Source organism: Yoonia sp., assembly GCF_965660735.1.
GTDB lineage: Bacteria > Pseudomonadota > Alphaproteobacteria > Rhodobacterales > Rhodobacteraceae > Yoonia.
Genome location: NZ_CBFIBD010000017.1, coordinates 1 through 53,891, shown reverse-complemented (window position 1 = coordinate 53,891; position 53,891 = coordinate 1). Strand labels below are relative to the sequence as shown.

Sequence of the window (53,891 nt, the reverse complement as noted above, 5' to 3'; positions counted from 1 at the left end):
ATATGCAGCCCCGAAATCGCCAGAAGATGCGCAAGGTTCGCCGCGCGCAGGTCTGATAGCGTATCCTGACCCATGGCCGATCGGTCACCGGTCATGATCGCGGCGGCAAAGGCCCCCGTTTCCCCCGGCATCGCGCGTTGCACCGCCGCCGATATCGTCATGCGCAGGGAAAAGATACGCATCGCCCATCCTGTGCGCATCGGGTCTGCCAGCCGCAATGCCGGGGTGCGGGTATACCCCACAGCCCCCAACTGCATGAACCACGCGTGGCGCTGGAAATCAAAGCCACCGGGTTCGGCCGGGCCCGCCGGCGGCGACAGATGGCCGGTCATGATCAATGTCTCGCCCGGGCGGTAATCCTTGATCACCTGTTCGCCGTGAACAGATACCCGCACCCGTGCCGGTGTGCGGCCGGGCGACATGTCTGCCAGCACAACCCTGTCCAGCGTCAGCCGGGGTGCATCGCTGGCAGAGCGGTCGATATTCACGATGCGACCTTCGATCGGGCCGTAATAGCGGAAACCAAGCACCGGAGCAGTAACGTCTTGGGCGCGCCATTTTGCCAACCCGGTGCCCGTCATCACAAGGATCAGTGCCAAAAACAAAGGCGCGTATGCCACATGCACCATCCGGGACAGGGCCCAAAGCCCCGGCAAGGCCAGCCCCAAGGACGCAAACACCATCGCCCCCGGTTCTGCCGGCAGAGAGAAATAGCCGCCGATCCCAATCCCAAGGCACACCGGCACCCAACCGATCATCGCGCCCCGTTGCGCCAACAGCGCGTCTGTCATCACGGCACGCACTTGTTCTTCGCCCCTTGGCTTAGTATCCCCGGCCCAAGCCCCAGTCTTGGGGAAAACTGATTAGCGAAAGGTTAACATCGCATGTCCGTCGTCACACGTTTCGCCCCCTCACCCACCGGTGCCCTGCATATCGGCGGCGCGCGCACCGCCCTGTTCAACTGGCTTTATGCACGGGGGCATGGCGGCACCTTCTTGTTGCGCATCGAAGACACCGACCGCGCCCGATCGACCGAGGAAAACAAACAGGCCATCCTTGACGGGCTGCGCTGGCTTGGCCTTGACTGGGACGGTGAACCGACCAGCCAGGCCGCCCGCGCCGACCGCCACGCCGAAGTCGCGCATCAGATGCTGGCGAGTGGCCACGCCTATAAATGTTACAGCACGCAGGACGAAATCGAGGCGTTCCGCGAACAGGCGCGCGCCACCAAGGCATCAACCTTGTTTCAATCCCCCTGGCGCGACGTGCCGGACGCGGAACACCCAGACCTGCCCTATGTCGTGCGCCTGAAGGCGCCGCGCACAGGCACCACGACCCTGCATGACGCGGTGCAGGGCGATGTGACATGGTCCAACGACCAGCTGGACGACATGATTCTGCTGCGGTCGGATGGCAGCCCGGTTTATATGCTGGCCGTCGTCGTGGACGATCACGATATGGGCGTGACCCATGTAATCCGGGGCGATGACCATCTGGCCAACGCATTCCGGCAAAACCTGATCTACGAAGCAATGGACTGGGCCAAGCCCGTTCTGGCGCATATCCCGCTGATCTATGGCCCCGACGGCAAGAAACTCTCGAAACGGCACGGCGCGACGGGTGCTGCGGAATATCAGGCCCTGGGGTATCCGGCGGCAGGCATGCGCAATTATCTGGCCCGGCTCGGCTGGAGCCATGGCGACGATGAATTCTTTACCGATGAACAGGCCAAGGCATGGTTCGACCTAGACGGAATCGGCAAGTCGCCCGCACGGTTCGATTTCAAGAAACTGGAACATATCTGTGGCCAGCATATCGCCGCAGCGGATGATGCTGCACTGCTGCGTGAATTGCAGGATTACCTAGCGGTAACCGGGGCCGAACCCCTGACCGACACACAGGCTGACGGGATGCTAAGGGCCATGTATTGCCTGAAAGAGCGGGCCAAGACATTCCCTGAACTTCTTGAAAAGGCACATTTTGTGCTGACACCGCGCCCTGTAGTGCCAGACGAAAAGGCAGCTGCACAGCTTACAGATGTATCCCGTGGTATACTGCGTGAATTGACGCCGCAGCTGCAAAATGCTAGCTGGAACCGTGACACTCTCGAAGGGGTCGTTGCGTCTGTTGCCGAAGCTCATGACATGAAGTTGGGCAAGCTCGCCGGGCCGCTACGGGCGGCGCTTGCAGGACGCGCGGTATCACCAAGCGTGTTCGACATGATGTTGGTCCTGGGGCAGACTGAAACGATCGCTCGGCTACAGGATGCCAGCGCCTGAAACCAATTCGTTACGAATTGCAGGTAGCTGGACGCAGACGACTTAAGACGTGCCGCCTGTGCAAGAATTGTGCGCGGCCAACAGGGGAATACAGATGGCAGAAGATACTGGAACCGCGACGCTAACCATCCACGGCAAAAGCTATGAGTTGCCGATTCACACGCCCACAACCGGGCCCGAAGTGATCGACATCCGCAAACTTTACGCGCAGGCTGATGTTTTCACTTATGATCCCGGTTTCACCTCGACCGCCGCGTGCGACAGCACGATCACCTTTATCGACGGCGCCAAGGGCGAATTGCTGCACCGGGGCTATCCGATTGACCAGCTTGCCAGCCAGTCGCATTACCTCGAGGTGTGCTATCTGCTGCTTTATGGTGAATTGCCTTCAGCGGAAGAACTGGAAAAATTCGAATCCCTCGTGACCAACCACACGATGATTCATGAACAGATGCACAACTTCTTTCGTGGGTTCCGGCGTGATGCGCACCCGATGGCGACAATGGTTGGCGTGGTCGGCGCGATGTCTGCTTTCTATCACGACAGCACCGATATCAACGACGAACACCAACGCGAAGTTGCGTCGATCCGCCTGATTGCAAAGATGCCGACAATTGCAGCGATGGCCTATAAATATTCCATCGGACAGCCTTTCGTTTATCCGCGCAACGATCTGGATTACGCTGCAAATTTCCTGCACATGTGTTTCGCCGTCCCGGCGGAAGAATATCACGTCAACCCAATTCTGGCCCGCGCCATGGACCGGATCTTTACGCTGCATGCGGACCACGAGCAGAACGCGTCAACCTCGACGGTGCGATTGGCGTCGTCTTCGGGTGCCAACCCCTTCGCTTGTATCGCTGCCGGTATCGCCTGCCTTTGGGGGCCTGCGCACGGCGGTGCAAACCAGGCCTGTCTGGAGATGCTCAAGGAAATTGGCACGCCTGACCGGATTCCCGAATTCATTGCCCGCGCCAAGGACAAGGACGACCCCTATCGTCTGATGGGGTTCGGCCACCGCGTTTACAAGAACTTTGACCCCCGCGCGACTGTGATGAAACAGTCCGCGGACGAGGTTCTGGATCTTATGGGTGTGGAAAACAACCCGATCCTTCAGGTCGCAAAAGAGCTTGAAAAACAGGCGCTTGCCGATCCGTATTTCGCCGACAAGAAACTATTCCCGAACGTCGATTTTTATTCGGGGATCATTCTTGAGGCGATGGGTTTCCCAACGTCCATGTTCACGCCGATCTTTGCTTTGGCCCGGACAGTTGGCTGGATTTCACAATGGAAAGAGCAGCTTGCCGATCCACAGTTGAAAATCGGCCGACCACGGCAATTGTATCTGGGCGAAACCGCCCGCGACTACGTGGATATCGAAAAACGATGAAATGCAGGACCGCCTTTGGGCGGTCCATTTCGTTTAGGATCACAGGTAAGCTAATGGAATTAACAACAAGGCGGCTAGTTCTGCGCGGTCCGCAGGCCGGTGATATTGACGGGATGTTTGACAACTACAGCGACCCGTGTGCCATGCGGTTCTGGTCAACCGCGCCACATGCCGACAAGTCGGTCACGCAGCGTATTCTGGATCAACATATGGCCGCATGGGCCAAGGCGCAGGTCTATTTCCAGATCACGCTGGATGGCCGCTATATTGGCAGCGCCGGAAACCACCACAAGGATGAAGTCGGCTTTATGCTGCACCCGGATTATTGGCGGCAGGGTATCCTGACAGAGGCGATGCGCGCGATCATCCCGCATTTATGGGAGGTGACAGCACATGCCCGCCTTACGGCTGACGTTGATCCTGAAAACACGGCATCCCTTGGCCTGTTGAGAAACCTTGGATTTCTCGAAACCCACCGCGCGGCGCGCACCTTTTTCATCAACGGGGTCTGGTCGGACAGCGTCTATCTGGCATTTCAGCGCCCTTCATAGCGCGCGGGCCGCTTTTCCAGAAACGCCACGACACCTTCCTGAAAATCGCGAGTCTGCCCGCAGCGCCCCTGAAGTTTCGCCTCGAGCGCCAGCTGTGCGTCCAAATCATTATCGAAAGAGGCACGGATCGCCTTTTTCAACTGCCGATACGCAACTGTTGGCCCTTGGGCCAAATGCGCGCCGCGCTGCTGCACATGCTCGAGGAAATCCTCATCCGGCACTGTTTCATAGATCATGCCCCAGTCAGCGGCCTGACGCGCGGTAATCTTGTCTGCGAACAATGCCGCCCCCATCGCCCGTGCCGCCCCCATCTGGCGCGGTAGCCAGTATGTTCCACCGGCATCGGGGATCAGGCCGATCCGGGTGAAGGCTTGCACGAAATATGCAGCATCTGAAGCGATGACCACATCGCATGCCAGCGCCAGATTTGCCCCTGCCCCGGCTGCCGCACCGTTCACGGCGGCAATCGTCGGTATGCGACAGTCGAATATCGCCTTGAGCATCGGCACGTATTCATCACGCAAGGTCCGCTCCAGATCAAGCGATGCCGCAGAACCCGCATCGCCCAGGTCCTGCCCCGAGCAAAAGGATTTTCCTGCGCCGGTCATGATCAGGACGCGGGCTTCTTTTTCCGCAGATTTCACCGCGTGGGTGATCTCGGCACGCATCTGCGTATTCAGCGCATTCATCAGCGCGGGGCGGTTAAGTGTGATCACGGCAACTGAATTGCGGATCACAAGGGTAATGGCCTGATAGTCCATGCGCGTCGTCCTTTTTGGTGCGTTGCCAACACCCTAATGAACTGTTCGGTTCAGGAAAGGGGAACGATACGTCAGGACCGCAAAATTTCGTCTAATTCTGCTTTTTCGCCATCCGTCAGGGCGGGAACTGTGGTGTTCCGCCGTCTGATCGTTGCCCAGCCGACACCCAGCGCGATCAACAGCATCCCCGGGGCTGCCAGCCACAAGATCAGGTTTGCGCCGCGGGCATCGGGGCGCAGCAGCACATATTCGCCGTAACGCGCGACCATGAAATCGACGGCCTGCTGGTCGGTGTCGCCCGCCATGATCCGTTCGCGCAGCACGATCCGCAACTCTTTGGAAAGGCTGGCATTGCTTTCGTCAATGCTTTCGTTCCGGCAGACAGGGCAGCGCAGGCCCTGCGAAATCGCACGCGCGCGCTCTTCCAAGGCTGGATCATCCAGCATTTCGGCCGGTTCAACCGCCCAGAGAGGTGCAGCGAGAAACATGAGCAAAAGGACCAAGCGTTTCATTCTGCAGGGACCGCCTTGGGCATTTTGGCAGCTGCCGCACCAACCCGCAGTCGCCGGTCAGACAGCGAGAAGATGCCGCCAAGCGCCATCAGAATTGCGCCACCCCAGATCCAGTTGGCAAACGGTTTGACATAAACCCGCACCGCATAGCCGCCCTGCGCCTGTGGATCACCGATCACCACATAAATATCGCGTAGGATACCATTCCGAATAGCCGCCTCGGTCGTGGGCATGTTTGCGACGGGATAGAACCTTTTTTCAGGGCTCAGCGTCGCAAGACGTGTGTCGCCGCGCCAGATACCCATATCCGCCATGGTGGTGACATAGTTCGGCCCATTGACCTGTCTGACCTCATCAAGGGTGAATTCAAACTGGCCAACCGACCAGCGATCGTCGATCTGGGCGATACGGATGTCCTCTTTTTGCCACGCCAGCATGGCGGCAATGCCGAAGATGGTGACCCCCATACCAATGTGGGCCACGGCCTTGCCCCAGTCCGCACGGGGCAGCCGTGCGATCCGGCGCAACCGCGTGACCAAACCTTCGCGCCCCGCGCGCATCCACAGGTCCGCAATCGCGCCACCGACAACCCAGACACCAAGGGCCACGCCGATCGGTCCCAGTGCCGAACGACCGCTTTGGATCGCAAAGGCGAGCGCGCCAAGCGCCACAGCCAAGACCAGCCATGGCATCAGCGGTTTCGTGGCCCGGCCCAGCGTGCCGCGTTTCCATGCCAACATCGACCCCAGAGGAAGGATGATCGCCAGAGCCACCATGAATGGCGTAAACGCCGCATCAAAGAACGGCGGCCCGACAGATAGCGTGCGACCGAACACCATTTCTGCCACCAAGGGCCAGACCGTGCCGATGAACACGACAAAGGCGCTGACAGCCAACAGGACGTTATTCAGGATCAGGGCCGATTCACGGCTGACAGTCGAGAAAACCCCCTGTGCCTGCATCACCCCGGCCCGCGCGGCATAAAGCGTCAGCGACCCGCCCAGAAAGACGCCAAGGATCATGAGAATGAATACGCCACGTTCAGGATCATTGGCAAAGGCATGCACCGACGTCAGCACGCCCGAGCGGACAATGAATGTGCCCAACAGCGAAAACCCAAAGGCAAGGATTGCCAGCAGGATGGTCCAACTTTTCAACGCTTCGCGTTTTTCCACGACGATGGCGGAATGCAATAGTGCAGTCGCAATCAACCACGGCATGAAGGACGCGTTTTCAACCGGATCCCAGAACCAGAAACCGCCCCAGCCCAATTCGTAATAGGCCCACCATGATCCCAGCGCGATACCGATGGTCAGGAACATCCAGGCGGCAAGGGTCCACGGCCGCACCCAGCGCCCCCATGCGGCATCTACTCGGCCTTCGATCAGGGCCGCAACAGCAAAGGAAAACGCCATGCTGAGGCCCACATAGCCCAGATACAGGAACGGCGGGTGAAACGCCAAACCGGGGTCTTGCAAAAGCGGGTTCAGGTCACGCCCGTTCAAGGGCGGCTCTGCCAGCCGCAAGAACGGGTTCGAGGTGAACAGGATAAAGGCAAAAAACGCTACCCCGATAGACGCCTGCACCGCCAGCACCCGCGCACGCAGCCGCATCGGCAGATTACCCCCGAACCAGGCAGCCATGGCCCCGAACAGCGTCAGCGTCAGCATCCACAACAGCATGGATCCTTCGTGATTGCCCCAGACGCCGCTGATCTTGTAAATCATCGGCTTGTCGGTGTGTGAATTGGCATAGACCAGTTGCACCGAGAAATCCGAGGTCACGAAGGCCCACGTCAGCGCGGCAAAGGAAAAACCAACCAGAAGAAATTGCGTTATCGCGGCAGGTTCTGCCACGGCCATCCATGCTGCGTTGCCTTTATGGGCCCCAACCATGGGCACAATCATCTGCGCAATGGCGATGCCAAAAGCCAGAATCAGTGCGAAGTGTCCGAGTTCTATCAACATGACACATCATAACCCAATGCATGAGCAAGCAACATGGTCTGTTGATCAAATCAGCGATACATTTTGACGCTGCCTGCCGTTTTTTACGCTCACCGCATGAACCCGCCCTGCACCACATACGTCAACCCGGCCATCAGCAATCCGCCGATGATCAGCCGCACGAGCCATTTCAGCGTGTCCTCGATCGCGCCCAGCCGGTCCGATACGTTATCGCGATGCACCGCGTCCACCGCATTGCGGGTTTCCAGCGCGGCCAACCGGCGTTCAAATTGATCAGTCAGGTTATTTTCCATTCTGCCACTCCTGCAAGGCGGGGTTGTCGGCCAGCACGTTGGTATCGGGTGCAGTCAGGTGCTGCGCCATCAAAAGGCTATGCGCAACAGACCGTTGAAACTCTTGCCCCTTGGTCTGGTGCCGCGCGCCAAAATAGAAACTGACAATGGCCCCCATCAGCCACCAGAGCGGTTCGGGCACCAGCGCAAGCCCTTCCATGCCGTGCGCAAAGGTAGCGGGGTCCTGTATCGCAGTCACAAACAGCCAGATCGTCCCCAACGCCAGCATCGGGCGCGGCAACCGGTTCAGCCCATCCACGAAACGATCAAAAAGACCCCTTTGGGCGTGCGCGAACTCAGCCGCAAATTGTTGCAAACTGTCGCCGCGCGCATCGGCGGCGCGCACCGCCGCTTTTTCCGCATTCTGGCGAAAGACATTGGCGGTTTCGGCCACCACATTGCGTCCATCGCCAAAAAGGAACGTCATCAACCCCGTGATCAATCCCATCGTGCTGTCCTTTGCCGGTGTTGCGCCGCTGTCAGGTGATAGCGCGGGGCGATGAATTCCTCGGCCCTTGCAATCCAGCCGCCCTTGCCGCCATCACGCCTGCGGGCGTATTTGCGGCTGTTCGCCCGCCGGTCCGCCAGATCGTAATAATAGTTGCGGCGCGCAATTCCATAGGCGTCCACCAGGTGATCGGGGGCGGCCTGCATCGCCTTTTGTGTTGCGGCAATCGTTTCAGGTCCGATCACCCCATCGACTGTGACAGGGATGCGCATGTCCCCTAGCAGCCGTTGCAGGATTTTCACCGCATTGCCCCCCGCGTTGACATACATGTCAAACACCGATGCCTGAAGCGGCGCAGGCAGCCGATCAATTCCCGGTCGGCGAAAATAATGGTCGACAAAGATCGACACAGCGCGCGCGCGGGTCAGCACCTTTACATCAGCCGCATCAACCTGACTGTCGCCGGTCAGATCAAGACCAAGCCTGCGCATGGTGTGGACGGTGACCCCGTATTTCGTCGCCCCCCCGGGATCATCAGGGTCATTCACATAACCACCCTCGCGGGCGATGATGGCGGTCGCAATTTCGATGATGTCCTGCATGTGCAGCCCTCGTGTCGGTCAAACACAAAGGCTGCGCCAAAATCGTTAATTCGTCATCGCCGCAGCGTCCGGTGCCACATAGGTGCCCTGCGCCTTGAGCGCATCAATCACTTCCTTTGGCATGTAAGTTTCATCATGTTTCGCAAGGATTTCAACCGCTTCAAAGCGTCCGTTCACGTAATGCCCCTGTGCCACGACACCTTCGTTTTCGGAAAAGAGATCGGGCAGTATCCCAGAATAGACAACAGGAATCGTTGCGCCGCCATCTGTCACGGCAAAGCTGATCTGCTCGCCCTGCCCGCGCACGATCGACCCTTGGGCGACCAGCCCGCCAATGCGGAACCGTTCCGCCGGCGGCGGCGGCGCCTCGGCTACTTCAGAGGGCGAGCGGAAGAACTGGAAACTGTCCTTGGGCAACAGCGCCAGAAGCACCAGCACCAATGCCACGCAAACACCCGCGATCGACATCACCTGGATGCGGCGGCGTTTCTTGAGGTTCTTCAATCCGCTCATGGAAACACCGGCGCCAGCATCAGGCCCTCTGTTTCGGGACGGCCCAGCATCAGGTTGGCGTTCTGCAACGCCTGCCCCGATGATCCTTTGGTCAGATTATCGAGGGCGGCGATGACCATCGCCCGCCCAGGCACCCGGTCAACGACCACGCCGATATGGCAGAAGTTGGACCCGCGGATATGTTTGATAGATGGATGCTGTCCCATCGGTAACACCTCTATGAATGGTTCCGCCGCATAGGCTGCGACCAGCGTCTCATATATGACCTGTGCATCCCCTTGCACATAGGTGGTGGCCAAAATGCCGCGGTTGGCCGGTATCAGATGCGGCGTGAACTGTATTTGCACCGGACGGCCCGCGATGGCCGAAAACTCTTGGTCAAACTCACCCAGATGGCGATGCGTGCCACCCACGGCATAGGCATGCGCGCCTTCCGACAACTCCGCATGCAGCAGATTTTCCTTCAGACTGCGCCCTGCCCCCGATACTGCCGCAAGCAGATCAATGATGATCTGATCCAGATCAATGACGCCTGCCGCGATCAACGGGCGCAACGCATACTGGCCTGTCGCGGCATTGCACCCCGTGCCCGCCACCAGCCGCGCACCCTTGATCTGGTCGCGGTAGAATTCGGTCAGGCCATACACAGCCTCTTTCTGCAATTCGGGTGCGGCATGGGGTTTGCCATACCATTTTTCATATTCCGCCGGATCGCGCAGCCGGAAATCAGCAGACAGATCGACGATTTTCAAATGCGCCGGCAATCCGGCGATCACGGCCTGAGATGTGGCATGCGGCAAAGCGCAGAACACCAGATCGACATCATCAAACGACATCTCCTCTATTGTGGTCAGCGCAGGCAGCTTGAGATGGCGCAGATGCGGGAAAACTTCGGCCATGGTCATGCCGGCCTTGGAATGGCCCGACAAGCCCACGATTTGCAGGCCGGGGTGCGTGGCGATCAACCGGACCAGTTCGGCCCCGGTGTAACCGGATGCCCCCAGAATGGCGACGTTATGGGTCATGGAAAAATCCCCCTTGGGGTGAAATTTAGGCAAATGCGCGGGGATGCGCAATCAGGCAGCTTGAAAGGTGATCTGGCGTCGCAGGAATTGCGTGGCACGCGATGACACCCGCTTGGGATCGCCGGTGGTCAGAAACGCGCTGTCGGTCCCCGGTCCGATCATCTGTGGATGTCGCGCCAGATAATCTGCAAGGCTTTCTGCAACCAGATTGGCCTGGCTGAACACCTTTACGTCAGGGCCAAGTGCATCCTGAAATACCTCTGCCATCAGCGGATAATGCGTGCAGCCCAGCACGGCGGCATCGGGTTCCGGCATCTTGCGGCGCAGCGCATCGACATGGCTGCGCACCAGCGCATCCGCCAGAATCATATCGCCGTCTTCAATGGCATCCACCACGCCACCGCAGGCCTGCGCCTCGACATCAACACCGATGGCACGAAACGCCAGTTCGCGCTGGAACGCGCGGCTGGAAACGGTGGCAGGTGTTGCGAACAGCGCAACATGTTTCGCAGCGACCTCTCGCGGGGGGGAATTGTCACCCCATTGCCGTTCGGTCAGCGCCTCGATCAGCGGCACGAAAACCCCCAGCACGCGTTTGCCGGGCGGCACCCAGCCTTCCTGCATGCGGCGCAGGGCAGCGGCACTGGCCGTATTGCAGGCAAGGATCACCAGATCACAGCCCGCATCGAACAGGCGCTGCGTGGCGGCGGTGGTCAGGTTGTAAATGTCATCGGGGGTCCGCACGCCATACGGCGCATGGGCGCTATCGCCAAGATACACCAGCGGCACATCCGGCAAACGCGCCGCCACGGCGTCCAGCACCGTCAGCCCACCCAAACCGCTATCGAATATCCCTACGGCCATCGCGCACCTTGTATTTATCCTCGAACTCGTGGCCAAGGTGGCTTGCGTCCACCGGGCTTGGGCTCAGGTCATACGTCGCTTTGCGCAGGAAATCCATGCATCCTTTGGGGTCTTTTTTATAGGCCGACAGCACCTCGGACGGGATCGGATCACCGATCACGACGCGAACGGGTTTGTTCATGCGGGTTTTGAATTCGCGAATGAACATGCCGGTCCGCAAGGTGCTGTGCAGGTGGCTTGCGATCTGGAACAGGCGGCTGTTGCGCCCCTCAAAGAAAACCGGCACGACGACCGCGTCGGATCTTGCGATCATCTTGGCAGTAAAAGTCCGCCAGCCGGGGTCCATCGGTTCCGAGAAAGGCGTAGCCGAGGTGGAAACCGTGCCGCCGGGGAAAATGCCGATGGCACCGCCCGCATTCAGATAACGCACGGCCTCGGCCCGTGTTTCGAGGTTCAGCTTGGCGGCTTCCTTGGTGTCATCGAATGAAATCGGCAGGATCACCCGTTCCAGATCAGGCGAGCGACGAAATATCCGATGCGCCAGCACACGAAAATCACCCGCGCGGCGCTGCGACAGGATGCGGCCCATCATCAGCCCATCCAGAATTCCATAAGGGTGGTTCGAGACAACGATCACGGGACCGACGCGCGGGATGTTTTCAAGTGACCCTGCGATTATATCGAGCGTCAGACCGTAACGCTCTGCAATGACTTCCCAAAAATCCTGCCCCGCCGCGACATCGGCATCATAGCCGCGCGCCCGGCGGATCAGTTTCAACCGACCGGTGGCGTTTTCCATGACCCGGATCATCACCCGGCCGCCACGGCCATTGGCCGCACTTGCATAGGTAATGTCGCGCGCGACTTGGCGGTCTTTCATCGGCAATGTCTCTTAACCTGCGTTAAAGCTCGCGATGGATTATCACAGGCGCGCAACAAACATATGACAATTGCACGCCCGGCCCGCTTACTCTGCCGCCTGTTGCATAGGGGCAGCACGCAGCACCGCCAGCAATTCCTCGCGGCGCTTGGCCGCCTTGCGTGCGTTGGCATCCTTGACCGGACCAAAGCCGCGAATGTCCAGCGGCAAGGCCGCCAGTGCTGTGGCCGCATCACGCGTATCGGGGCGCAGTATGGTCAGAACCTCGGCCATGTCGGCCTCGTATTGCCTGATCAGGGCGCGCTCCATCCGGCGCTCGGCGGTGTGCCCGAAGGGATCGAAAGGCGTACCGCGCAGGAATTTCAGCTTGGCCAGTTTCGGGAACGCCCAGGCCATGCGCGATCCAAAGCCACGCTTGACAGGCCGCCCGTCAGGGCCGGTTTTCGACAGGATCGGCGGCGCCAGATGATATGTCAGCTTTAAATCGCCGTCGAATTCCGCTGCGGCCTTTGCACGTGTCTCGGACAGCAACCGCGCGACTTCGTATTCGTCCTTGTATGCCAATAACTTGTGATAGCCTTTTGCCACCGCCTCGCGCAGCGGCGTATCCTGAAACCGGTCCACAAAACGGCGATACCGTCTTGCCATCCGTTTGCCCTGATAGGCCGTCAAATGTTCAGCGCGATAGGTGATCTTGTCGTCCAGCGATTTGGGCAAGGCCATGACATTGGGTGTCAGGATCGCCGCTGCTTCCCCGGGGTTCAGATAGGCCCACCGGCCCAGATCGAAGGCGCGGATGTTGCGATTGACGGCCGCACCGTTCAATTCAATCGCGCCGATGATCGCCTCGTAGCTGAGCGGGATCGCGCCCATCTGCCAGACCGCACCAAAGATCATCATGTTGGAATAGATACTGTCGCCCATCAGCGCGCGGGCCAATTCCGATGCATCGAACATCGCCAGCCCTTCGCCAAGTCGCGCTTGCAGGGCCAGTTCCAGCTGTTCGGTCGGCAGCTTGAACGCCGTGTCCCGAGTGAAATCGCCGGTGATGATCTCGTGGCTGTTAACAACCCCCTTGGTCTGGCCGGTTTTCATCAAACCCAGCGTCTTGGAGCCGGCAGACACCACCAGATCGCCCCCGATCAGTGCATGACATTCACCCGTTGCGACACGGATCGCATTGATATCAGCAGGGTTTTCCGCAATCCGGCAATGGATATGAACCGCGCCGCCCTTTTGAGCAAGGCCCGCCATTTCCATCATGCCCGCGCCCTTGCCATCCATATGCGCGGCCATCGCCATGACGGCCCCAATGGTGACGACACCCGTGCCACCGACGCCAGTGATGACGACATTATGAGTGCCGCGAATAGGCGGCAAATCGGGGTCGGGCAAGTCCGGCAGCTCGACATCCGCCGTTGCCTCTTTGCGGATTTTCGCGCCTTCGACGGTAACGAAAGACGGGCAGAACCCGTTGACGCAGGAATAATCCTTGTTGCAGGACGACTGGTCAATCGCCCGTTTGCGGCCCAGTTCGGTTTCGACCGGCACAATCGACACACAATTCGACTGCACCCCGCAATCGCCGCAGCCCTCGCAGATGTCGGTGTTGATGAAGACGCGCCTGTCGGGATCGGGAAACTGGCCGCGCTTGCGGCGCCGCCGCTTTTCAGCAGCACATGTCTGCACATAAACTATGGCCGACACGCCTTTGTAATTACGAAACTTATCCTGCACTGCAGGCAGATCTGCGCGGTCGTGGATATCCAGCCCCTTAGGGAACACCGACAGGTCGAGTCCCTCTTTTTCATCATGCACCAGTGCGACGTTGCGCAGGCCCATCGCCTGCAGTTCACGGCAGATCTGATCGGCGGTCAGCCCGCCATCATTCCCCTGACCACCGGTCATGGCGACCGCGTCGTTGTAGAGGATCTTGTAGGTGATATTGGTGCCCGCCATCAAGGCAAAGCGGATGGCCTGAATGCCCGAATGATTATAGGTGCCGTCGCCAAGGTTCTGGAACACATGGTCGCGGCTGGAAAACGGCGCCTCGCCCACCCAGTTGGCACCTTCGCCGCCCATCTGTGTGAAACCGACGGTGTCGCGGTCCATCCACTGCACCATGTAGTGACAACCGATCCCGGCATAGGCCCGCGACCCTTCGGGCACCTTGGTCGAGGTGTTGTGCGGGCAACCAGAACAGAAATACGGCAAGCGCGCCGCAAGTTCCGGCGCGTTATCGGCGCGACGGGCCTCAGCAAGGGCGGCAAGCCCAGCTTGCACGCCATCGGTGCCACAGCCTTCCTCCACCAGAATGCCGCCGATTTTTTCCGCGATCCAGATCGGGTCCAGTGCGGCCTTGGTCGGAAACACCTCTTCGCGGCGGCCCGCAGAATGTTCGTCGCCCTTGTGCCAGCCATAGACACGGCGGCCCTTGCGATCATCGAAAAGCGCCTCTTTTACCTGCACTTCGATCAGCTTGCGCTTTTCCTCGACCACGACGATCAGGTCCAGCCCTTCGGCCCAATCGTGGAACGACACCATATCCAGCGGCCAGACCTGGCCCACCTTGTAGGTTGTGATCCCCAGCCGCGCGGCCTCCTCCGCATCAATATTGAGCAGCGACAGCGCGTGTTGCAGATCAAGCCAGTTCTTGCCCGCCGCAACGAAACCGATGCGCGCGCCGGGTTTGCCCCATTTGCGCTGATCCATCTTGTTGGCGCGGGCAAACGCCTCGGCGGCGAAACGCTTGTGGTCGATCATCCGCGCCTCTTGCAGTTGCGGCGTATCGATCAGGCGGATGTTCAAACCAGCCTCGGGAAGGTCGATGTCCGGCGTCACAAAGGACAAACGATGCGGGTGGCCATCCACGACCGATGTCACCTCGATCGTGTCTTTCATGGTTTTCAGGCCCACCCAGACGCCCGCGTAACGCGACAGCGCATAGGCATAAAGGCCGTAGTCCAGAATTTCCTGCACCCCCGCAGGCGATACGATGGGCATATAGGCATCCACCATCGCCCAGTCGGATTGATGCAGCGTCGTGCTGCTTTCGCCGGTATGGTCATCGCCCATGGCCATGATCACGCCGCCATGGGGGCTGGTGCCCGCCATATTGGCGTGGCGCATCACATCGCCCGACCGGTCAACACCGGGGCCCTTGCCATACCACAGGCCGAAAACACCGTCATATTTGCCTTCGCCGCGCAGTTCCGCCTGCTGGCTACCCCACAGGGCGGTTGCGGCCAGATCCTCGTTCAACCCGGGCTGGAATGTCACCTGCGCAGGTTCCAGCACATTCTTGGCACGCACCATTTGCATATCGACAGCGCCCAGCGGCGACCCGCGATAGCCGGTGACATAACCTGCCGTATTCAGTCCCGCCTGCGCATCGCGTGCCCGTTGCATTAGCATCAAGCGCACCAGCGCCTGAGTACCGTTCAGCAGAACCTGCGATTTCGTAAGATCATAACGATCATTAAGGGAAACATCCTGATGAGCCATCTCGCACCTCCCCGCGCGTAAGATTACTACCACAGTATAGGTCAAAAAGGCTGACCTACAAAGCGGAAAATAATGCGTTAGGGGGTTTGCAACCAAATGCTGCAATAGCGTAATGATCTTTACATGTGAGCGGTAACAACAATGGCGGCGGCACAAGATGGACTGGGACAAGCTAAGAATATTTCACGCCGTGGCGGACGCGGGATCACTGACGCACGCTGGTGACACGCTGCATCTGTCGCAATCTGCTGTCAGCCGCCAAATTCGCGCGCTGGAGGAAATGCTGAACACCACCCTGTTTCACCGGCACGCGCGCGGGCTGATTCTGACCGAACAGGGCGAATTGCTGTTCGACGCAACCAAATCAATGAACAAACGGCTGGAGGCCGCGACCGCCAGGATCAAGGACAGCGAAGAAGAAGTCTTTGGCGAACTGCGCGTCACGACAACCACTGGGTTCGGCACCCTCTGGCTGGCCCCGCGCCTGCCGAAACTTTATGAAAAATATCCTGATCTGAAAATCGACCTGATGCTTGAAGAACGCGTGCTCGACCTGCCCATGCGCGAGGCGGATGTTGCCATTCGCATGAAGGAACCATCACAGGCCGACCTGATCCGCAAACGGCTGATGTCGGTACGGATGCGGCTTTATGCGTCGCAGACATATATTGCGCAAAACGGACTAATCCATGACATTTCGGAAATCAGCAATCATCGGCTGATCTGTCAAAGCCTGAATTCCACACAGGTGGCTGCCGGGGCCACGCTGGTGCAGCACCTGATGACCTATGACGTGCACAGCCTGTTCACGGTGAACAATTATTTCGGTGTGTTGCAGGGCGTGCTGAACAATCTGGGTATCGGCGTTCTGCCCGACTACGTGACGGAAGATTTCCCTGATCTTGTCCGCGTCCTGCCCGATCTGGAAAGCGGCGAAGTACCCGTGTTTCTGGCCTATCCAGAAGAGCTGCGCCAATCCAAGCGGATCAGCGCATTCCGTGATTTCGTGCAAGATGAAATCTTTGCGCACCGCCGAAAGATACGAGAAACGACAGTGGCAGAAATCCCGGTTTCGCCTATCTGATCACGCTGCTTTTCGTGCAGTGTCTGCACTGTCGGATATCTGGCTAACAAGGGTTTCCGCCTGACGGCGCGTGATCTTGTGGCGCACCGTCGGACCATACCCCGTTTCAGGGTTGTCTTGCAGGGCTGGAAACAGCGCAAACAAGGCGGCGCGCTGGGCATCGTTCAGCATCTTGATCGCCGTCGGACCGGGATAGAAACTTTCCGATGCAATCCCACCGGCCCAAAGCAATGCGTGCCTGTCCAGCATCAGATGAAAATAGGTGACATCTTTCTTGCCCTTCATATGCCGGACGCCCGCTAGCCCCGTCAGGCCCTTTGCGGGGGCGATGACCTCGGGCTGGCCGAAAGAATCCGCGCAATGCGGTGTGCGCAACAGGATATGATGCTGCGGCGACACGATCAGATCGCAGTGCGGCAACCCGTCACCCAATGCGCCGGCCTTGATCTGGACGGGTTTGAATTTTTCGTCGCTGCCGGGCCAGACATGGTGCGATGACGTGGCCCAGATCAGTGGCTGCGGCCCGTCATCGACCGTCATCACCAAATCCCCCCGTCGCAGATCATCCACCAACACCGGACCACGGGGCGTCTCGATCAAAGTGCCAGCAGCAAAGCAAACGGGCACCTGCGGCAACACGTCAGGCTGAATAGGCGAGATATTGCCCTGCTGAAATGATGCCATATCAGATTCTGTCGCATTTGCCTCTGGCAGAAAGACAAAGCGCTCGGTCTCGGTCGCGGTCGGATACCCGATCACCCGAATAATGGCGACCGCATCCCCTTCAAACTGGTCCGGCACTTGTTGGGCGTTGGGCAAAGTGCCGTAAACGATGTATTCAAAGTCATACAGCGTGCCGTTGATCAAGACCTGTGTATTCGGGTCCAGTCCGGGATCAAGAAACGTGTCACCGTCAGTGCCTTTTGCGACAAAGGTTATTTCGACCGGCGCAATGTCCTTTTCCAGATTGATCGCATCGTTGCCCGCACTTTCCTGATTGATGCGCGCCCAAAAGGTATCAGCCATACTTGTCTCCAACGGCATGAACATAACAGGCCGACGTCCATGCCTTGTTTGAACCAGTCATCAATTTTTCCACCGATCGGGTTCTTGACCCAGCCGTTTGCCGTGGCAAACAGTTCAGGGTCGATTACCAAAATCATTATGAATGGAACTTGAATGACAGAGGCAATCAGACCGTCACTTGCAAATTTCGCGACACACTCATGCAAGCAGCGCATAGCGGGCATGCGTCGGAAACAGGCTATTTTTTCTTGAACGGTCAAAAAACGCACCCTATCTGGTCACTCGAAGGTGATGCGCATATTTGCTCATCACTTTCACCTCCCTGTTGGACTTTGCCGGGCCTTGTGCCCGGCTTTTTTTTGCCCAATCGGTTGCAGCCCCCAACGGGCCAGTGCCATTGGCCCGACATACGGCCGAAGCGCCGCCAAAACTGCGCAAAATTGCGGCTTTCACCTCTGGCTTCGGCTCTGTATGAACAGGCAACGGACCCGGGGGACAGTATGACAGAACCAGCAATCACCGACGACCTGATCGCAGCACATGGTCTGAAGCCGGATGAATACCAACGCATCCTCGATATCATCGGACGTGAACCGACGTTCACGGAACTCGGTATCTTTTCGGCCATGTGGAATGAACATTGTTCCTATAAATCTTCCAAGAAATGGCTGCGCACACTACCCACCACCGGCCCGCAAGTCATTTGCGGACCCGGTGAAAACGCCGGTGTCGTCGATATTGGCGACGGTCAAGCTGTTGTTTTCAAAATGGAAAGCCATAACCACCCTTCATACATCGAACCTTATCAGGGGGCGGCAACCGGGGTTGGCGGCATCCTGCGCGATGTGTTCACCATGGGCGCGCGCCCTATCGCGGCGATGAATTCGCTGTCGTTCGGCGAACCTTCACACCCGAAAACACGGCAGCTGGTCAACGGGGTCGTCTCGGGGGTCGGCGGTTACGGCAACTGTTTCGGCGTTCCCACCGTGGGCGGCGAGGTGCGGTTCGACCCCGCCTATAACGGCAACTGCCTTGTCAACGCCTTTGCCGCAGGTCTGGCCGACGCAGACAAGATTTTCTATTCTGCGGCCTCGGGCGTCGGCATGCCCGTCGTCTATCTGGGGGCCAAGACAGGCCGTGACGGCGTCGGCGGTGCCACCATGGCATCGGCCGAATTCGACGACACGATCGAGGAAAAGCGCCCCACCGTGCAGGTCGGCGACCCTTTCACCGAAAAACGCCTGATGGAGGCGACGCTGGAACTGATGGCGACAGGTGCCGTGATTTCCATTCAAGACATGGGGGCCGCCGGCCTGACCTGTTCGGCGGTGGAAATGGGCGACAAGGGTGGGCTTGGCGTGCAGCTCAACCTCAACAACGTGCCCCAGCGCGAAGACGGCATGACCGCCTATGAAATGATGCTTTCGGAAAGCCAGGAACGCATGCTGATGGTTCTGCGCCCCGAAAAAGAGGCCGAGGCCCGCGCCGTGTTCGAGAAATGGGATCTGGATTTCGCCATCGTCGGCGAAACGATCGCCGAGGACAGGTTCATCGTGTTGCACCACAATGAGATCAAGGCCGATCTGCCGCTGGCCACGCTGTCCGGGTCTGCCCCGGAATACGACCGCCCCTGGGTGCCGACGCCTGCGCCGGATCTGCTGGGCGATGTCCCCGGCGTGCAACCCATCGACGGACTGCGGGCCCTGATCGGCAGCCCCAACTATGCGTCCAAGCAGTGGGTTTATGAACAATACGACCAGCAGGTGATGGGTGACACGGCGCGCACGCCGGGTCTGGGTGCAGGTATCGTGCGGGTCCATGGCACCGATAAATCGCTTGCCTTTACCAGCGACGTAACCCCCCGTTACGTCAAGGCCAACCCCCTGGAGGGCGGAAAACAGGCCGTCGCGGAGGCCTATCGCAACCTGACCGCCGTGGGTGCCACGCCATTGGCAACGACCGACAACATGAATTTTGGCAACCCGGAAAAACCTGAAATCATGGGGCAATTCGTGGGCGCGATCAAAGGGATCGGCGCAGCTTGCATCGCACTGGACATGCCCATCGTTTCGGGCAACGTGTCACTTTATAATGAAACCGACGGCACGGGTATCCTGCCCACCCCCACCATCGGCGCGGTCGGCATCATCCGCCACCCCGACCAGATGATCACCGGGCATTTGCGCGACGGGCATGTTCTGCTGGTTCTGGGCGAAACCCATGGCCATCTTGGACAATCCGCCCTGCTGGCCGAAGTTTATGGCCGGTCCGAAGGCGACGCACCGCCTGTCGATCTGGCCGCAGAAAAGGCCAACGGCGATTTTATCCGCGAGAACCACACCATGATCACCGCTTGCACCGATCTGTCCGATGGTGGGCTGGCCCTTGCCGCCTTCGAAATGGCCGAGACCGCAGGTGTTGGCGTGTCCATCGACGCCGAAGACACCCCGACGCTATTCGGCGAAGACCAGGCGCGCTATCTCATCGGCTGTAATTTCGATCAGGCCGAAGGTCTGATGATCGCGGCAAACCGTGCGGGCGTGACGCTGACAACCGTGGGCAAGGCGGGTGGCAGCAATGTCAGCTTTGGACATTTTCATGCCCCGCTAGATGAATTGTCGCGGATATATCGCACGGCATTTGCCGATGCAGTCGCCTGATTTTCAACCTTTTCACACAATCCAATGGAAGCCACCACTTGTCGCCCAGTACTGGTGAACCTAGGTTAGGATCAAACGGTAAAAGGAATACGAATGCCAATCACCGCCCATGAAATCGAAACTCTGCTGCGCGAAAGCTTTCCCAAGGCGACGATCAACGTCCAAGGCGACGACGGCGCGCATTTCGCAGCAGAAGTGATCGACGAAAGTTTCCGGGGCAAGAACCGGGTCCAGCAGCAGCGCGCTGTCTATGCCGCACTAAAAGGCAAGATGGATGGCAGTAACGGGGATTTGCATGCGCTTGCGCTGACGACAAAGGCGCCCGAATAACGCGATGGAAACGCGGTATCTCGTTCTTTTCATGGTCGGGCCTTTTGCTTTGATTTTCATCTATGCCATCTGGCATGAATATCGCAGGTTCAAACGTGACGGCGCATCATCCTACGGATTGACATACGACGCGGCGACAAACACCACCCATGTCGGCGCCCTGCCCGAGGACGACGACGGGTATGATCCAGAGGAATTCGACCCCGAAGATACGCCTGACCCCGGACAAACCGCCACCGACAACCCCGATGCAGACCAAAATGAACAGGACACCAAGACATGACAGCCGAAACGAAGATCAAGGAAACCATCACCAGCAACGATGTCGTGCTTTTCATGAAAGGCACGAAATCTATGCCGCAATGCGGGTTTTCATCCCGCGTAGCGGGCGTGCTGAACTTCATGGGTGTTGAATTCGCCGATGTGAACGTGCTGGCCGACGACGAGATCCGCCAGGGAATCAAGGATTTTTCCGACTGGCCCACCATCCCACAGCTTTACGTCAAAGGTGAATTCGTGGGCGGCTGCGACATTATCACCGAAATGACGCTCTCGGGTGAACTTGACACGTTGTTTGCCGACCAAGGCGTGACCTTTGACAAGGATGCCGCCGAAAAGATCCGCGAAGCCAACGCATAAGACCAAAAAAGGGCGAAACCCGATCGGGTTTCGCCCTTAATCGTCGAAAAATACACCTCTTAATCGGTGCCGGCGTCCACCTGGTCTGCCAAGGCTTCGGCGCGGGCGGCAATTTCCGCCAGAGTTTCCGTTACTTCCGCTGGCACGACAGGCACTTCGATCCTCTCGGGCTGGGGGGCGGGTTGCGTTTCATATCTTTCGATCTGGGCGCGCAATTTGGATAATTCGCCATCCGCCTCGCGCACCCGGTCTTCAAGGCCCGCCGTCTTGTCCGCCAGCATCAGCCCGGCCATCAGCAACATGCGTGCTTCGGGCATCCGGCCAATCTGTTCCGACAGATGTGACGCCTCGTGGTCCAGCATCGCAGCAGCCGAGTGCAGAAAATGTTCTTCGCCGTCCTGACAGGCCACTTCGAATATGCGGCCCCCTATGGAAATCTCAACCTGCGGCATGTGCCGGCTCCTCGATCAAAGGCTTCAGTTCAGCCAGTATCGCCGCGACCTCAGCCGCCTCTGACGCCCGTTGTGCTGCCAGAGCCTCGACCTCAGCGGCGACGGCGGCGTCCAGCAATTCAGATGACACCCCCTTGGTAACCGCGTCGCGCAGGCGGGCGTTCATGTCACGCAACTGCGTATTGGATGCCCGCAGGCGCTGCAATTCTTCGTCCAGTCGCATCATCTGGGCGCGTTGGCTTTCCACGCGACCTGTCAGGGATGCAACCTGCGTATCCTGCCGTTCTTTCAAATTGCGCACGCGTTCGACCAACTCAGCGTTGGCCGCACGCTCATTCTCAAGTTCCGATGACAGGGTGTCACCGCTCCCCGATGCTGCTTTTTGCGCTTCGATTCCCTGCCTGATCCGGTCAAGCGCCGCCGTTATCCGGCTTTCCAACGCACTGATGTCACTCATCCGCCTGTCCTTTCGCCGCCCTGATAGGGCCTTTTCAACAGGCCCTTATACGCATGGCCTGCCCCGACATATCCCTGCCACACATGCCGCTTTGCGCGACCTTGCGGCGAATCGTATCGCGTTTTTCAAGACTAGGCGATAGAAAAGGCACCCGCAAATCGCCAGCCTGCTGGAAAATGAACGGTTTAGCCGTCACGCTTGATCTTGGGGGGGACCCTGATATGACGCAGGCAACGACCACGTTCATCATTGCCAATAGGACACCCACCTTGGATATTGCAGCCCTGCGCACCGCCCACCCCGACCACTGGAAAAAAGCCACCGCCATTCGCACCCTGACGCTGGATGCGGTCGCCGCCGCCAATTCCGGCCACTCCGGCATGCCGATGGGCATGGCTGATGTGGCGACGGTTCTGTTTGAAAACCACCTCAAATTCGACCCAAAAGCCCCCGAATGGCCTGACCGCGACCGGTTTATCCTGTCCGCCGGACACGGGTCCATGCTGCTGTATTCGCTGATGTATCTGACCGGCTACGAAGACATCACGCTGGAAGAGATCAAGAATTTCCGCCAATGGGGCGCACGCACGGCGGGCCACCCTGAATACGGGCACGCCCGCGGGATCGAAACCACCACCGGCCCGCTGGGTCAGGGGATTGCCAATTCCGTTGGCTTCGCCCTCGCCGAGGAAATCCAGCGCGCGACCTGGGGCAAAAAGATCATCGATCACCATACTTACGTGATGGCGGGCGACGGCTGCCTGATGGAAGGTATCAGCCAAGAGGCGATCGGTCTTGCCGGTATGCAGAAACTGGGCCACCTGATCGTGATGTTTGACGACAACAACATCACCATCGACGGCACCGTGGACATGGCCGACATCACCGACCAGCCCGCACGCTTTGCTGCGTCTGGCTGGCATGTGCAGGCCATCGATGGCCACGACCCTGTTGCCATTGATGCCGCGATTGCGGCAGCCAAGGCTGACCCGCGTCCGTCCATGATCGCCTGCAAGACGCATATCGCATTGGGACATGCCGCACAGGACACCTCCAAGGGCCACGGCGCACTGACCAACGCCGAACAGCTCGCCGCGGCCAAGGAAGCCTATGGCGCGCCTATGGGGGCCTTTGAGGTGGACCCGGCTGTCAAGGCCCAATGGGAAGCCATCGGCGCCCGCGGAGAGGCCACGCGAAAGGACTGGGATGCACGTTTTGCCACGCTCTCGGCGGCGAAACAGGCTGAATTCAACCGCACCTACGCTGGTGAGGCACCCAAGAAACTGCCCGCCGTGATCCGCGCCCTGAAAAAGCAGATCAGCGAAGGCAAGCCATCGGTTGCGACGCGGAAATCATCGGAAATGACGCTGGAAGTCATCAACCCGATCATGCCCGAAACCATCGGCGGATCCGCTGACCTGACCGGGTCCAACAACACCAAGACCGCCGATCTGGGCGTCTTCAACCCCGACAACCGAAAGGGCCGTTACATCTATTACGGTGTGCGTGAACACGGGATGGCCGCAGCCATGAACGGGATGGCGCTGCATGGCGGCGCACGGCCCTATGGTGGCACCTTCATGTGTTTTACCGACTATGCGCGCGGCGCGATGCGCCTGTCGGCACTGATGGGCATCCCCACGACCTATGTAATGACCCACGACAGCATCGGCCTTGGTGAAGACGGGCCAACCCACCAGCCGGTCGAACATCTGGCCATGCTGCGTGCCACGCCCAATATCAACGTCTTCCGCCCCGCCGATACCGTGGAAACGGCAGAGGCGTGGGAAATGGCACTGACATCGAAAGACACGCCGTCGGTGCTGGCCCTGTCGCGCCAGAACCTGCCCACGGTCCGCACCGAACACAAGACCAGGAACCTGACTGCACAAGGGGCCTATGTGCTGGCCGATGCAGACGGTAAACGTCAGGCGATCATCCTCGCCACCGGGTCTGAAGTTGAAATCGCGCTGGCCGCGCGTGACCTGTTGCAGGCCGACGGGATCGGCACCCGCGTCGTGTCCATGCCCTGCTGGGAGCTGTTCGAGGAACAGGACGAGACCTATCGCCGCCGCGTCCTGCCCGCAGGCCCCGTCCGCGTCGCTGTCGAGGCGGGCATCCGTTTCGGTTGGGACCGCTGGTTGTTCGGCGAACGCGGCAAGCGCGAAAAATCGGGCTTTGTCGGGATGCACGGCTTTGGTGCCTCCGCCCCGGCGGACCGGCTGTATCAGGAGTTCGGCATCACAGCGCAAGACGTCGCCGACAAGGTCAAGTCGCTGATCAAGTAAGTCACAAAGGGCGGGGTTGACCCCGCCCTTACTGTGTTGCCCATGCAAACCGCCCGGCCCCGGCCACCGACAGCGCCAGACACCCCCCGGCAATCGCCCAGTTTTTGACAAAGATCGAGATCTGCCAAGGGTCATCGGGTAGAAAGTGGAACACGCTCGTGACGCCGCAATAAACCGCCAGCGATAACGCGACAGGGCGCACCGCCCAACCCGCCACCAATGCCACACCCGCCAGTGCATTATACACCAGCGCACCCCAGACCAACGCCACCGGCAGACCAAACCCTGCCAGCAGGGCACCTGCGTCATCCGGGCTGACTGCCTTTTGCACAGCGCCGCCCACAAAAAGCAGTGCAATCAAAAGCCGCGCCAGCAGCAGCAGGACATCATTCATTTACCGGACACACGCCGCACCAATGGTGTAACCACATTGGTCGCCACCGGGATCAGCGCAAACCCAAGGATCAGCCCAAGCACCCCGTCCATCGACGCCGTGGCAAACCATTCTGTCGCGGACGCGAACTGCACAGGCACCACATGGCCAACCGCAACAGCCCAATCATGTATCTGGTGGCCCACTGCGCCATAGCCGATCTCTTCCAGACCATGAATGATGATCGACCCGCCGACCCACAGCATCGCCGCCGTGCCAACCCATGTCAGCACCAGCAGGAAACCCGGCATGCCTGCCACGATCCCGCGGCCAAGACCGCGCGTTATCCCAAGCCGCCCGCCCGCAACCATCGCCAGCCCGACGTCGTCCGCTTTCACGATCAGCGCCACGGCACCGTAGACCACTGCGGTAATGCCCACGGCTACAACCGCCAGCACTGCGGCCTGGCTCCAGATACTTGGCGCCTCGATGGCGGCCAAGGCAATCGTCATGATTTCAGCAGAGAGGATGAAATCCGTCTTGATGGCACCCTGGACTTTTTCTTCTTCCAGATGTGCAGGATCGCCGGTAGCGTCTGGGTGGGGATCATGTTTTTGCACCGCATGAAGCACTTTTTCAGCGCCTTCAAAACAAAGATACGCCCCCCCCAGCATCAGCAAAAGCGGGATCAGCCAGGGTGCGAATGCGGCCAGTGCCAAACCCGCCGGCAAAAGGATCAACAGCTTGTTGCGGATCGACCCCAACGCGATACGGCCCACGATGGGCAATTCACGATCCGCGGAAAACCCGTGGACATATTTCGGGGTGACGGCGGCATCATCGATTACCGCGCCTGCCGCCTTGGCCCCCGCCTTGGTCGCCTGCCCGATCACATCATCCACCGATGCGGCGGCGACTTTGGCAATCGCCGCGACATCATCCAACAGGGCCAGCAATCCGCTCATACATCCACTCCACGATTCTTTTGCCAACAGTTTCCTGACTGGGCCTGAACCGCAACCCCGCAATGTTGGCGCAAACCGTTAGCGATAACCGTATCCCAATGTACACCGTTACCGTTAACATATTGAGGGATGGCACTTTTTTACTGGACACGCGCCGCCCGACCCTGCACCAACAGGCCAAGCGAAAGGGGCACGATATGACAGTCACAATCGGGATCAATGGCTTTGGCCGCATCGGGCGCTGCACCCTTGCCCACATCACAGAGGCCGCGCGCAATGACGTGCAGGTCGTCAAAATCAATGCCACCGGCCCGATTGAAACCAACGCCCACCTGTTGAAATACGACAGCGTGCATGGCCGGTTCGGCAGTCCGATCAAGGTCAACGGCAACACGCTTGACCTTGGGCGCGGCCCGATTGACGTGATGTCCACCTACGATCCGACAGAACTTGACTGGTCCGGCGTCGATGTCGTGCTGGAATGCACCGGCAAATTCAACGATGGCACAGAATCGGCCATCCACCTTGAACGCGGCGCGAAAAAGGTGCTGATTTCCGCGCCTGCAAAAAACGTGGACCGCACGGTGGTCTATGGCGTGAACCACCGCGACCTGCTGACCAGCGAACGCATGGTATCGAACGGGTCCTGCACGACCAACTGCCTTGCCCCGCTTGCCAAGGTGCTGAACGACGCCATCGGGATCGAACGCGGAATCATGACGACGATCCACAGTTATACCGGCGACCAGCCCACACTGGATCGGCGGCACAGCGACCTCTATCGCGCCCGCGCCGCTGCCATGGCGATGATCCCCACATCCACCGGTGCCGCCAAGGCCTTGGGCGAGGTGCTGCCGGAACTGGCTGGCAAACTGGACGGCACCGCCATGCGCGTGCCCACCCCCAACGTCAGCGCAGTCGACCTGACCTTCGAGGCGGGTAAATCCGTCACCATGGCTGATGTGAACGCCATCGTGGCCGAGGCCGCAGGCGGCTATATGGGCATGGTCATGGCCTATGACGCAGAGGCCAAGGTCAGCATTGATTTCAACCACACGACACAAAGCTGCATCTTTGCCCCTGACCAGACCAAGGTTGTCGGCGGGCGGACCGTGCGCGTGCTGGCATGGTATGACAACGAATGGGGCTTTTCGGCACGCATGGCCGATGTAGCGGCCACCATGGGGCGGTTGCACTAGACTTCGGTTGCGTCGGGGATTGGGCGACCCGCATGTATTCGCGACACCTGATCAGCATGTAAACGGCTGCTCTGGCCATTTGTGTGCTTTGAACTTAACGTCATCCACGATCAACGGCCCTGCCGTTGCAACGTCGCCTGCCGGGGGATCATGATGACGAACGCCATTGCCCTTTTTCTGGCCGTGCTGATTTTGGGCTTTCTGGCATTGGATCATTTCGTCCTGAACTGGGATGTGCCGACCTTTGCCATGCGCCGCCTGATTGATCTAGTTGACTATGTTGCCTTCTGGCGTTGACGTTCATCAGTGATCAATGGTTGACCTTTTGCCATAAATCGCAATGTTAGCGCCAACATTGATCCTAAAGGAGGATGAACCATGGCCGTCAAAGTAGCGATTAACGGATTTGGCCGGATCGGCCGCAACGTTCTGCGCGCGATCATCGAAAGCGGGCGCACCGATATCGAAGTCGTGGCAATCAACGATCTTGGCCCTGTGGAAACCAACGCACATCTGCTGCGGTTTGATTCCGTGCATGGCCGTTTTCCAGCGACGGTCACAACCACCGAGACCACGATTGACGTGGGTCGCGGCCCGATCGAGGTGACAGCCATCCGCAACCCCGCCGACCTGCCGTGGTCTGACGTCGATGTCGTGCTGGAGTGCACCGGCATTTTCACCAGTAAAGAGGCGTGTCAGGCCCATCTGGACAATGGTGCCAGCCGGGTGTTGATTTCTGCACCGGGCAAGGATGCAGACAAGACGATCGTTTACGGCGTCAACCACGATGCGCTGACCAGCGACGATATCATCGTGTCGAATGCCTCTTGCACCACGAACTGCCTGTCACCTGTGGCCAAGGTGCTGAACGATGCCATCGGGATCACAAAGGGGTTTATGACCACGATCCACAGCTATACCGGCGACCAGCCCACGCTGGACACGATGCACAAGGATCTATATCGCGCCCGCGCCGCCGCGCTGTCGATGATTCCGACATCCACCGGCGCCGCCAAGGCCGTGGGTCTGGTATTGCCCGAATTGAACGGCAAACTGGACGGTGTCGCGATCCGCGTGCCGACCCCGAATGTATCCGTCGTCGATCTGACCTTCGAGGCATCCCGCGCCACGACGGTCGAGGAAGTGAACGCTGCCATCATCGCCGCCGCCGACGGGCCGCTCAAGGGTATTCTGGGCTATACCGACCTGCCGCTGGTCAGTTCCGATTTCAACCACGATCCGCATTCGTCGATCTTCCACCTTGATCAGACCAAGGTGCTGGACGGCAACATGGTGCGGATCCTGACATGGTATGACAACGAATGGGGCTTTTCCAACCGGATGAGCGATACAGCCGTCGCCATGGGCAAGCTGATCTGATCCAGACGATATGACACGCAAAGGCCGGTCCCCCGCGGGACCGGCCTTTTTTTGTGCAGAATGTGAATCCTGCCATGCGCCGCTTGCATGGCGCCTTTGGGGAAATGGTAATTGTGCTGCGGCGCAGCATCCCTAGATAAGGGTCAAGACAACGCAACGCGATGACCACGAAGGAGCACGTAAATGACTGTCCTGAACACTGTCCGCACCGCCATGCAAAAGCGCGCGGCCTACACCCAACTCAAGCGGGAACTACAGGCGATGCCGCTGGAAACCGCGATTGACCTTGGCATGTTCCGTGAAGATGCCGCCAAGATCGCGAGCAAAGCTGTCTACGGCTAAAGCATTGCCGCCAACCACGCAGGCGGGTCAGGCGGTGAATTTTGCCGTCAGCGCCTTATTGACCGCCGGGGTGACGAACTTGCTGACGTCACCCCCAAGGCGGGCAATTTCCTTGACCAGTTTCGATGCAATCGCCTGATTTTTCGCATCTGCCATCAGGAACACTGTCTCGATCGAATTATCCATCGACCGATTCATGCCAACCATCTGGAATTCATATTCAAAATCCGCAACAGCCCGCAAACCGCGGATGATCACGCCGGCACCGACATCATGGGCACAGTCGATCAGCAGGTTTTCAAATGGGTGCACCAATACCTCGCAACCACGTTCGGCCCCCAGCGGCACGCATTCCGATTGCACCATCGCCACACGTTCTTCCAAAGAAAACAAGGGCCCCTTGTCGCGGTTGATCGCAACGCCGATCACCAACCTGTCCACCAGCGAACACGCCCGCCGGATGATATCAATATGCCCATGCGTCACCGGATCGAACGTGCCGGGGTATAGTCCTACGCGCATGGCGCACCTCGTCTTATGATTTGCCGCCAAGCAACAATATTACACACCGGAATGCAAGCTGTGCTAATGCCCCATGATCATGCCTTCAAGGGCATTTTTCTCCATCGACAATTCGGCCAGCCGCGCCTTGACCACATCACCGATGGAAATCAGGCCGATCATCTTGCCGTCGTCCATGACGGGCAGGTGCCGGAAACGGCCGTTCGTCATCATCTCCAGCACCGCATCGGCGCTGTCGCCGGGGGCACATGTGATCAGCTTTGCAGTCATCAAGGCGCTGACGGGTTCATCAAGACACGCAGTTCCGCGCTTGCCCATTTCGCGCACGATATCGCGTTCCGACAGGATACCGTCAAGCGACACACCATCCGCCGACACCACCACGGTGCCGATCCTTTTTTCCGACAAAAGCACGACCGCCGCGCGGACATGATCCGTTGGTTTAACTGACACGATCCCGTGATCGGCCTTGGATTTGAGGATTTGTGAAACGATCATGACGGCCTCCCTGTCGCTGATGCGATAATCTAGCGTGTCAAATTGCAGGGCTGGCTGTCAAGCGTGCCGTTTCTTCCAGCCGTGCCACCTCGGCGCGCAGTCCGGCGATCAGGGCTGCGGCAAAGCGGCCTAGCCGGTCCGATTGCCGGTCTGATGTATGCCGGACAAGATAGAACGACCGCGTCAACGATACCGTCTCCATCAGCACGCGGTGCAGTTCCGGCGCGAATGGCAGGGCAAAGTCATGCACGATGCCGACACCGGCATGGCGTAGCATCTGCAACTGCACCGCGACGGAATTTGATGCCATTTGCACCCCATCCAACCCGAGGTCACCCAGATAATCCAGTTCCTTGTCAAAAATCATATCCGGGATATAGCCGACAATCCGCCGCCCCCGCAGCGCCGCAAGCGTCGTGATCGCAGGCGCATCGGTGCGGGTGGCCAGATGCAGATGATAATCGGTGATTTTTTGAACCGTCAGACGGCCCGTCGCTGGCGGGCTGACCGCAATCGCCATATCCGCTTCGCGGCGCGACAGGTTGACGACACGGGGCAGCGCCAGAATCTGCACCTCAAGGTCGGGGTTTTCCGCCTGTATCGCGGCACAGACCTGCGGCAGCACGAAATTGGCGGCACCGTCCGGTGCACCAATCCTGATCTGGCCTGTCAGCGCGGCGGATGCCCCCTGCCCTTCGTCAAAGGCCAGCGCAAGCTGTGCCTCGGCCTCGGCGGCGCGGTCGCGCATGCGTTCGCCTAGATCGGTCAGCGCGTAGCCTTGCGGCGATTTCATGAACAATGCAGCCCCCAGCGTGCGTTCCAACCGGGCCACCCGGCGGCCCAGCGTGGCCGGATCCATGCGCAGCAACGGGGCCGCACCTGACAGGCTTTCGGCGCGGGCCACCGCCAGAAATATCCTTATGTCGTCCCAGTTATCCATCGCACCCTTGCATTTTTGCAAAATGATTTTGGGATATTCGCTCTTTTACGTCGAAAAACGCAAGCCTATAGTCAGGCAAATCTCAGGAGGATCCCATGCAAGAATTGACCCATTACATCGGTGGCGCCCATGTGAAAGGCACATCGGGCCGTTTCGCAGACGTCATGAACCCCGCCACCGGCGAAGTGCAGGCCCGTGTGCCGCTAGCCAATGCAGACGAGTTGGCACAAGCTGTCGATGTCGCAGCCATGGCCCAACCCGCATGGGCCGCCGTCAACCCGCAACGCCGGGCGCGCGTGATGATGGCCTTTGTCGGCCTGCTGCACCGCGACATGGACAAACTGGCCGAGGCATTGTCCCGCGAACACGGCAAGACCCTGCCCGATGCCAAAGGCGACATCATCCGCGGGCTGGAAGTGGTGGAATACTGCATCGGCGCGCCGCAGTTGCTGAAAGGTGAATTTACCGACAGCGCCGGCCCCGGCATCGACATGTATTCGATGAAACAGGCGCTGGGTGTGACCGCTGGCATCACGCCGTTCAACTTTCCCGCCATGATCCCCATGTGGATGTTCGCGCCCGCCATCGCCTGCGGCAACGCCTTCATCCTCAAGCCGTCCGAACGCGACCCATCCGTGCCGCTGATGCTGGCCGAACTGCTGGAAGAGGCCGGTTTGCCAAAGGGCATCATTCAGGTCGTCAACGGCGACAAGGAAGCGGTCGATGCGATCCTTGATCATGATGTGATTCAGTCCATCGGCTTTGTCGGCTCTACCCCGATTGCCGAATATATCTATGGGCGCGGTTGCGCGAACGGCAAGCGGGTGCAGTGTTTCGGTGGTGCGAAAAACCACATGATCATCATGCCTGATGCGGATATGGATCAGGCTGCCGATGCGCTGATCGGGGCCGGTTACGGTGCTGCCGGCGAACGCTGCATGGCGATTTCCGTGGCCGTGCCTGTCGGCGAAGACACCGCCGACCGCCTGATCGCAAAACTGGTGCCGCGCATCGAAAAGCTGAAGGTCGGGCCATATACGGCAGGCGATGACGTTGACTACGGGCCGGTTGTCACCGCTGCGGCCAAGGCCAATATCCTGAAACTTATCGAAAGCGGGGTGGCACAAGGGGCCGAACTGGTTGTCGATGGGCGCGATTTCAACCTGCAAGGCTATGAAGACGGGTTCTTTGTCGGGCCGCATCTTTTTGACCGGGTGACCAAGGATATGGATATCTACCAAAAGGAAATCTTTGGGCCGGTGCTGTCGTGCGTGCGTGCGCAAACCTATGAAGAGGCGCTGGGTCTGGCGATGGACCATGAATATGGCAACGGCACCGCGATCTTTACGCGCGACGGCGACGCGGCACGCGATTTCGCCGCCCGCATCAACGTCGGGATGATCGGTGTGAACGTGCCCATCCCCGTGCCGTTGGCCTATCACACCTTTGGCGGCTGGAAAAAATCCATGTTCGGTGACCTGAACCAGCACGGGCCGGATGCATTCAAATTCTACACGCGGACCAAGACCGTAACCTCGCGCTGGCCGTCAGGCATCAAGGAAGGTGGCGAGTTCAATTTCAAACCGATGGAATAGCACCCTGTGCCAGCATCTTGGTGATGTAATGGGCAACGGGTGTCACCAGTTCTGCATCATCCCAATAGGATCCGTGTGACAGCGGGTCCCACCTGTCCGAAACAGGACCGCCCAAGTGGATCGGCACATCGCGCAACTGCCGGTCCGCGACCATGCGTGCATAACAAGGTGCCGCCTGTCCCATCGGATAGGCCATGATATCGTGCTTGTCATAGAAATTCTGCCACCACGTCATGATCTGCCGGTCCTTGGGCAAGGCAGAGCCGGGAAAGGTAATTGGCACGATCTCCTCTGGCGGGTAGGCGAACAGGAACACCGGTATATTGCAGCCAAAGGTCATCAACCCCGCCACGGTCTGCATGTCCTGCAAGGGCGACCCAAACCGCCCCTGCCCCGTGCGCGCCTTAAAACGTTGCAAGTCATAGATATAGTTCGACATGACATGCGCACCCAGCGAATGCGCAAGGATCAGGACAGCCCCCTGCGGGCCAATATCCCCTTCCAGATCGCGCATTGTCTTTTCCACGCGCGAATGCAGCTGTTCGTAGATTGGCGGCGATCCATCGGCCGTCCTGCGATAGGCGGCGGCATCCGACAGGGCCGACATGACAAAGGCCCGCGGCGCATCTGCGCTGGTCTTGTCGCGGATGCCTTCGAAAAATGCACGTTGGCGCGTTTGCAGAATGTCGGACCAGAACACCTCGCGCCAGGCGACACGGGGGGCAAGGTTGCCCAGATTACGCCGCACACGCCGTGCCATGGCGCGCGAAAAGGTCAGATCGGCGGAACCGTCGGACCTGTCATGGCCCTGCCCGCCCACACCATGAATCACAATCACACCGATTTTGTCTGCAACCACGTCCGATTCCCTTTGCTTTGACAAAAGGTATGCCCAATTTGGGATAACCAATCGCTAACAGCGCAGCAGCATGATGGGCTTGCCAAGCTGCACCAAAGCGACCAAGAATATGAACAAGCGTTCAATTCGCAAGCTGGAGGCATCAATGGATTTCGCACTGACCGAGGAACAAACCGCCATTTTCGATATGGCGCAGGCCTTTGGCGCGGACCATATCGCGCCCCATGCCCGCGACTGGGAAGCGGCGGGCACCATCCCCAAACAGCTTTGGCGCGATCTGGCGGATCTGGGGTTCGGCGGGCTTTATGTGTCCGAGGAAAGCGGCGGTGCGGGCCTGACCCGGCTGGATGCCACGCTGGTGTTCGAGGCGCTGTCGCAATCCTGCGCGTCAGTCGCGGCCTTTCTGTCGATCCACAACATGTGCGCCCGGATGATCGACGCCTATGGATCGGAAGACATGCGCGCACGCATCCTGCCCAAGGCACTGACGATGGAAACGATCCTGTCCTATTGCCTGACCGAACCCGGGTCGGGGTCGGACGCGGCAGCGCTGAAAACCCGCGCGGTGCGCACCAACGACGGTTACGCGCTGACCGGAACCAAGGCGTTCATTTCAGGGGGTGGCTATTCGGATGCTTATATCGTCATGGCGCGCACCGGCGATGACGGCCCCAAAGGGATCAGCGCCTTTTTGGTGATGGATGGCGCACCGGGCCTGTCATTCGGCGGGCTGGAGGACAAGATGGGCTGGCGGTCGCAACCCACGCGGCAGGTGCAAATGGACGATTGCCAAACAAGTGCCGACACCCTGCTGGGCGAGGAAGGTCAGGGTTTCAAATACGCGATGGCGGGCCTTGATGGTGGGCGGCTGAATATCGCCGCCTGTTCGCTGGGGGCCGCCCAGGCAGCACTGGACCAAACATTGGCCTATATGCGCGAACGCAAGGCTTTCGGTAAACCCATCGACCAGTTTCAGGGGTTGCAGTTCAGGCTGGCTGACATGGAAATCGACCTGCAATCGGCACGGACCTTTCTGCGGCAGGCGGCATGGAAACTGGACACCGGCGCGCCCGATGCCAGCACATTCTGCGCTATGGCCAAGAAACAGGTCACAGAGGTGGGCAGCCGCGTGGCAGATCAATGCCTGCAACTGCATGGCGGCTATGGCTATCTGGCGGATTACGGGATCGAAAAGATCGTGCGTGATTTGCGGGTGCATCAGATCCTTGAGGGGACCAATGAAATCATGCGCCTGATCACGGCGCGGCACCTGATCGGGTAGAACCCCATGACCGACATCATCATCCGCAAGGTCGGCAAGGCTGGCCACATCACGCTGAACCGCCCCAAGGCGCTTAATGCGCTGACATGGGACATGTGCCTGAATATTGAGAAAGCACTGGATACATGGCGGGACGATCCCGCTGTCGCCATTGTCATCATGGACGGTGCGGGCGACCGGGCCTTCTGTTCGGGCGGCGATATTGCGGAAATGTATGCGACCGCGAAGCAGGGTGACTATGACTATGGTCAGCGGTTCTGGCGTGATGAATACCGGCTGAACGCAAAAATTGCGGAATTCCCAAAGCCGGTCATCAGCTTTCTGCAAGGTTTCACCATGGGCGGCGGTGTTGGCGTCGGATGCCATGCATCGCACCGCATTGTTTGCGACAGCAGCCGGATCGCGATGCCGGAATGTTCCATCGGGTTGGTGCCTGATGTCGGCGGATCGCTTTTGCTGGCGCGCGCACCGGGATATTGCGGGGAATTTCTGGGCCTGACGGGTGACCGGATGGATGCGGGTGATGCGATCTATGCAGGCTTTGCCGATCATTTCATCCCTGAAAGCGATTGGGATACATTGAAAACGACGCTGGCACAGACAGGCGATGTGGAGGCGGTAAAGACTGCCGCAGCCCCTGCACCCGCCAGCCGTCTGCACACGTGGCAGGCTGAAATTGACGCAGTTTTTTGCGGCACCACACTCGGCGAAATTTACGCGGCGATGCCCGATCTGCCCGGCCCGGCGATTACCCATGCGCGCAAGCTGATGGATCGCAACGCGCCGCTGGCCATGGCTGTCGCCACGCAAATCATCAAATCCGTCCGCCTTGATCCGCGCATCCGGACCGCGCTGAACCATGAGTTCCGTTATACGTACCGCAGCGCGGAACAGGGCGATTTCATCGAAGGTATCCGCGCGGCCATCATTGACCGTGACCGCAACCCGCAATGGCAACACAAGACATGGCAGGATGTGCCGAAGACAGAGACTTCGCGCATGACCGCCCCTTTGGGCGATAATGCGCTACAATGGGAGGAAGACAGATGAAAATCGGATTTATCGGGCTTGGGAACATGGGCGCGCCCATGGCGGCCAACCTGTCGCGCGAACACGATGTGACAGGCTTTGACACGATGGCGACGCCAACAGGGATCACGATGGCATCCAGCGCGGCCGACGCTGCCAGCGACGCGGATATCGTGATCACAATGTTGCCCAACGGCGAAATCCTGCGCGCTGTCGCTGCCGAAATCCACCCGGCCATGAAGCCAGGTTCGGTGCATCTGGATTGTTCGACCGTGGATGTGGACAGCGCCCGCGCCGTCGCCGCACAGGCCGAAAGCCACGGGCTGGCCGCCATTGACGCGCCTGTGTCCGGCGGGATCGGTGGCGCCATGAACGGCACGCTGACATTCATGGCAGGCGGGTCTGATGATGCCTTTGCCAAGGTCAAGCCGCTGTTTGACATCATGGGGCAAAAGGCGGTGCATTGCGGCCCTGCGGGCAACGGTCAGGCCGCCAAGATCTGCAACAACATGATCCTTGGCGTCACGATGATCGCCACCTGCGAGGCGTTCGTGCTGGCCGACAAGCTGGGTCTGGACCGGCAGGCGATGTTCGATGTGGTCAGCACATCGTCGGGGTCATCATGGTCAATGAATACCTACTGCCCCGCCCCGGGCATCGGGCCACAAAGCCCTGCCGATAACGGTTACAAACCGGGTTTCGCCGCCGAACTGATGCTGAAAGACCTCAACCTTGCCCAGATGGCGGCAATCGCCGCCGATGCCGACACGCCGATGGGACAGGCCGCGCGCGATCTTTATGCGCAATTCGTCGAAGCAGAGGATGGCAGGGGGCGGGACTTTTCAGCCATGTTGCCACGGTTCGAAAAACGGCACCGGTCCTGACAGACCAAAGCCCCGCGGGGGCGATCAGATTTCGAGAAATCTGATCTACTCTGCCGCAACCTTGCGCGCATCCAGCATGGGTTTCAGATAGCGGCCGGTGTGGCTTTCGACCACTTCGGCCACTTTTTCCGGCGTGCCGGTCGCCACGACCTTGCCGCCGCCATCGCCCCCTTCGGGACCGATATCAATGATATGGTCCGCCGTCTTGATCACATCGAGGTTGTGTTCGATCACCACGACGGAATTGCCCTGATCGACCAGTTCGTGCAGCACCTCCAACAGTTTGCGCACATCCTCGAAATGCAGTCCCGTCGTCGGTTCATCCAGAATATAGAGCGTCCGGCCCGTCGATTGCCGCGCCAGTTCCTTGGACAGTTTCACGCGCTGCGCCTCGCCGCCTGACAGGGTCGTCGCCTGCTGGCCCACTTTGATATAACCAAGGCCCACCCGCATCAGCGCATCCATCTTGGTGCGGATCGACGGCACGGCGCTGAAAAAATCCTGCGCATCTTCCACAGTCATATCAAGCACATCGGCGATGGACTTGCCCTTGAACTTGATTTCCAGCGTCTCGCGGTTGTACCGCGCGCCCTTGCAGGTTTCGCAAGTGACATAGACATCGGGCAGAAAGTGCATTTCGATCTTGATGACCCCGTCACCCTGACAGGCCTCGCAGCGTCCACCCTTCACGTTGAACGAAAACCGACCCGGTTTATAGCCGCGCGCCTTGGCCTCGGGCATGCCGGCGAACCAGTCGCGGATCGGGGTAAACGCGCCGGTATAGGTCGCGGGGTTGGACCGCGGCGTGCGACCGATGGGCCGCTGGTCAATGTCGATCACCTTGTCGAGGTGTTCAAACCCCTTGATCGTTTCACAAGGCGCGGGTGTTTGCCGCGATCCGTTCAGCTTCATCGACGCGTTCTTGAACAGCGTTTCAATCGTCAGCGTGGATTTGCCCCCGCCCGATACGCCGGTGACACACACAAACTGCCCCAGCGGAAAATCGACCGTGACATTTTGCAGATTGTTGCCCGTGGCCTTGACCACCGTCAGCTTCTTGCCCTTTCCCTTGCGGCGTTTGGCGGGGATCGCGATTTCGCGCGCGCCGGTCAGATATTGCCCGGTGATCGACGCCGGATCAGCCATGATATCGGCAGGGGTGCCCTTGGCAACCACCTGACCGCCGTGCACACCCGCACCCGGCCCGATATCGAACACATAATCCGCCTCGCGGATCGCTTCCTCGTCATGTTCGACGACGATTACGGTATTGCCCTGATCGCGCAGGTTTTTCAGCGTGGTCAGCAGACGGTCATTATCGCGCTGGTGTAACCCGATGCTGGGTTCATCCAGCACATAAAGCACCCCCTGCAATCCCGACCCGATCTGGCTGGCCAGCCTGATCCGCTGGCTTTCGCCGCCCGACAAAGTGCCGGAATTGCGCGACAGCGTCAGGTATTCCAAACCAACGTTGTTCAAAAACCCCAGCCGTTCGCGAATTTCCTTGAGAATCGCCGCCGCGATCTCGTTCTTTTGCTTGCTCAGCTGATCGGGCACGGCCTGACACCAGTCATAGGCTTCCTTGATCGACATCTGCACGACCTGCCCCGCGTGAAGGCGCGTTTCAGGTCCGCCGTCAGCCGGACCGATCTTGACCGCCAGGGCCTCTTCGCGCAGGCGGTAGCCACCGCAGGTGCCGCAGGCGCGATTATTCTGAAAGCCTTCGAATTCTTCGCGAATCCAGTTGCTGTCGGTTTCGCGATAGCGGCGTTCCATATTGGGGATCACACCCTCGAACGGGCGGCTGACCTGATAGACACGCCCGCCTTCATCATAGCGGAACTTGATCTCTTCCTTGTCAGAGCCGTACAGGAACACCTGCTGCACCGATGGATCCAGATCCTTCCAGCGGGCGTTCTTATTGAATCCGTAGTGTTTTGCGATTGCCTCGATGGTTTGCAAGAAATAGGGCGACTTACCCTTGCGCCACGGGGCAATCGCGCCATCGGCAATCTTGAGCGTGACATCGGGCACAACAAGCTGTTCGTCAAAAAACAGTTCTACCCCAAGCCCGTCACACGACGGGCAGGCCCCAAAGGGCGCATTGAACGAAAACAGGCGCGGCTCGATCTCGGGGATGGTGAAACCCGATACCGGACAGGCGAAATTCTCCGAAAACGTGAGCCGCTCCGGCTCTCCCTCGGACGGGGCGGTTTCAAGAATGGCGATGCCATCGGCCAGGTCCAGTGCAGTACGGAAACTGTCGGCCAGACGCGTTTCAAGTCCTTCGCGCACCACAATCCGGTCCACGACCACATCAATGTCATGGCGAAACTTCTTGTCCAACGTCGGCGGTTCGTCCAATTCGTAAAACTGCCCGTCCACCTTGACCCGCTGGAACCCCTGCTTGCGCAGTTCAAGAAACTCCTTGCGATACTCGCCCTTGCGGTCGCGCACGATCGGAGCCAGCAGATACCCCCGCGTCCCATCATCCAAAGCCATGACGCGGTCGACCATATCCTGCACCTGCTGCGCCTCGATGGGCAGGCCGGTAGCGGGGGAATAGGGCGTCCCCGCGCGCGCAAACAGTAGCCGCAGATAGTCGTAAATCTCGGTGATGGTGCCGACAGTTGAACGCGGGTTCTTGCTGGTCGTCTTTTGTTCGATCGAAATTGCAGGGCTAAGCCCGCTGATGTGATCCACATCAGGCTTTTCCATCATATCCAGAAACTGGCGCGCATAGGCCGACAGCGATTCAACATAGCGCCGCTGCCCTTCGGCATAGATCGTATCGAAGGCCAGCGATGACTTGCCCGACCCCGACAGGCCCGTGATCACCACAAGCTGATCGCGCGGAATATCCACGTCAATATTCTTGAGGTTATGTTCGCGTGCACCGCGCACTTCGATATGCTTCAACTCTGCCATGGGTCACCTTCTGTCCATGCTGTGGACATAAGCCAGCGATAGGCCCAGTCCAATGCGTATATAGAACATAAACGGAACATTTGCAGATTTATTTTCACATACGACCAGCGCCGCAGATGTCGCATGGCGACCTGCGGCCCATTGATCGCGTCCGGTAGGATTGAACCCACCCCTCAATCTACATGTGAATGACGCGCCCATAGGCATCAAGCACACTTTCATGCATCATTTCCGACAGGGTCGGATGCGGGAAAACAGTGTTCATCAGGTCTTCTTCGGTGGTTTCAAGCTGCCGCCCGATCACATAGCCCTGGATCAGTTCGGTCACTTCGGCACCAACCATATGCGCGCCCAGCAATTCGCCCGTCTTGGCGTCGAACACGGTCTTGACCAACCCTTCAGGCTCGCCCAGCGCCACGGCCTTGCCGTTGCCGATAAAGGGGAATTTGCCCACCTTGACGTCATAGCCCAGTTCCTTGGCCTTGGCCTCGGTATAGCCCACCGACGCGACCTGCGGATGGCAATAGGTGCAACCTGCGATGCTTTCGGGTTTGACCGGGTGAGCATGTTTGCCTGCGATCAGTTCAGCGACCATCACGCCCTCGTGCGATGCCTTATGCGCCAGCCAAGGCGCACCGGCGATATCGCCGATGGCATAGACCCCATCGACACCAGTGCGACAATATTCATCAGTCACCACATGGGTGCGGTCGATTTTCACGCCCAGTGCGTCCAGCCCCAGCCCCTCGACGTTGCCGACGATGCCAACGGCGCTGATCACCGTGTCAAAGTCCTGCTTTTGCACCTTGCCGCCGGTTTCGATATGGGCGGTCACCTTGTCCTTGCCGCGATCCAGTTGCTTGACCGTCGCCTTTTCCATGATCGTCATGCCCTGCTTGACGAACTGCTTTTTCGCAAAGGCGGAAATCTCGGCGTCTTCGACGGGCAGCACACGGTCCATAACCTCAACCACGGTGGTTTCAGCACCCAGCGTGTTGTAGAAACTGGCAAATTCGATCCCGATGGCGCCCGACCCGATGACCAGCAGCTTTTTGGGCTGATGCGGTGGCACCAACGCATGCCGATATGACCAGACACGCGCGCCGTCTGCCTCGAGGCCCGGCAGGTTGCGGGCACGGGCACCGGTGGCCAGCACGATATTCTTGGCGGTCAGCTCCTCTGTGCCGGCGTCGGTCTTGACCGAAACCTTGCCTTTGGCAGGGATCGTCGCCTCGCCCATGATGACGGTGACCTTGTTCTTTTTCAGCAGATGCTTGACGCCGCCTTCCATTTGCTTGGCGACACCGCGCGACCGCTTGACCACCGCATCCAGATCATAACCGATCCCGTCGGCAGACAGGCCGAATTCCTTGGCGCGGTGCATCAGGTGAAATACCTCGGACGACCGCAGCAGCGCCTTGGTCGGGATGCAGCCCCAGTTCAGGCAGATCCCGCCAAGGTTTTCACGTTCGACCACAACCACATTCAGGCCAAGCTGCGCGCCGCGAATGGCCGCCACATAACCACCCGGTCCGGCACCGATCACGATCAGGTCAAAGTTTTTCGCCGCCATGCGCTGGCCCTCCAATTCAAAATTTAGTTGAACACTAAACTACTTTTCAAAAGACCTCTAGTGACCTTCGGGCATAACAGGTATCGCAGCGGCGCAAAGCGCGCTATTTTTCATGTTCCATCTGCGCATGGTATGCGGTGGCGTAACCGCCCGCATCAAGAAAGCTCTGCTCGGATGCCGTTGTCTTGCGGTCGAGGGCGCCGTTGCGATAGGGAAACCGGCCGAATTGGCGAATGATGGCGCGATGCGCGCAAGCATGATTTTCGTTGCTTTTGCCGGTTTGCGGCATCCGCGTATGGATCAATCGCACGGCACGGTCCTGATCGTACAGGTTTTCCGAGTGCATCAGCGGCAGATAGAAAAACTGTCGCGCCGGTTCGTCGATCTTCATATCCCAGTTGCGGTCAATCGCCATCTTGGCGGCCGCCAGCGCCAGCTTGTCGGTTGCAAAGGCCTGCCCGCTGTCCCGGAACATGTTGCGTGGGAACTGATCAGTCAGGATGATATAAGCCAATGTGCCCGTAGGATATGTCAGCCAAAGACCCAGTGCACCTTCCGTCGCCTCTTGCCATGTCGCAAGGAACTTGTCGCGAATTTCGGCGTCAAATGCCGGATCGGCCTTGTACCAGTCCTCTGGCGTGGCTTGGTCCAGCCAAAACGCCAATACATCTTGCGGGGCTACCACGGCACCATTCCTCCAAGGGTTCACATTACTTTTACACAAACAGACAAGATATGGCCTGACAAGGCTTTAGTCGCCCGCCTGCGCCGATTCACTTTCTTCAGCTTCGATATACACCTCTTGGGCCAGTTCAACCGCCACCGGGGTCGAAGATGCCGAAACTGCGGCATAGGGAACCGTTTCGACTTCAAAGTCAGCCCGGCTGCGCTGTGTCGCGCGATACAGGCCATAGCCCCCGATCGCGAGCATCAGGCACGCGGTAAACAGCCAGAACCCGTTCACACCGATGCGGTCCATCATCCAACCCACAATCAGCGGGCCCATGATGGCACCCAGCCCGTTGATGAACAGCAAACCACCTGACGCTGCCGCCATATCCTCTTTCTCAAGATAGTCGTTGGCATAGGCGATCAGCAGCGCATAAAGTGGGTTAGACGTGCCCCCCACGATCGCCCCGGTAATCACGATCAGCAGAAAACTGCCCGGCACGAAGAACGCGAGCAACGATCCAAACCCGCCGATCAGCGCGATCCAGATGATCAGCGCGCGACGATCCATCCGGTCCGACAGCCAGCCGATCGGATATTGCAGCACCAGTGCCGCCACATAGATCGACGAGATGAAAAGCGAAATCTGCCCGACGGTCAGCCCGACCCGGTTGCCGTATACCGCCGACATCCCGAACTGCGCGGAAAACACACCCCCCAGCATGAACATGCCCACACAGGCCAGCGGCGAGGCCGCGATCACCTGCCGGATGGTCATCGGTTTGGTGGTGGCAAAGGCCGGCGTCGGCTTGACCGACAACAGGATCGGCGCAAAGGCCAGCGACACCAGAACCGACGGTATGATGAACAATACATAGCCCGACACATCGCCACGGCTGACAATCCACTGGGCAAACACGATCCCGGCCATCTGCACGATCATATAAAGCGACAGCGCCTTGCCGCGGTTTTCGTTGGTCGAGGTATCGTTCAGCCAGCTTTCAGCGGTGATATAGACACCGCAAAAGCAAAATCCGATGATCACGCGGCCCAGAATCCAGGCCCAGGGTTCAACCAACACAGGATATGTGATCAAAACGGCTGAAATCAGCGATCCCATGGCGGCAAAGACCCGCACATGCCCGACCCTGCGGATCAGTCCCGGGGTAAAGCGCGAACTGAACAGAAACCCAAGGAAATAGGCAGACATGACCAGCGACAGGGCAAAGGTGCTGAACCCCTCCTGGTCTCCGCGCAACCCCAGTAACGTGCCCTGAAGCCCGTTGCCCACCATAAAAAGAAACAGCCCCAAGAAGAGAGCCCACGACCCGGTCAGCACCTGAAACATTTCGCGTCCTCTTTGGTCTGGTTTGCGCCCGCCTATCACATGATTCTTTAAAGACTACACTAGCAAGCGACGGATTTATCGCCACTCACCGCACCTTTGTTGTCACGACAGATCAATCCCTGCGGTCAGGCAACAAGAGAGACGCATCACCATAACTGAAAAACCGGTATTCCCGTGTGATGGCGTGGGCGTAGATAGCCCTGATCCTGTCCGCGCCCATCAGCGCGGAAACCAGCATCATGAGCGTGGATTTGGGCAGGTGAAAATTGGTCATCAATCCATCCGTGACCTGAAAATCGAACCCCGGCCTGATGAATATATCGGTCGGCCCGGTCCAGGGCAGCACCTTGCCGGACCGCGCGGCACTTTCGATCAGGCGCAGGGCCGTCGTGCCCACGGGGATCACCCGTCCGCCTGCGGCGCGGGTGGCGTTGATCTGGTCTGCTGCCTGTGGCGTGACCTCGCCCCATTCGGCGTGCATCTTATGATCGCGCACATCGTCGACCTTGACCGGCAGGAACGTCCCCGCGCCGACGTGCAGCGTAACATGCGTGAATTCCACGCCGCGCACGGCCAGCGCCGCCAGTAACGGGGCATCGAAATGCAGCGATGCCGTGGGGGCGGCCACCGCGCCCGCGTGACGTGCCCAATAGGTTTGATAGTCTTGCTTGTCGGCATCATCCGCCGGGCGCTTGGCCGCAATATAGGGCGGCAGGGGCATCGCCCCCACATCCGCCAGCGCCGCATCGAAATCATCGCCCGTCAGGTTGAAACGCAATTGGCCCTGCCCGTCTGCGCGACCGGTTACCGTCGCTGACAAAACGTCGGAGAACACGATCACTTCGCCATCGCGGATCTTTTTCAGCGGCTTGATCAATGCCGCCCAATCGCCATCCGCACGCGGTTCCAGCAGGGTGACTTCGATCCGGGCGGCGGTGTCGCCCGCAGCCCCCGACCGGTGCCGGAAACCCGACAGGCGGGCGGGGATCACCTTGGTATCATTCAGTACCAGACGGTCACCGGGGCGCAGGATGTCGGGCAGGTCCGACACGATCCGGTCACTGATCCGGTCCCCCATCGCCAGCAGCAATCGCGCCGATGACCGTGGCCGCGCCGGGCGCACCGCGATCAGCCGCTCTGGCAGATCAAAGTCGAAATCAGAAAGTTTCAATCGGGAACCTCTGGCGCGGGCCTGCGGAAAATCTCGCGGAACATGCCGGGTGTCAGGGCCGACAACGGATTCACGCCGACCTGCGGTGCGTCCGCAGTGCCGGTGATATTAAAATTGAAGCCAATCAGCCCCTCGCCCTTTCGGGTCAGAAAGGCACCCATACTGTTCAGCAGATAGAACGGTGACACCACGCCCTGCAAGTCAATCCCCTTGTTGGCGAGCGTGTAGACCCCATCAACAGAAATGCCAAGCCCCGGCCCCACCGCGCTTGCCTCGGTGACAATGATCTGTGCCGGCGTCAGGCGGAAACGCGCATCGACCTCCTCAAATGCGAGGCCCTGCCCATCCAGTTGTTGCAAAAGACCAACCACGCTGATGGCATCCAACAGTGCCGCGATCGTGGGCGCATCGCGCACCCGCACATCACGCAGGGCCAACACCCCGTCAAAGCTCCCAGCACCACCTGCCGGCAGCAGCGTCAGGTCCAGCGTGCCGCCCACTGCATTTCGCATGAACCCAGCAGCCCGCGCCACACCACCGGCATCGCTGCTGCGTAACCGAACCGCAGAGCGCCCGTCGCGCGGGGCGACGGCGCCCGCGATTGCCGCATCTCCGTTCACCTGTGCCTGAAACTGGCCAGCAAAGCCACCGGCACTGCTGAAATCGCCCCGAAAGCCGGTCAGTGCGATCCCTTCGGTGATCTGCAATCGGTCCAGCGCGATGCGCACCGGTCCCCCGCCGCTGTCACCTGACCCAAACCTGGCACGGCGCAAGTCCAGCAATCCGCCGCCAATCTCGACCGCGACGGGCTGGCCTGCGCCCCGCCCGCGCAGGGTGATCGGCGCATCCAGCCAGTCACCCACGCGCACCCGGTCAAAACGCGCGACCTCCAGCTGGCCCGCGTCCGTCAGTGTGATCCCACCCTGCGCACGCAGACCACCACCGCTGATCGACAATCTATCAATGACAGGGATCGGGCCAAGACGACCCGCGATGTCTAGCGCGCCGGGCGTCTGTGCCCCTTTGGCCCAGCCAACCGCCGGAATGCCCAGGCGCACACCGACAAGATCAGATTGCAGCGAAAACGCGGGCGGCGCGCCGCGCACAATATCAATTGTCAGATTGCCCACACCTTCACCGCCGACCGATCCGGGCGGCAGTCCAATGCCGAATTCATCCAGAAACCGTTGCGACAACGCAACCGTGGCCGCGATTTGACTGCGGCCTGCAAATTCCGGGCCAAACCGCTGGGTCCACTCGCCTGTCACGGGCAGATCGCCCACACGCAACCGCCCGCCAATGCTGAGCGCCTGGCGATCGGCGCGCACCGTCAATTGCGGCGCGGACAACTGGCGACCCGGGATCAGGGCCGCGCTGCGCACCCCGCCCAGATCGGCGGCCAGATCAAAACCAACCTCTTGCGGGCGCATACCTTGCTTGAGCGGCAAGCGAATTTGCCCCGTCACTGCTGCGCGACCATCGGCGATCGTGACAGGCAACTGCGCCTTATCGAGAAATTCGAACGGCCGCTGGTTCAACACCGACAGCATCGCGGTGATCGTGCTGTCGCTGTGCAGGTCCAACACAGCGGGGGTTTCATGCGGGCGTACTTCGGGGATCTCGAACACCGAACCACCCAGTTCGATCTTGCCACCCTGCGGTGCCGCGATTTGCCCGTCATCAAGGCTGACGACGAACCGTTTGCCAATAAACGACGCGGCACCATCAGCGCCGGTAATGGGTGGAATATGCCGCATGGCCCTGACAGTCGCATCGGCAAATTCCCAATTTGCGGCAAACCGGCGCGGCGCGCCCGGCGCGATCCGCAACCCGGCCGCCACATCGACCAACTGCCCATCACTGACGTTGTTATCAAACCAGCGCCGCGATCCGGGTTTCATGCCTGGCGGCCAATATCCCAACACCCTTTCGGGGGTGATCTGGTTGATCTTTGCGTTCATGGCCACCTGCCAACCGGCCGGGCCCGCTGCGATCTGTCCTTTGGCGATCATCCGGGTGGGACCGTCACGGACGACAAACTGACCCACCTCGACGGTGAAGGGATCAAGACGCAGGCGCAGGTCAATCGCGGCCTCGGGGATGGCAACCGGACCGTCGTAGGCGCGGGCGGGATTCAGCATCAGATCCCGAAACCGGACCTGTGCCAGCAGCGCACGCGGCAACCCATCGCGAAATTCGCGCAGATAGGCCTGCCCGGTGGCCTGCACGCGCCCCCAGCCGCTGTCCAGCGTGATCTGGTCAAAGACGACATGATCCCGCACCGGATCGAAGGTCAGATAGGTCTTGGCACTGTCAAACCGCAGCGGTGCGGTGGCTGCGTTGGGCTGCAAGACACCTGCCCCGATTTCAAGCACGGCACTCAGAGGCCCAAGGGCACCAGCAGCATCAAGCGACGTGCGCAACGTCGCCGTGATCGGCGCATCCACGTCGCGCAGCCATGTCAGCGCGGGCGACTGGGCAGCAATATCGCTGGCCACCGCATCGGTTATCGTCAGGCCCAGTTCAGCGGCACGGCTGCCTCTTGGGCTGGTATAAGAAAGCGCCATCGTCGTGACCCCTGCCCGACCGGACAACAACGCCAGATCACCACGCAGCGCGGTCTGCCCACCGCGCAAATCCAGCGCCAGCGTTCCGCCATCCACGATCCAGCTGCGGCCGGCGCGGGCATCGTCGAAATTCACAATCAGCCCATCGACACGCACCGTTTCCAGTGCGGTCAGTGCCGGACGGTCAAAAACCCGATCGACACGATCCAGCAGGTCCGGCAATGACGCCGCCTGTCCGAAACTGCCCCCGCTGTTACCCAAGGCGACACGCAGCGTGCCATCACCCGCACGCCGCAGGTTGATCTGCGCGCCGACCAAACGCACGTCCTGCAACAGGATATCACGATGCAGGACAAGTCCGCGAGGCGAAACGCGCCCTTCTATCTGCGGTATGCGGGTCAACGTCAGGCCGCTCTCGTCGTAGATTTGCGTATCCACAAACCGGACCGTCGGGTGCAGATCGGTGCCAATGCGCAGCGTAATCGCGCCAAAACGCAGATCGGCATCCGACAGCACCTGACCCGCGCGCATTTCGATCCGCTTTACGATCCAGCCCGGTGCGGTGATGTCCCGGTCAATAACCATGACCGCAGCAGCAAGAACAAAAGACACAGGCAAAAGGCCGATCAAAAAGACGCAACGCGTCAGAACGCGCCAGCCGCCACGCCTGCGGCGGGGCTGGGGCGCGTCAACCGCCGCTTCTTGATCCTTCTGGTCCGTCACATGTCCTCCGGGCATGGCGCTGCTGCCTCTTTATCTTTTGACCATGCAGGCTAAAACAATCACGAAAGCACGCAATGCAAAAGGACCAAGCGATGACACAACCCGCAATCGGCGATAAAGCCCCGGCCATCAGCCTGCCACGCGACGGCGGAGAGATCGTGAACCTGTCCGATTTCGCCGGTCAGAATGTGGTTCTGTATTTCTATCCGCGCGACGACACCTCGGGCTGCACGAAAGAGGCGTTGGGCTTTACCGAAAACGTCGATGCCTTTGCCGACCTGAACACCGTCATTCTGGGCGTATCCAAGGACAGCGTGACCAAGCACGACAAGTTCGTCGCCAAACATGATCTGAAGATCGCGCTCTTGTCCGATGAAAACGGGGACGTCTGCGAACGCTACGGCGTCTGGAAGGAAAAGAACATGTATGGCAAGACCTACATGGGGATTGAACGCGCGACCTTTCTGATCGATGCCGACGGCAAGATCGTGCAGGTCTGGCCCAAAGTCAAAGTCCCCGGTCACATAGAGGCCGTTCTTGAGGCGGTGCGCGCGCTGTGACCCTTGCAGAAATGGCGGTGGCGGTGCTGGCCACTGCCGACGGCCGCGCAAAAACAGCCCTGTCGCGCAAATATGCCGCCCAGTGGCAGGCGGCACGTGCTGCGGGGGAAACACCTAAGATCGGCCATGCCACACCGCCCCTGCGCCCGGCGCGACCGCCAAAGCCTGAACTGCTGGACCCGCGCGACGTGCCGCACCGCAAACCGGGCTCAGAGGCCGGGCGCATCGCCCTGCTGCATGCCGTCGCGCATATCGAGTTGAACGCGGTTGATCTGCACTGGGACATCATCGCACGCTTTACAGACACACCGATGCCCATTGGTTTTTACGACGACTGGGTCAAGGCGGCGGATGAAGAAAGCAAACATTTCAACCTCATGTGCGATTGCCTTGCGGCACTGGGCAGCCATTATGGCGCCCTGCCCGCCCATGCGGGCATGTGGCGCGCCGCCGAGGATACGGCAGACGACCTGATGGGGCGTCTCGCCGTTGTGCCCATGGTGCTGGAGGCGCGCGGTCTGGATGTAACGCCCGGCATGATCAAGCTTTTCAAACAGGCCAGGAACCAACCCGCCGTGGCGGCGCTTGAAACCATCTATGGCGAAGAGGTGCACCATGTCGCCTATGGGTCGAAATGGTTCAACTTTCTGTGCGGGCGGCAAAACCTTGATCCGACCGGTGTGTTTCACGATCTGGTGCGACAGTATTTTCACAGCCAGCTGAAACCACCCTTCAACGAAGAAAAACGGGCCGAGGCCGGCCTGCCCCCGGATTTCTACTGGCCGCTTGCCGCAGATCGAAAAGTCTGACCGGCGGCCTGGGCCCGTTGATCGGCGAAACCTCGCCCAGATCGGCGCGCACCGGGCAAGGCCCGGGAAAACGGGCGCAATATTCTTGCAGCCCAGGGCCGGGCTGGCTAACACAGTGACACGACGCCGGGCGGGAAAAAAACGGCGCGACTTAACGGGACGGAACGGGACACAGTTTTGCACACACGACTGACCATGCGCATCCACGCACTGCTCGAGCGGGTCTTTCCTGAAAGACGACTATTCTTGCGGTCCGATACTGAAACGCGGTTTATCCGACTGAAATCAGAAACGCAGTTGGTGGCCTGGACCGGCAGCATCATTGTGGTCGCATGGACCATCGTCGCCACGGCCATCCTGCTGATGGACAGTATCGGCGCAGGGAATTTCCGTGCGCAGGCACAGCGTGACCAGATGACCTATGAACAGCGGCTCAGCGCGTTGTCGGGCGAGCGCGACATCCGGGCAGCAGAGGCACTGGCAGCACAAGAGCGGTTCAATTCCGCGCTGCAACAGATTTCCATCATGCAATCTGAACTGCTAGCGACCGAAGAAAAGCGCCGCGAACTGGAAACCGGAATGGAGGTTGTCCAATCCACCCTGCGTGACACGATGAAAGCACGCGAAGCCGCCCGCCAGCAGGTTGCAGCCTTGTCGGCCGAAGTGGACGAAAACACCGATGTTGCGTTAAACGATGATACCGCAGGCACCGTGGATCTGCTGGCGAATGCCCTGGCAGAAACCGCTGCACAGCGCGACCAGATCGCCACCGATGCAGCATCAGCCATTGATTATGCATCAGAAATGCAGCTGGAACTGCGGCTGTTGCAGGAACGAAACGACCAGATCTTCCGCCAGCTGGAAGAAGCGATGCTGGTATCCGTCGAACCACTGGACAAGATGTTCCGCGATGCGGGCATGAACCCTGACAATCTGATCGCACAGGTCAAACGCGGCTATTCCGGCATGGGTGGCCCCCTGATGCCGATCCAGTTTTCAACGCGCGGCGGTGAACCTGACCCTGATGCGCTGCGTGCCAATGCGATCCTGACTGCCATGGACCGGATCAATCTTTACCGGATCGCCGCAGAGAAGGCGCCATTTTCTATCCCCGTCCTTGCGAACTTTCGCTTCACCTCGGGCTTCGGGCCGCGCTGGGGGCGGATGCACAAAGGCACGGATTTCGCCGGCCCGATCGGGACACCCATCCATTCCACCGCCGATGGCGTCGTGACGCATGCGGGCTGGTCGTCGGGCTATGGCCGCCTGATCAAGATCCGCCACGAATTCGGTATCGAGACACGTTATGCCCACCTGAACGCCATGGATGTTACCGTTGGTCAAAGGGTCTCGCGCGGGGAACGAATTGGTGCTATGGGAAATTCAGGTCGATCGACCGGCCCGCACCTTCACTACGAAATCCACGTCGGCGGCAAGCCGGTCAATCCCATGACATACATAAGAGCTGGAAGAGATGTTTTCTAAATCCAAAATCAACGAACCCGGACCCAAAGCAGCCGAAACCACATCTGCGACAAATGCAGATGCAGCCAAGAAAGAAGGTGCATCGCCTGATTACAAATCAGCCGCACCCAAGGCGAAGCCGCCTGCATCCATCCTGTCTGCGGATCTGCTGATCACCGGCAACCTCAAGACCACCGGCGACATTCAGGTCGAAGGCCAGGTCGAGGGCGACATTCGCGCGCATCTTCTGACTGTTGGCGAAGGCGCCACCGTCAAGGGCGAGGTCGTCGCAGATGACGTGGTGGTCAATGGCCGCGTGATTGGCCGTGTCCGTGGACTGAAGGTGCGCCTGACATCCACCGCACGCGTGGAAGGCGACATCATCCACAAGACGATCGCGATCGAATCCGGCGCGCATTTCGAAGGGTCCGTACAGCGTCAGGACGATCCGTTGGCCACCGGCAGCAAGAAGATGCCAACGACCAGCACCACCCCTGCTGCCGACGACAAATCAAAGAGCTGAAGGCCTTTCGTAAAACCATCTGAAAAGAGCACCCTTGCCGGTGCTCTTTTTTTGTTAGTGAACTCCGCGCCGATAAAGGTGCCATGTCGCATGGCCAAACACCGGCAGCACGACGAACAGCCCCAGGAACCACGGCAGCAGTGCCAGCATTGAAAACACCGCGATCAGCACAGCCCAAACCAGCATGACTGCGGTGTTGTCACGCACCAGTTGCAGGCTCAGCAACATCGCGGTCACGAAATCAACCTCGCGGTCCAGTACCAGCGGCAGGCTGATCACGGTCAGCGCAAACAACAAAAACGCCAGCACCGCGCCAACGGCCAGTTCGACCGCAATCATGGTCATTCCGTTCGGTGTCAGGAAAATGGCCCAGCTATGCGAGACATCCGTCATCGGCGACAGCCCCATGAACAGCGCAAAGATCATATGGGCAAGGAATGTCCAGAACAGGAAATAGATCACGATTATCGCGCCCAGCCAAGGCAATTGCCGTGTGCGTTCGCGCCAGACAATACCCAGAACTTCGGACCAGATCAGTGGCTGGTCCTGCTCCATGCGGCGGCTGACCTCATACAGACCGGCCGCGGCAAAGGGCGCCACCAGCGGAAACCCCAGCGATGTCGCCAGAATCCAGCTGACATGGCCAGCCCCCAGCCACAAAAGGCCAAAGCCCGCAATCACGTAAACTGCGCTAAAAAACAGCCCGAACTGCGGCGCACGTTTGAAATCGCGCCATCCTGCTTTCAGAACCTCGCGCAAATCCGCGCCATCAAGTGACCTGACAGCCGGTTGCGATGCCTTGTCTTGCATTGTGAACCTCCCCGTTATTGCAGGTTAAGCCTTAGCGGGGTGCGTCAAAACGTCTTTGTCTTAAATCAAATTGCGCATTTAGTCGGCATGCGCGGCCTCGCGGCCCTTTCCGGACATGTTCAAGGCCAGCGTCGCCCCCATGAAACCGTCCAGATCACCATCCAGTACGCCTTTGGTATCTGACGTCTCGAACCCGGTGCGCAAATCCTTGACCATCTGATAGGGTTGCAACACGTAAGACCGGATCTGGTTACCCCAGCCCGCATCGCCCGCGTTTTCATGGGCTTCGTTCACAAGTGCAGACCGCTTGTCCAATTCCATCTGATACAGCCGCGATTTCAGTGCCTTCATCGCGATGTCGCGGTTCTGGTGCTGGGATTTTTCCGATGATGTCACGACGATCCCGGTGGGAAAGTGCGTGATTCGCACGGCAGAATCGGTCGTGTTGACGTGCTGGCCACCTGCCCCGGATGACCGGTATGTATCCAGACGGATATCAGAAGGATTCACCTCAATCTCGATGTTGTCATCGACCACCGGATAAACCTTGACCGATGTAAACGACGTGTGCCGCTTGGCGGCGCTGTCAAAGGGCGAAATCCGCACCAGCCGGTGCACGCCGCTCTCCGACTTCAGCCAGCCATAGGCGTTGTGGCCGCTGATCTTGTAGGTCGCGGATTTGATCCCGGCCTCATCGCCCGACTGTTCGGATTGCAATTCGACCTTGTAGCCTTTTTTCTCGGCCCAGCGCACATACATGCGCGCCAGCATGTTGGCCCAATCACAGCTTTCGGTGCCGCCCGCGCCCGCGTTGATTTCCAGAAAGGTATCGTTGCCGTCGGCCTCGCCATCCAGCAGGGCCTCCAGCTCTTTCTGAGCGGCCCTTTCGCGCAGGGCTTTCAGGGCATCCTCGGCCTCTTTGATGATCTCGGCGTCGTCTTCGCTCTCGCCCATTTCGATCAGTTCGATGTTGTCGGCCAGTTCCTGTGCGATACTATCGTAATTTGACATGGCATCGACCAGCAACTGCCGGTCGCGCATCAGCTTTTGCGCCGCAGTCGGATCATCCCACAGGGTCGGATCCTCGACACGGGCGTTGAACTCTTCCAGCCGGTAGGGGGCAGTTTCGCGGTCCATCCGCTGGGCAAGCAGGTTCAGCGATTTTTCAATCGCTTCCACGTTGGTCTGGGTCTCTGCGCGCATCGGGCACCTATTGGAACTTTTCGGAATGTCTGGGGGTCTTACCTTGCGCCACGCGGGGCGGCAAGCGGATGGTCAGTATAGACCACCCGTGGACAGTGACCCAAAGCTGGCTTTGGGTCCGACCGTCGCGGTTTCGCCGGTTGACGTCGTGACCTGGCGTGCGCTGCGCGGAACCTCGTCAAAAAGAGGCAGGTCGGCGGACATCGCAAACCCACCGTCGAACATGATGCCGAACAAGGGCTCTTCGCCCGGGCGAAAACACTCGGGCACGACATTTTCGCCGGATGCATCAGGTGGCAGGCGGGCACCGCTGTAACGGTCGATTTTGATGAATTGGCAATCAGCCGGCACAGGGAACGGCTCTGCACCATAGCGGTCGATGGCGGCGCGCATGAAGCTGTTGAAAACCGGCCCGCAAAGGCGCCCACCCGAGGCCGCCCGCCCCAATGTGCGCGGCGTATCATACCCGATATAGCAGCCTGCCACGATATTGGACGAAAAGCCGATGAACCAGACATCCTTGGCATCGTTTGTCGTGCCGGTCTTGCCGGCAATCGGCACAGGCAGGTTGATCGCACTGCTGGCGGTTCCCCTGTCCACGACCCCCTGCATCATGGATGTCAGCTGATAGGCGGTGATTTCATTCATGACGCGGTCGCGGTTGGAAATCACACTCGGTGCTTCGCCCTGGCGCAATAGCGGGTCGTCACAGTTGATGCACATGCGCTGGTCGTGCCGGTAGACGGTATTGCCATAGCGGTCCTGCACACGGTCCACCAAGGTTGGTTCCACCCGTTCGCCGCCATTGGCGAACATAGCATAGGCGGCGACCATCTTGAAAAGGGTCGTTTCATCAGACCCAAGCGCTGCGGCCAGCCCCCGGTTCATGTTGTCGTAGACGCCAAAGCGTTCGGCATACAGGCCCACCGTATCAATCCCGATTTCCTGCGCCAGTCGAATGGTCATCAGGTTGCGCGACTGTTCGATGCCGGTGCGCAAAGGGGTTGGTCCATAGTATTGGTTCGATGCATTTTGCGGGCGCCAGACCCCTTGGGCGGTATTCACAGTAATCGGTGCATCCACCACGATGGTGGCAGGGGAATATCCACTG

General features: G+C 59.5%; 51 protein-coding genes. 21 read left to right on the top strand and 30 right to left on the bottom strand.

All coding sequences use genetic code 11. The features are described from left to right. Positions 1-791: ComEC/Rec2 family competence protein (locus ACTG4B_RS08385; RefSeq protein WP_439155244.1), on the bottom strand; the 791-nt coding region annotated here is incomplete at its 3' end. 93 nt (positions 792-884) lie between these two features. Here ACTG4B_RS08385 and gltX point away from each other — a divergent pair. The 3 genes from gltX to ACTG4B_RS08370 all read left to right on the top strand — a co-directional run bounded on the left by gltX (position 885) and on the right by ACTG4B_RS08370 (position 4,220). Beyond that, complete coding sequence (gene gltX / locus ACTG4B_RS08380; protein WP_439155243.1) at positions 885-2,279, top strand: glutamate--tRNA ligase; 1,395 nt, start codon at positions 885-887, stop codon at positions 2,277-2,279. 94 nt (positions 2,280-2,373) lie between these two features. Then, a complete protein-coding gene (locus tag ACTG4B_RS08375) occupies positions 2,374-3,669 on the top strand; it encodes a citrate synthase (RefSeq protein ID WP_439155242.1) in 1,296 nt (431 codons plus the stop codon). 53 nt (positions 3,670-3,722) lie between these two features. After that, positions 3,723-4,220 carry a GNAT family N-acetyltransferase gene (locus ACTG4B_RS08370; RefSeq protein WP_439155241.1) on the top strand — a complete coding sequence of 166 codons (498 nt, stop codon included), beginning with the start codon at positions 3,723-3,725 and terminating at the stop codon, positions 4,218-4,220. On the opposite strand, the gene ACTG4B_RS08365 is transcribed toward ACTG4B_RS08370, so the two are convergent. The 11 genes from ACTG4B_RS08365 to ACTG4B_RS08315 form a co-directional block, all read right to left on the bottom strand. Next, positions 4,205-4,981 (bottom strand): enoyl-CoA hydratase-related protein, encoded by a 777-nt coding sequence (locus ACTG4B_RS08365; RefSeq protein WP_439155240.1) that lies wholly within the window; start codon positions 4,979-4,981, stop codon positions 4,205-4,207. The two genes, ACTG4B_RS08370 and ACTG4B_RS08365, sit on opposite strands and share 16 nt — an antisense overlap. A 71-nt stretch (positions 4,982-5,052) precedes the next feature. Next, the gene (locus ACTG4B_RS08360; RefSeq protein ID WP_439155239.1) at positions 5,053-5,493 is read right to left on the bottom strand and encodes a cytochrome c-type biogenesis protein; all 441 of its coding nucleotides are present in this window, start codon (positions 5,491-5,493) and stop codon (positions 5,053-5,055) included. Further along, positions 5,490-7,460, bottom strand: a complete 1,971-nt coding sequence (locus ACTG4B_RS08355; protein ID WP_439155238.1) for a heme lyase CcmF/NrfE family subunit — start codon at positions 7,458-7,460, stop codon at positions 5,490-5,492. The genes ACTG4B_RS08360 and ACTG4B_RS08355 overlap by 4 nt, the downstream gene beginning before the upstream one ends. An 89-nt stretch (positions 7,461-7,549) precedes the next feature. Further along, complete coding sequence (locus ACTG4B_RS08350; protein WP_439155237.1) at positions 7,550-7,753, bottom strand: pseudouridine synthase; 204 nt, start codon at positions 7,751-7,753, stop codon at positions 7,550-7,552. Then, on the bottom strand, positions 7,743-8,240 hold the full coding sequence (locus ACTG4B_RS08345; RefSeq protein WP_439155236.1) for a holin family protein: 498 nt from the start codon (positions 8,238-8,240) through the stop codon (positions 7,743-7,745). Before ACTG4B_RS08345 ends, ACTG4B_RS08350 begins: the two co-directional genes overlap by 11 nt. Next, positions 8,231-8,842, bottom strand: coding sequence for a holin-associated N-acetylmuramidase (locus ACTG4B_RS08340; RefSeq protein ID WP_439155235.1), 612 nt, complete (start codon positions 8,840-8,842; stop codon positions 8,231-8,233). The genes ACTG4B_RS08345 and ACTG4B_RS08340 overlap by 10 nt, the downstream gene beginning before the upstream one ends. Positions 8,843-8,887: 45 nt before the next feature. Beyond that, positions 8,888-9,355, bottom strand: a complete 468-nt coding sequence (ccmE, locus tag ACTG4B_RS08335) for a cytochrome c maturation protein CcmE (RefSeq protein WP_439155234.1) — start codon at positions 9,353-9,355, stop codon at positions 8,888-8,890. Further along, the gene (argC, locus tag ACTG4B_RS08330) at positions 9,352-10,380 is read right to left on the bottom strand and encodes an N-acetyl-gamma-glutamyl-phosphate reductase (RefSeq protein ID WP_439155233.1); all 1,029 of its coding nucleotides are present in this window, start codon (positions 10,378-10,380) and stop codon (positions 9,352-9,354) included. Before argC ends, ccmE begins: the two co-directional genes overlap by 4 nt. A gap of 51 nt (positions 10,381-10,431) precedes the next feature. Continuing rightward, a complete protein-coding gene (locus tag ACTG4B_RS08325) occupies positions 10,432-11,244 on the bottom strand; it encodes a glutamate racemase (protein WP_439155232.1) in 813 nt (270 codons plus the stop codon). Beyond that, a complete protein-coding gene (locus ACTG4B_RS08320; RefSeq protein WP_439155231.1) occupies positions 11,222-12,124 on the bottom strand; it encodes a lysophospholipid acyltransferase family protein in 903 nt (300 codons plus the stop codon). The genes ACTG4B_RS08325 and ACTG4B_RS08320 overlap by 23 nt, the downstream gene beginning before the upstream one ends. A gap of 87 nt (positions 12,125-12,211) precedes the next feature. After that, positions 12,212-15,628 carry an indolepyruvate ferredoxin oxidoreductase family protein gene (locus tag ACTG4B_RS08315; RefSeq protein ID WP_439155230.1) on the bottom strand — a complete coding sequence of 1,139 codons (3,417 nt, stop codon included), beginning with the start codon at positions 15,626-15,628 and terminating at the stop codon, positions 12,212-12,214. 157 nt (positions 15,629-15,785) lie between these two features. Here ACTG4B_RS08315 and ACTG4B_RS08310 point away from each other — a divergent pair, with 157 nt between their 5' ends. Then, positions 15,786-16,712, top strand: a complete 927-nt coding sequence (locus tag ACTG4B_RS08310) for a LysR family transcriptional regulator (RefSeq protein WP_439155229.1) — start codon at positions 15,786-15,788, stop codon at positions 16,710-16,712. Here the strand turns inward: ACTG4B_RS08310 and ACTG4B_RS08305 are convergent, their stop codons facing one another. Continuing rightward, positions 16,713-17,738, bottom strand: a complete 1,026-nt coding sequence (locus ACTG4B_RS08305) for a Hint domain-containing protein (RefSeq protein WP_439155228.1) — start codon at positions 17,736-17,738, stop codon at positions 16,713-16,715. Positions 17,739-18,238: 500 nt separating this feature from the next. On the opposite strand from ACTG4B_RS08305, the gene purL reads away from it, so the two are divergent. The 4 genes from purL (at position 18,239) to grxD (ending at position 21,367) form a co-directional block, all read left to right on the top strand. Then, the gene (gene purL / locus ACTG4B_RS08300) at positions 18,239-20,398 is read left to right on the top strand and encodes a phosphoribosylformylglycinamidine synthase subunit PurL (RefSeq protein ID WP_439155227.1); all 2,160 of its coding nucleotides are present in this window, start codon (positions 18,239-18,241) and stop codon (positions 20,396-20,398) included. Between the two features lie 93 nt (positions 20,399-20,491). Next, positions 20,492-20,728 (top strand): BolA/IbaG family iron-sulfur metabolism protein, encoded by a 237-nt coding sequence (locus ACTG4B_RS08295; RefSeq protein ID WP_439155226.1) that lies wholly within the window; start codon positions 20,492-20,494, stop codon positions 20,726-20,728. A gap of 4 nt (positions 20,729-20,732) precedes the next feature. After that, complete coding sequence (locus ACTG4B_RS08290; protein WP_439155225.1) at positions 20,733-21,011, top strand: hypothetical protein; 279 nt, start codon at positions 20,733-20,735, stop codon at positions 21,009-21,011. After that, positions 21,008-21,367 (top strand): Grx4 family monothiol glutaredoxin, encoded by a 360-nt coding sequence (gene grxD, locus ACTG4B_RS08285; RefSeq protein WP_439155224.1) that lies wholly within the window; start codon positions 21,008-21,010, stop codon positions 21,365-21,367. Before ACTG4B_RS08290 ends, grxD begins: the two co-directional genes overlap by 4 nt. A 59-nt stretch (positions 21,368-21,426) precedes the next feature. Here grxD and ACTG4B_RS08280 read toward each other — a convergent pair whose 3' ends face one another. Beyond that, positions 21,427-21,819 (bottom strand): cell division protein ZapA, encoded by a 393-nt coding sequence (locus ACTG4B_RS08280; protein ID WP_439155223.1) that lies wholly within the window; start codon positions 21,817-21,819, stop codon positions 21,427-21,429. Beyond that, entirely contained in the window at positions 21,806-22,276 is a 471-nt protein-coding gene (locus tag ACTG4B_RS08275; RefSeq protein ID WP_439155222.1) for a hypothetical protein, read from the bottom strand. Before ACTG4B_RS08275 ends, ACTG4B_RS08280 begins: the two co-directional genes overlap by 14 nt. A gap of 269 nt (positions 22,277-22,545) precedes the next feature. On the opposite strand from ACTG4B_RS08275, the gene tkt reads away from it, so the two are divergent. After that, positions 22,546-24,564 (top strand): transketolase, encoded by a 2,019-nt coding sequence (gene tkt / locus ACTG4B_RS08270; RefSeq protein ID WP_439155247.1) that lies wholly within the window; start codon positions 22,546-22,548, stop codon positions 24,562-24,564. A 28-nt stretch (positions 24,565-24,592) separates the two neighbouring features. Here the strand turns inward: tkt and ACTG4B_RS08265 are convergent, their stop codons facing one another. Together ACTG4B_RS08265 and ACTG4B_RS08260 are read right to left on the bottom strand one after the other, a co-directional pair. Beyond that, positions 24,593-24,958 carry a DoxX family protein gene (locus tag ACTG4B_RS08265; protein ID WP_439155221.1) on the bottom strand — a complete coding sequence of 122 codons (366 nt, stop codon included), beginning with the start codon at positions 24,956-24,958 and terminating at the stop codon, positions 24,593-24,595. Continuing rightward, on the bottom strand, positions 24,955-25,902 hold the full coding sequence (locus ACTG4B_RS08260; protein ID WP_439155220.1) for a DUF808 domain-containing protein: 948 nt from the start codon (positions 25,900-25,902) through the stop codon (positions 24,955-24,957). Before ACTG4B_RS08260 ends, ACTG4B_RS08265 begins: the two co-directional genes overlap by 4 nt. A 197-nt stretch (positions 25,903-26,099) precedes the next feature. Here ACTG4B_RS08260 and gap (ACTG4B_RS08255) point away from each other — a divergent pair, with 197 nt between their 5' ends. The 4 genes from gap (ACTG4B_RS08255) to ACTG4B_RS08240 all read left to right on the top strand — a co-directional run bounded on the left by gap (ACTG4B_RS08255) (position 26,100) and on the right by ACTG4B_RS08240 (position 28,823). After that, on the top strand, positions 26,100-27,101 hold the full coding sequence (gene gap, locus ACTG4B_RS08255) for a type I glyceraldehyde-3-phosphate dehydrogenase (RefSeq protein WP_439155219.1): 1,002 nt from the start codon (positions 26,100-26,102) through the stop codon (positions 27,099-27,101). A 153-nt stretch (positions 27,102-27,254) separates the two neighbouring features. Next, entirely contained in the window at positions 27,255-27,398 is a 144-nt protein-coding gene (locus ACTG4B_RS08250; protein WP_439155218.1) for a hypothetical protein, read from the top strand. 81 nt (positions 27,399-27,479) lie between these two features. Continuing rightward, positions 27,480-28,481 (top strand): type I glyceraldehyde-3-phosphate dehydrogenase, encoded by a 1,002-nt coding sequence (gap, locus tag ACTG4B_RS08245; protein ID WP_439155217.1) that lies wholly within the window; start codon positions 27,480-27,482, stop codon positions 28,479-28,481. Positions 28,482-28,664: 183 nt separating this feature from the next. Further along, a complete protein-coding gene (locus ACTG4B_RS08240; protein ID WP_439155216.1) occupies positions 28,665-28,823 on the top strand; it encodes a hypothetical protein in 159 nt (52 codons plus the stop codon). Between the two features lie 27 nt (positions 28,824-28,850). Here the strand turns inward: ACTG4B_RS08240 and coaD are convergent, their stop codons facing one another. The 3 genes from coaD to ACTG4B_RS08225 all read right to left on the bottom strand — a co-directional run bounded on the left by coaD (position 28,851) and on the right by ACTG4B_RS08225 (position 30,783). Then, positions 28,851-29,345, bottom strand: coding sequence for a pantetheine-phosphate adenylyltransferase (gene coaD, locus ACTG4B_RS08235; protein WP_439155215.1), 495 nt, complete (start codon positions 29,343-29,345; stop codon positions 28,851-28,853). A gap of 63 nt (positions 29,346-29,408) precedes the next feature. Beyond that, positions 29,409-29,843 carry a CBS domain-containing protein gene (locus ACTG4B_RS08230; RefSeq protein ID WP_439155214.1) on the bottom strand — a complete coding sequence of 145 codons (435 nt, stop codon included), beginning with the start codon at positions 29,841-29,843 and terminating at the stop codon, positions 29,409-29,411. 37 nt (positions 29,844-29,880) lie between these two features. Beyond that, positions 29,881-30,783 carry a LysR family transcriptional regulator gene (locus tag ACTG4B_RS08225; protein ID WP_439155213.1) on the bottom strand — a complete coding sequence of 301 codons (903 nt, stop codon included), beginning with the start codon at positions 30,781-30,783 and terminating at the stop codon, positions 29,881-29,883. A gap of 95 nt (positions 30,784-30,878) precedes the next feature. Here ACTG4B_RS08225 and ACTG4B_RS08220 point away from each other — a divergent pair, with 95 nt between their 5' ends. Further along, complete coding sequence (locus tag ACTG4B_RS08220) at positions 30,879-32,378, top strand: CoA-acylating methylmalonate-semialdehyde dehydrogenase (RefSeq protein WP_439155212.1); 1,500 nt, start codon at positions 30,879-30,881, stop codon at positions 32,376-32,378. Here the strand turns inward: ACTG4B_RS08220 and ACTG4B_RS08215 are convergent. Further along, a complete protein-coding gene (locus ACTG4B_RS08215) occupies positions 32,362-33,237 on the bottom strand; it encodes a hypothetical protein (protein WP_439155211.1) in 876 nt (291 codons plus the stop codon). The genes ACTG4B_RS08220 and ACTG4B_RS08215 overlap by 17 nt on opposite strands. Before the next feature lie 145 nt (positions 33,238-33,382). Here ACTG4B_RS08215 and ACTG4B_RS08210 point away from each other — a divergent pair, with 145 nt between their 5' ends. From ACTG4B_RS08210 to mmsB, 3 genes are read left to right on the top strand one after another with little or no spacing between them, the layout of a single operon-like run. Further along, entirely contained in the window at positions 33,383-34,519 is a 1,137-nt protein-coding gene (locus ACTG4B_RS08210; RefSeq protein WP_439155246.1) for an acyl-CoA dehydrogenase family protein, read from the top strand. A gap of 6 nt (positions 34,520-34,525) precedes the next feature. Further along, a complete protein-coding gene (locus ACTG4B_RS08205; RefSeq protein ID WP_439155210.1) occupies positions 34,526-35,569 on the top strand; it encodes an enoyl-CoA hydratase/isomerase family protein in 1,044 nt (347 codons plus the stop codon). Beyond that, on the top strand, positions 35,566-36,432 hold the full coding sequence (gene mmsB / locus ACTG4B_RS08200; protein WP_439155209.1) for a 3-hydroxyisobutyrate dehydrogenase: 867 nt from the start codon (positions 35,566-35,568) through the stop codon (positions 36,430-36,432). Before ACTG4B_RS08205 ends, mmsB begins: the two co-directional genes overlap by 4 nt. Before the next feature lie 45 nt (positions 36,433-36,477). On the opposite strand, the gene uvrA is transcribed toward mmsB, so the two are convergent. From uvrA to ACTG4B_RS08170, 6 genes are all read right to left on the bottom strand, one after another. Then, the gene (gene uvrA / locus ACTG4B_RS08195) at positions 36,478-39,360 is read right to left on the bottom strand and encodes an excinuclease ABC subunit UvrA (protein WP_439155208.1); all 2,883 of its coding nucleotides are present in this window, start codon (positions 39,358-39,360) and stop codon (positions 36,478-36,480) included. Positions 39,361-39,538: 178 nt separating this feature from the next. Continuing rightward, positions 39,539-40,933, bottom strand: coding sequence for a dihydrolipoyl dehydrogenase (gene lpdA, locus ACTG4B_RS08190; RefSeq protein ID WP_439155207.1), 1,395 nt, complete (start codon positions 40,931-40,933; stop codon positions 39,539-39,541). Between the two features lie 103 nt (positions 40,934-41,036). Continuing rightward, positions 41,037-41,618 (bottom strand): DUF924 family protein, encoded by a 582-nt coding sequence (locus ACTG4B_RS08185; RefSeq protein WP_439155206.1) that lies wholly within the window; start codon positions 41,616-41,618, stop codon positions 41,037-41,039. 66 nt (positions 41,619-41,684) lie between these two features. Further along, positions 41,685-42,950 carry an MFS transporter gene (locus tag ACTG4B_RS08180; RefSeq protein WP_439155205.1) on the bottom strand — a complete coding sequence of 422 codons (1,266 nt, stop codon included), beginning with the start codon at positions 42,948-42,950 and terminating at the stop codon, positions 41,685-41,687. A 112-nt stretch (positions 42,951-43,062) separates the two neighbouring features. After that, positions 43,063-44,121 carry a tRNA preQ1(34) S-adenosylmethionine ribosyltransferase-isomerase QueA gene (gene queA / locus ACTG4B_RS08175; protein WP_439155204.1) on the bottom strand — a complete coding sequence of 353 codons (1,059 nt, stop codon included), beginning with the start codon at positions 44,119-44,121 and terminating at the stop codon, positions 43,063-43,065. Next, positions 44,118-47,426, bottom strand: coding sequence for a DUF3971 domain-containing protein (locus tag ACTG4B_RS08170; protein WP_439155203.1), 3,309 nt, complete (start codon positions 47,424-47,426; stop codon positions 44,118-44,120). The genes queA and ACTG4B_RS08170 overlap by 4 nt, the downstream gene beginning before the upstream one ends. Positions 47,427-47,503: 77 nt before the next feature. Between ACTG4B_RS08170 and bcp the strand changes: the two genes are divergently transcribed. The 4 genes from bcp (at position 47,504) to ACTG4B_RS08150 (ending at position 50,767) form a co-directional block, all read left to right on the top strand. After that, entirely contained in the window at positions 47,504-47,971 is a 468-nt protein-coding gene (gene bcp / locus ACTG4B_RS08165; protein WP_439155202.1) for a thioredoxin-dependent thiol peroxidase, read from the top strand. A gap of 11 nt (positions 47,972-47,982) precedes the next feature. Beyond that, complete coding sequence (locus ACTG4B_RS08160; protein ID WP_439155245.1) at positions 47,983-48,780, top strand: ferritin-like domain-containing protein; 798 nt, start codon at positions 47,983-47,985, stop codon at positions 48,778-48,780. A gap of 177 nt (positions 48,781-48,957) precedes the next feature. Next, positions 48,958-50,265: a DUF5930 domain-containing protein gene (locus tag ACTG4B_RS08155; protein WP_439155201.1), complete on the top strand. Its 1,308-nt coding sequence runs from the start codon at positions 48,958-48,960 to the stop codon at positions 50,263-50,265. Next, complete coding sequence (locus tag ACTG4B_RS08150) at positions 50,255-50,767, top strand: bactofilin family protein (RefSeq protein ID WP_439155200.1); 513 nt, start codon at positions 50,255-50,257, stop codon at positions 50,765-50,767. Before ACTG4B_RS08155 ends, ACTG4B_RS08150 begins: the two co-directional genes overlap by 11 nt. A gap of 54 nt (positions 50,768-50,821) precedes the next feature. Here the strand turns inward: ACTG4B_RS08150 and ACTG4B_RS08145 are convergent, their stop codons facing one another. The 3 genes from ACTG4B_RS08145 to ACTG4B_RS08135 form a co-directional block, all read right to left on the bottom strand. Then, positions 50,822-51,577, bottom strand: a complete 756-nt coding sequence (locus ACTG4B_RS08145) for a DUF2189 domain-containing protein (RefSeq protein WP_439155199.1) — start codon at positions 51,575-51,577, stop codon at positions 50,822-50,824. 78 nt (positions 51,578-51,655) lie between these two features. Beyond that, complete coding sequence (prfB, locus tag ACTG4B_RS08140) at positions 51,656-52,780, bottom strand: peptide chain release factor 2 (protein WP_439155198.1); 1,125 nt, start codon at positions 52,778-52,780, stop codon at positions 51,656-51,658. A 72-nt stretch (positions 52,781-52,852) separates the two neighbouring features. Then, on the bottom strand, positions 52,853-53,891 hold a 1,039-nt coding region (locus ACTG4B_RS08135; RefSeq protein WP_439155197.1), incomplete at its 5' end, for a penicillin-binding transpeptidase domain-containing protein.

Excerpts from the sequence above, each read along its gene's own strand:
- gltX (WP_439155243.1), top strand. The coding sequence starts at position 885 with ATGTCCGTCGTCACACGTTTCGCCCCCTCACCCACCGGTGCCCTGCAT.
- ACTG4B_RS08375 (WP_439155242.1), top strand. The coding sequence starts at position 2,374 with ATGGCAGAAGATACTGGAACCGCGACGCTAACCATCCACGGCAAAAGC.
- ACTG4B_RS08370 (WP_439155241.1), top strand. The coding sequence starts at position 3,723 with ATGGAATTAACAACAAGGCGGCTAGTTCTGCGCGGTCCGCAGGCCGGT.
- ACTG4B_RS08365 (WP_439155240.1), bottom strand. The coding sequence starts at position 4,981 with ATGGACTATCAGGCCATTACCCTTGTGATCCGCAATTCAGTTGCCGTG.
- ACTG4B_RS08360 (WP_439155239.1), bottom strand. The coding sequence starts at position 5,493 with ATGAAACGCTTGGTCCTTTTGCTCATGTTTCTCGCTGCACCTCTCTGG.
- ACTG4B_RS08355 (WP_439155238.1), bottom strand. The coding sequence starts at position 7,460 with ATGTTGATAGAACTCGGACACTTCGCACTGATTCTGGCTTTTGGCATC.
- ACTG4B_RS08350 (WP_439155237.1), bottom strand. The coding sequence starts at position 7,753 with ATGGAAAATAACCTGACTGATCAATTTGAACGCCGGTTGGCCGCGCTG.
- ACTG4B_RS08345 (WP_439155236.1), bottom strand. The coding sequence starts at position 8,240 with ATGGGATTGATCACGGGGTTGATGACGTTCCTTTTTGGCGATGGACGC.
- ACTG4B_RS08340 (WP_439155235.1), bottom strand. The coding sequence starts at position 8,842 with ATGCAGGACATCATCGAAATTGCGACCGCCATCATCGCCCGCGAGGGT.
- ccmE (WP_439155234.1), bottom strand. The coding sequence starts at position 9,355 with ATGAGCGGATTGAAGAACCTCAAGAAACGCCGCCGCATCCAGGTGATG.
- argC (WP_439155233.1), bottom strand. The coding sequence starts at position 10,380 with ATGACCCATAACGTCGCCATTCTGGGGGCATCCGGTTACACCGGGGCC.
- ACTG4B_RS08325 (WP_439155232.1), bottom strand. The coding sequence starts at position 11,244 with ATGGCCGTAGGGATATTCGATAGCGGTTTGGGTGGGCTGACGGTGCTG.
- ACTG4B_RS08320 (WP_439155231.1), bottom strand. The coding sequence starts at position 12,124 with ATGAAAGACCGCCAAGTCGCGCGCGACATTACCTATGCAAGTGCGGCC.
- ACTG4B_RS08315 (WP_439155230.1), bottom strand. The coding sequence starts at position 15,628 with ATGGCTCATCAGGATGTTTCCCTTAATGATCGTTATGATCTTACGAAA.
- ACTG4B_RS08310 (WP_439155229.1), top strand. The coding sequence starts at position 15,786 with ATGGACTGGGACAAGCTAAGAATATTTCACGCCGTGGCGGACGCGGGA.
- ACTG4B_RS08305 (WP_439155228.1), bottom strand. The coding sequence starts at position 17,738 with ATGGCTGATACCTTTTGGGCGCGCATCAATCAGGAAAGTGCGGGCAAC.
- purL (WP_439155227.1), top strand. The coding sequence starts at position 18,239 with ATGACAGAACCAGCAATCACCGACGACCTGATCGCAGCACATGGTCTG.
- ACTG4B_RS08295 (WP_439155226.1), top strand. The coding sequence starts at position 20,492 with ATGCCAATCACCGCCCATGAAATCGAAACTCTGCTGCGCGAAAGCTTT.
- ACTG4B_RS08290 (WP_439155225.1), top strand. The coding sequence starts at position 20,733 with ATGGAAACGCGGTATCTCGTTCTTTTCATGGTCGGGCCTTTTGCTTTG.
- grxD (WP_439155224.1), top strand. The coding sequence starts at position 21,008 with ATGACAGCCGAAACGAAGATCAAGGAAACCATCACCAGCAACGATGTC.
- ACTG4B_RS08280 (WP_439155223.1), bottom strand. The coding sequence starts at position 21,819 with ATGCCGCAGGTTGAGATTTCCATAGGGGGCCGCATATTCGAAGTGGCC.
- ACTG4B_RS08275 (WP_439155222.1), bottom strand. The coding sequence starts at position 22,276 with ATGAGTGACATCAGTGCGTTGGAAAGCCGGATAACGGCGGCGCTTGAC.
- ACTG4B_RS08265 (WP_439155221.1), bottom strand. The coding sequence starts at position 24,958 with ATGAATGATGTCCTGCTGCTGCTGGCGCGGCTTTTGATTGCACTGCTT.
- ACTG4B_RS08260 (WP_439155220.1), bottom strand. The coding sequence starts at position 25,902 with ATGAGCGGATTGCTGGCCCTGTTGGATGATGTCGCGGCGATTGCCAAA.
- gap (WP_439155219.1), top strand. The coding sequence starts at position 26,100 with ATGACAGTCACAATCGGGATCAATGGCTTTGGCCGCATCGGGCGCTGC.
- ACTG4B_RS08250 (WP_439155218.1), top strand. The coding sequence starts at position 27,255 with ATGACGAACGCCATTGCCCTTTTTCTGGCCGTGCTGATTTTGGGCTTT.
- gap (WP_439155217.1), top strand. The coding sequence starts at position 27,480 with ATGGCCGTCAAAGTAGCGATTAACGGATTTGGCCGGATCGGCCGCAAC.
- ACTG4B_RS08240 (WP_439155216.1), top strand. The coding sequence starts at position 28,665 with ATGACTGTCCTGAACACTGTCCGCACCGCCATGCAAAAGCGCGCGGCC.
- coaD (WP_439155215.1), bottom strand. The coding sequence starts at position 29,345 with ATGCGCGTAGGACTATACCCCGGCACGTTCGATCCGGTGACGCATGGG.
- ACTG4B_RS08230 (WP_439155214.1), bottom strand. The coding sequence starts at position 29,843 with ATGATCGTTTCACAAATCCTCAAATCCAAGGCCGATCACGGGATCGTG.
- ACTG4B_RS08225 (WP_439155213.1), bottom strand. The coding sequence starts at position 30,783 with ATGGATAACTGGGACGACATAAGGATATTTCTGGCGGTGGCCCGCGCC.
- ACTG4B_RS08220 (WP_439155212.1), top strand. The coding sequence starts at position 30,879 with ATGCAAGAATTGACCCATTACATCGGTGGCGCCCATGTGAAAGGCACA.
- ACTG4B_RS08210 (WP_439155246.1), top strand. The coding sequence starts at position 33,383 with ATGGATTTCGCACTGACCGAGGAACAAACCGCCATTTTCGATATGGCG.
- ACTG4B_RS08205 (WP_439155210.1), top strand. The coding sequence starts at position 34,526 with ATGACCGACATCATCATCCGCAAGGTCGGCAAGGCTGGCCACATCACG.
- mmsB (WP_439155209.1), top strand. The coding sequence starts at position 35,566 with ATGAAAATCGGATTTATCGGGCTTGGGAACATGGGCGCGCCCATGGCG.
- uvrA (WP_439155208.1), bottom strand. The coding sequence starts at position 39,360 with ATGGCAGAGTTGAAGCATATCGAAGTGCGCGGTGCACGCGAACATAAC.
- lpdA (WP_439155207.1), bottom strand. The coding sequence starts at position 40,933 with ATGGCGGCGAAAAACTTTGACCTGATCGTGATCGGTGCCGGACCGGGT.
- ACTG4B_RS08180 (WP_439155205.1), bottom strand. The coding sequence starts at position 42,950 with ATGTTTCAGGTGCTGACCGGGTCGTGGGCTCTCTTCTTGGGGCTGTTT.
- ACTG4B_RS08170 (WP_439155203.1), bottom strand. The coding sequence starts at position 47,426 with ATGCCCGGAGGACATGTGACGGACCAGAAGGATCAAGAAGCGGCGGTT.
- bcp (WP_439155202.1), top strand. The coding sequence starts at position 47,504 with ATGACACAACCCGCAATCGGCGATAAAGCCCCGGCCATCAGCCTGCCA.
- ACTG4B_RS08160 (WP_439155245.1), top strand. The coding sequence starts at position 47,983 with ATGGCGGTGGCGGTGCTGGCCACTGCCGACGGCCGCGCAAAAACAGCC.
- ACTG4B_RS08150 (WP_439155200.1), top strand. The coding sequence starts at position 50,255 with ATGTTTTCTAAATCCAAAATCAACGAACCCGGACCCAAAGCAGCCGAA.
- ACTG4B_RS08145 (WP_439155199.1), bottom strand. The coding sequence starts at position 51,577 with ATGCAAGACAAGGCATCGCAACCGGCTGTCAGGTCACTTGATGGCGCG.
- prfB (WP_439155198.1), bottom strand. The coding sequence starts at position 52,780 with ATGCGCGCAGAGACCCAGACCAACGTGGAAGCGATTGAAAAATCGCTG.